This window comes from Wolbachia endosymbiont of Dactylopius coccus, from assembly GCF_977011065.1.
Window position 1 is genome coordinate 1,153,429 of the sequence record NZ_OZ347065.1, and the last position, 57,671, is coordinate 1,211,099.

Sequence of the window (57,671 nt, forward strand, 5' to 3'; positions counted from 1 at the left end):
AGAGAATATATAGAAAAACAGATAGAATTTGCAAAAGAGCAATCAGAGCAAATTAGGAAAGATATAGAAGGCATAATAAACTCTGACCCTGATTTGAAGGAAAAAATCAAAACGAATATTTTCAAAACAGTGCTAAACTTAGGCTGCTATGACAAGAACAGTTGATGTATTACTACCACTTCCAATTGATCAGTTATTTTCATATGCAATTGAGGAAAATACTGAAGTTTCCGTTGGAGATTACATAGTGGTGCCATTTGGCAAAAAACGCTTAATAGGGATAGTTTGGAAATATAGTGACAAGAGCGATCGGAAATTAAAATTTGTTGAGCAAAAAATCGATTTACCAAATATTAGACCAAGATTGATTGCATTTGCAGAGTGGGTTGCGCAGTATAACTTAATACCTATTGGTATGCTTGCAAAAGTGATAATGGGAGGAGTGTTAAAAGTAAATCACATAGATAAATTGGTTTGTGCTAAGCAGAAGCAGGAAATAAGTGAAATAAGTTGCCAATTAAACCCTGAACAGCAGATAGCTAGCGATAAAATAATAAGCAGCTTGAATGAGTATTCAGTGACTTTACTTGACGGTGAGACAGGATCTGGAAAAACGGAAGTTTATCTCTCTGTGATTGCACAATTGGTTAAGAATTACACTGCCGTTCCAAATGCTGCTCAGACTTTACCATCCCAGTGCCCAGAGACACAACTGTACGAACATTGTGATTTGGGTCTACCAAGAGGATGTTATCCGAGTAGCCTGACACTGGGATCCAGTTTTTCATATAACCCCATTACAAATGTTTATTTTAACTTAAAACCAATACCTAATTTACAATCAAAATTCCTGGATTCCAGTGTCAAGCACTGGAATGACACCTTTATACTCAAGGCAAAACCCACTGTAACATTTAGCATACCGTCTTTGCCACGTACTAGTATAACACCAGAATATGTTGAAATGACACCAGGAGAGGGTAATGCACAAATTTTAATCCTCCTACCTGAAATTGTTTTAACTTCACAATTGGTAAATCGTGTTCGCGGTCAGATATCAAAAAACTTAGTTGAATGGCACTCAGGGCTCACTCCAAAAACTCGCCGGAATAATTGGCTCAATATAGCAAGTGGAAATGCGCAGATAATTATTGGTGCACGATCAGCACTTTTTTTGCCTTATAAAAACCTAAAATTGATTATCATTGATGAAGAGCACGACTCATCTTTTAAACAAGAACAGGGAATTATATATAATGCTCGAGATATGGCAATAATCTTGGCCAAAATTGAAAACATTCCAGTAATTTTATCGTCAGCAACTCCACTGCTTGAAACGATTCATCATGTTAAAAGCGGGAATTACAATCATGTAAAGCTAACTAAGCGATTCGGTGGTGCAGAATTGCCACTCATTAAAGTAGTGGATATGAGGAACAACAAGCAATGGATCTCCTCTGAGCTTTTTGAAGGTATAAAAAGAACCATAGAGAAAAAACAGCAGGTTATGCTTTTTCTAAACCGCAGAGGGTATGCACAACTGGCAGTTTGTAAAAAGTGTGGATATAAAATTTCCTGCTTAAATTGTGCTGTTTGGCTTACATATCACAAGAAAAAAAATGCTCTTTTGTGCCATCATTGCTCTTATCAATTAAAACTTCCAGAGAAATGCTCTAATTGCCAAAGTGAACAGCCATTGTCCCTCTACGGCATAGGAATTGAAAGGTTACTTGAAGAAATGGTGAAATTAATACCAAACGCAAAAACTGCGATGATAAGTAGCGATCAGAAGTCAGTTAGTAACGTAATTGACTTGGTACTGAAAGAAGAGGTGAACATTATAATCGGCACACAAATAATTGCTAAGGGGCACAATTTTCCTAAATTAACTTTGGTTGGAGTAATGAATGCAGATTTGAGTCTCGAAAATTCTGATTTGAGAGCAGCGGAAAAGACGTATCAATTATTGCACCAAGTTGCAGGCAGGTCAGGAAGGTTCAATGAAAAAGGAATGGTAATAGTGCAAACCAATAATCCTGAAAGTTCAATAATAAAAGCATTGCTACATCAAAAAAGGGACTCATTTTATGAAATTGAACTTAAGTCAAGACGCGAAGCCAAAATGCCACCATTTAGCAGATTAATAGCGCTTATAATTTGTGGTAAGAATCAGATTGCGACACAAAAAGCAGCGAATGAAATAGTAAAATCTCTTCTCCGTCATCCAAGTAGCTCAACTACTTGCATCCAGGAAAAAAATGTAGGTGTAGACAAAAAGGAATTTGAAATTCTTGGTCCATCACCAGCAGCAATAAATTTCTTAAATAATAAGTATCGGTATAGGGTGTTGCTAAAAATACACAATAAGCACAGTTTATCTATACAAAAAAAGCTGAAATATTGGATTAAAAATTGTAACTTGAATTCGAGTATTGCAGTGATAATAGATGTTGATCCTGTGAGTTTCTTTTAACGAGTTTATTGTATCAGTTAAGCCTTCTTGCCAATTACCACAACATTCTCACTGGGAAAAAAATAATCAGGTACAACCATATTTTTTGGTGCAGGCCCCCCAATTACTCGGCCTGATGTGTCATAATATGAACCGTGGCAAGGACAGAACCAACCATTACCATCTCTTGTAGCGTGGTCAACCGGTACACACCCAAGATGTGTACATATTCCGATCATGATTAACCATTCATCTTTTCCTTCACGTACTCTTTGCTCATCTGATTCAGGGTCCCTCAAGTTCTTTACATTCACAGCTCTTGCAGTCTCAATTTCTTGCTTTGTGCGTCTACGAATGAATACTGGTTTACCTTGCCACTTTACTTTTACTCCGTGTCCTTCCTGAATTCCAGACAAATTCACCTCCACTGTGGAAGTTGCTAGAACTTCAGCAGAAGGATTCATAGACTTAACCAGTGGCCAAAGTCCACTTGCAGCTCCTATACCAGCCATAGCGCACGTAGTTAATGTTATAAAATCTCTCCTACCCTTATTTTTAGTAAGATCTTTAACAGGAGGTGTTTTTTTATCCTCTTTGTCTACCAGTGGTTTTTTATTTTTAGTTAATTTTTTGTCCATTGATCTTTACTTAGCCATAAGTATATATTTTAATTTAAATACTGCGTATTAATCAACAAAAACTTGCGCTTTTTGTTTAACCTGTACTACAGTTGAGAAGAGATAGAGTTTTCAACTTCAGAAATACTATCTTCAGTGGAATCAGGATCTTCAATTTTCGCTACTGACACCACCTTTTCTCTACTCTCTGTTTTAAACAGAGTGACTCCTTGAGTGCTGCGTCCTGCAATTCTAATCTCATTGACCGAAATGCGAATTAACTTTCCTTTATCTGTAATAAGCATTATATTATCACCCTGCTCAACTGGAAAACTAGCAACAACATTACCGTTTCTGTTGGTAGTAAGAATATTGGTGATACCAACACCACCCCTGTTAGTTATTCTATACTCATACGCAGAAGTTCTTTTACCAAAGCCATTTTCGGTAATAGTTAATATAAACTCCTCATTCACTGCAAGTTTTAAGAATAATTCGTTATCTATTCCTAAATCATTCAAAGTCTTTTCCAATTTAGAATCAATGGAGTTATTAATTGCAGTCCCCAGTCTTTTTGCAAGTGGAACTTTTAAGTAAAGTTCTTTTGTTTCTGTTGCTACACCTATCCCATTTAATATGGTCATAGATATCACGCTGTCATTCTTTGCAAGTTTGATACCTCTTACGCCATCTGAATTGCGACTTTTAAATTGACGCACATCACTTACAACAAATCTGATACTTTTGCCGAATCTTGTTGAAAGAAAAACATGATCAATTTCATTGCATACTTTAACTGATATTAACTTATCTCCTTCATCGAGCTTGATTGCTATTTTTCCATTGCTTGGAATATAGTGAAAATCCGCTAAAGAGTTGCGCCTTATGTTCCCATGAGCAGTAGCAAAAACTATGTTTTGATTTTCGTCATTTTCACTTGGTAATGGCATTATATTAGTTATAGTTTCACCATCGCTAAGCGGGAATATATTAACAAGTGCTCTTCCACGTGCAGTTGGCTCTGCAAGAGGTAACTTATAAACTTTTAATCTATAAACTCGGCCAATATTAGAAAAGAATAAGAGGCTAGTGTGGGTATTCCCAACAAATAATTTTGTGGTTACATCCTCTTCTTTTAATCCTTGTCCTAGCTTTCCTTTTCCACCACGACGCTGAGTTCTATAATGAGAAAGCTTCACACGCTTGATATAACCATTCATAGTTACGGTTATTAACATATCCTCTTGTGGAATTAGATCTTCAGCTTCAATGTCCGTATCTGATTCCTCTATTGAAGTTTTTCGCGGCACAGCAAATCTGTTCTTTATTTCTTGTAGATTGTTTTTTATTTCTTTCATCAACTTCTCTCCTGAGCCAAGAAAAGCGATATATTCTTTTATCAGGTTGATCATTGAACTTAGCTCAGCTTCTAATTTGTCTTTTTCAAGGCCTGTTAAACGTTGCAATTTCATGTCAAGAATAGCTTTCGTTTGCAGCTCAGTTAATCTATACACTCCGTCTTTCAAAAAGCTTGTGCTGTCTGAGATTAATCCAATAATTGTGTTTATCTCAGCTGAAGTTTTCCATTCTTTATTTAAAAGTTCTCTACTTGCTTCCGCAGGATCTTTTGCACCACGGATGATTTTTATCACTTCATCTATGCTCAAGACCGCAATGTAGAGCCCTATATATATATGAGCTTTTTCCCTCGTTTTTCTTAGACGAAATTCTGTTCTCCTGATTAATACTTCTTTTCTAAAATCAACAAAAGCAGCTATGATTTCTTTTAATGACATCAAAGCAGGTCTGTTGTTGTTGAGGACTAAAGTGTTAACACTAAAACTACTTTTTAGTGGAGTTAGTCCCAATATTTGATTAAGTATAAAACTTACTTCAGCATTTCTTCTGAGGTCAATTACTACTCTAATACCAGACTTATCGGACTCATCCCTAATTTCTGTTATGCCATCAATTCTTTTTTCTTTTACAAGCTCACCTATCTTCTCAATTAATTTTACTTTATTTACCTGGTAAGGTATTTCATCAATCACTATTGCTTGCCTATCTTGTGGCAGGTCTTCCATGTGAGTCTTGCCTTGCACAACAATTGATCCACGACCCGTTGCAAATGCTGATCTTATTCCAGACCTTCCAAGAATCGTTCCCCCAGTTGGGAAATCCGGCCCTGGCATCACTTCAAGTAACTCATCCAAAGTAACTTCAGGATTATCTATATATAACATACAAGCATCTATTATTTCTCCAAGGTTGTGAGAAGGAATATTGGTTGCCATACCAACTGCAACACCGCTTGCACCATTTACCAATAGATTCGGAAATTCTGCAGGCAGTACAACAGGCTCTGTTTCATTTCCATCATAGTTTGGCCTAAAATCAACTGTATCTTCGTCAATATCATTTAGTAAAAAGTGCGACACTTTTTGAAGTCTTGCTTCTGTGTATCGCATTGAAGCTGGTGGGTCTCCGTCTATCGAACCAAAGTTACCTTGCCCATCAATAAGTGGTAAAAGAAGAGAGAAATCTTGAGCCATTCTGACCAAGGAATCGTAAATAGCCATGTCACCATGTGGATGATATTTCCCCATGACATCCCCAACTATACGAGCTGCTTTTTTATATGGCTTACCAGCATCAAATCCGGCTCTTGACATTGCATACAATATGCGCCTATGAACAGGTTTAAATCCATCCCGCACATCAGGTATAGCCCGGCTTATGATCACGCTCATTGCGTAGGAGAGATAAGAATCTTCCAGCTCTTTTACTATTGAGATTGGTACTATATTATCCTGCATTTTCTATATTTTGATTGAAGTAATTAATAATATTAACATTCAGTTAAGCAAATGGGCAATGACAGACTTGAACTGCCGACCTCCTCGGTGTAAACGAGATGCTCTACCAGCTGAGCTAATTGCCCCTTTAGATGTAATTCTATAGCTCAATATTATTATTGTAAACAAAAATAGCAATAAATTGTATCCGTTCAGCAGAGTGGCAAAATAGGTAGACAAGGTGATCTAATACCAATTCTCATTGTTGGTCATTCAAATAGGATACATAGCAGAGTTGTTTAATTGTGGAGTAGGTAAGAGAAGTAATAAATTTACACAAAGCACTCTCAAGCAAAGCAATAGTATCGTATATTTTATTGCGCAAAATGTTCTGTTTTACATACAACCAAAGCCTCTCAACTGGATTGAGTTCAGGTGAGTATGGTGGTAGGTATATAATCTCAATATTTTTAGGTACCTTTAAACTTTTCGACTTATGCCAACTAGCACAATCCATAACAAGAAAGGCTTCTCGTGGTCCCAAATATTGAGACATTTGCTCAAGAAATATATTCATACAATCAGTGTTGACATTCGGTGCAAACAAGCTAGAATTCTCCCCATTTCTAGGATTAACTGCACTGTAGAGATAAAAATTTTCCCTACCTAATTTTACCTTAACTTTTGTTCTGACGCCTTTTTTAAACCATCCATGCCCGGTCTTTGAATGTGTGCCAAACCGCGATTCATCGAAGAAAAACAGCTCTTTTTCAGAATACTTGCCAATAACTTCGTTGAGATTTTTTTTTGAATTCCTCTTGTTTTCTTTTATCTTGTACATTGTGTACTGGTCTTGGTGTAATATAAGAGAATTTCATCTTTTGCATATAGCGGTGTACTGTAGATTTGCTAATATTTAAGCCGAACTTTTCCTGGATTCTTATTCTCATTTCTTTAATGGTAATATTAGGATTTTCTCCTACCCATGCTTCAACTTGCTGTAGTTGAGCCTGATTTAATTTAGTTTTTCTACGCCGTTGTGGAGGAGCAAACAATTTTTCTTCTCTGCCTAATTTCAAGAGTTTTATCCACGAAGTTAGTGCGCTTCTTGAAATGCAATATATTTTTGCTACAGCCGTTATACTATGCTTTTTTGCTGCAATTACAGCATTTAGTTTTTTTGCAACATATGCATTGTTCCTTACTTTCTTCAGCATTTTTTTTGCTGATTTTACTACTTCTTCATCCAATAATTTTGATCTTAGTGCCATTTATACCTCGACTATTTCACTTATTTCATTATGGCTTGTCTTCTATTATTGTCTATCTGTTTGCCGTGTAATGGGAATTGGTATTAGTTGCAATTAAAAGCAGCTTAATCCCGCTTGTCAAGCGTTTAAAACATAAAAAACGCCAATATTTTAAAGCAGATAATAACCCCAGGGCTTCTTTTGCCTTCTTTTTCCATTTGGTAAATTTCTTAAATATTTATAGCTAACATGAACTGGGCAGTGCGTCACGCGCTGACCATTTACTGTACAAATCACCTTCAAAAACAAACGTTCGTACACATATATTCTAGTTATATGATAAAATAAATGAAAAACATCAATTATCTAAATGAAATTCACATCTTAAAAGGATCATATACATCGATTTCCTTAGGATTACTCTTTTTCAATTTCTCATTTAATAATCTCAAAATGGGCTGTAAATCACCATTAATTGATAAGCACAGCACTTCTTTATTAAGATAATTGGCTAGGTGATTCTTCTTTTCCAGAATTTCTGCTTCTCTCAGCAAGTCGCATTTGTTTAATACTACAATCTCTTCTTTTTCAACAAGATCACCATTGTAAAGTTCCAATTCATTATGGATACAACTATAAGCCGAAACAACGTCATCATGAGTTACATCGATTAAATGAAGTAAAATTTGACACCTTTCTATGTGCTTTAAAAATTTATGTCCGAGCCCAACTCCAAGGTGAGCATCGGTGATTATTCCAGGAATGTCTGCTATTACAATTTCGCTATCATCCACTTTTGCTACACCTAAATGTGGTCTTATCGTGGTGAATGGATAATCACCTACTTTTGTATCTGCATTTGAACAGCGAGTTAAAAATTTCGATTTACCTGCATTTGGCATGCCGATAATTCCAACATCTGATAAAACTTTTAGTTTTAATAATACATGTTTTTCTTCGCCAGGCTGGCCGTAAGTAAAATGTCTTGGTGCCCTGTTAGTAGAAGATTTAAAATTGGTGTTTCCAAGCCCACCTTTCCCACCTTGCACTACTTGAAATTCCATATCGGGTTTATCAAGGTCTACTATCACCTCCTCACTCTCTTCACCTATTATTTGTGTCCCAACTGGAACTTTAAGTATGACATCTTTTCCCGCTGTGCCAGACCTATCTCTGCTTGCACCACTTTTCCCATCATTTGCTTTAATGTGTCTTCGACAACGAAAATTAAGCAAAGTGTTGAGATTTGTATCACTGACAAAAACTATGTTTCCACCTTTTCCTCCGTTACCGCCGTTTGGCCCACCAAATTCAACGAATTTCTCTCGACGAAAACTCGCGCAGCCATCACCGCCATCACCAGCCTTTAGATATAATCTAACTTCGTCTATGAAGTCCATGCCAACCCACGATAATATTTAGCACCTTTTCCTAATGTGCCTTCTATTCTTATTAGCTCGTTATACTTCGCGAGCCTATCAGAACGCGACAGCGATCCGGTTTTTATTTGCCCGCAATTTGATGCAACTGCTATATGAGATATTGTTGTGTCTTCTGTCTCACCTGAGCGGTGAGAAATAACAGCTTTGTAGTTGTTTGATTTTGCCATTTCAATAGCAGCAAAAGTTTCTGTTAACGTTCCTATTTGATTTGGCTTGATCAGTACAGCATTTGCCATTTTTTCTTCTATTCCTTTGCCTATTAGTTCACAATTTGTAACAAATAAATCATCCCCTACCAATTGAATTTTACTCCCCAATTTTGCAGTAAGTAATTTCCAACCTTCGTAATCATCTTCACTCATTGCATCTTCTATAGAAATTATTGGATATCCTTCCACAAGATTACAATAATATTCAGTCAATTCTTTTGAAGTAAGCTCTTTGTTTTCAAATTTGTAAATTCCATCTTCATAAAAAGTAGATGAAGCAACATCAAGGCCTAGTGCAAAATCACTTTGCGCTGAATAACCTGCTGATTCTATAGCGTATATGATCAAGTCAAGTGCTTCTTCAGTACTTTCAATATTTGGTGCAAAACCACCTTCATCTCCTACGTTTGTGCTATAACCTTTTTTCTTAAGAATGCTACGTAAGTTATGGAACACCTCCGCAGATACTCTGATTGCTTCACTGAAAGTCTCAGCACCGACCGGAAGAATCATGAATTCTTGGAAATCGAGCTTATTGTCTGCATGTACTCCACCATTAATTATGTTAATGAGTGGAACCGGCATCTGCTCTCCTCCCAAATATCTATATAGCGGCACTTTAAAACTGTTTGCTGCTGCTTTTGCAACTGCAAGAGACACACCCAAAGTTGCATTTGCTCCAAGTTTAGATTTATTTTTTGTTCCATCCAGTTCAATTAATGCTTGATCAATTGCATTTTGGTCCGCTGCATTCATTCCAATGATTTTATCTGTTATCACTCCATTTACAGCTTGAACAGCTCTCAATACTCCCTTACCACAATACCTTTTCTCATCTTGGTCTCTGAGTTCCAAGGCTTCTAATTTACCAGTTGAAGCTCCAGAAGGTACAGAGGCCCTACCTATTGCTCCATCACAGAGTTCAATTTCCACCTCCACAGTGGGGTAACCTCTGCTATCTAAAATTTCTCTTGCAAATACGTTGTTGATTATCTTATTCATTACATTAACCCTTTACTAGATTCACAATTGTGTGCACGGAACGTTCTGTCTCGGAAGATGTTATCCCAGCGCTGTAACATTTCAGTGTATGAACATTGCAATATACAGGTAATTTGAGTAGCGGATGGTGTCATTCCAGTGCTTGACACTGGAATCCAGCTTTTACTATACAGCCACCTGGTGTGCTCATTTACGATTAAGTTTTCTGGATCCCAGTGTCTGGGCACTGGGATGACATCATTCTTAGTGGAAGTTACCCCCATATCACAACGTTCGTACAGTTGTGTGCTCCGACACTGGGATCCAGTTTTACCACACAATTTTATCATATAAATCCTCCCAGTCTGGATCCTCTTTCTCGATTAAATTCATTTTCCATATATATAATTGACTAGATTCCAGTGTCAGCTACTTTCATGACACCAGTACTTGCGTTTATTCTATAGCTTAACTAGACGTTTGTATAGTTTCTGCTATGAGCTTCGCAGCTTCCTTTGCCAATTTAGCTATATTACTACCAGCACCAATAAATAATACTATATCACCTGGACTTGTCGAATCACTAATAAAATGTGAAATGAGTAGAGCATCATTCATAATTTTTGTGTTATAAAATCCATTACTGATTAAAGCTTTTTGTATATCATCAATTCCACAACCAGGAATGGGCTTATCTTCTGGAGGATGAACAGGAGTAAGGATGACATAATCAAACATCATGAAAATTCGTATGAATTCATCAAAAAAATTACGAATGCGAGCAAAACGAAGTGGTTCGATAATTCCTATTACTTTTCCTTTAGTAATCGAACGTGCAGCCGTTAAAGTTGCATATATTTCATTTGGATGATGGGCATAATCCTCAATTAACTTAACACCTTTAATATTGGCAATTAAAGAGAATCTTCTTGCTACTCCTTGAAATTCCAAAAGGCCTTTTTTAATCTCTGCATTGCTAATCCCGAGCTTTATCGCAACTGATATTGCAGCCAAGGCGTTACTGACTTTATGCATTCCTATTGTGTTTGATAGTACTACGTTTTTTATTCTGTGGTTATTGTCAATCAACACATCAAATTCCATGCTGTTATTATGTTGTTCGATGTTGCTGGCTCTTATGCTACCATTCTCAAACCCAAACGTTATAGAATTACTCGCATCATAATCGATGCCTACAGAATCAGGCAAAACTGCAAAATCTGCTTTGCTTATAAACTGAGAAAACGCATTTTTAATATCGTCGAATGTACCATAATGATCCATATGATCGTCGTTAATACTCGTTATAACAGAAATATTTGCAGGAATTTTTAGCATAGTTCCATCAGACTCATCAGCTTCGATTAAAAAAATGTCACTCTTTCCAAGTTTTGAATTACTCTGATACGAATTTAGTATTCCTCCTACAATTACAGTTGCATCAATATTAGAATGATCAAAAATGGAAGCAATCATAGCCGTTGTTGTTGTCTTTCCGCTTGAACCTGAAACCGCTATCACATATTTACCTTTCATAATTTCAGCAAGTATGTCTGATCTATGCAAAACGGTTTTATTGTTATTTTTTGCCGCAATTAACTCCACATTATCAGATTCTATTGCAGAAGAATGTACAACTATTTGAGCTTGGCTTATATTATTAGCATTGTGACCAATAAAAACCTCTATGCCCAGCCTTTGTAATCTATCTACATTGTTGTTTGATTGTGCATCACTGCCTTGAACTTTGCAATTGGAATTGTGAAGAATTTCAGCAATGGCACTCATTCCGATTCCACCTATACCAATTATATGTATTATTCCTTTTTGAGTCTTGTTCATATTTAGCAGTAAACGTTTACTTATTACTAAATTTATTATAGTATAATTTAAAATCCTCATGGTATCAAACCCTCTTACCGAATACAATGATAAAAAACCTAGTCTTTCTATGCCTAATATTTGTTTTGATGAGTAGTTGCAGTTTTAGCAACAGGTTTAATTGCACTGCAGGTCATTATAAAATTGGCAGCAGCTATACAATAAATGGTATAACTTATCACCCAAAAAACTGTAAACACTATGAAGAGATAGGGATAGCGTCGTGGTATGGAATAGAAGATCATGGCACGCTTACAGCAAATGGTGAAGTGTTTAACCGTCACTTGATCTCTGCAGCGCATAAGACTTTGCCCCTACCCTGCTTTGTTCTTGTCACTAATTTAGAAAATGGAAGAAAGCTTGTTACAAGGGTTAACGATAGAGGGCCTTTTATTGAAGGCAGAATAATAGACTTATCAGAAAAAGCAGCTCAAGTCTTAGGATTTCATAAAGTAGGGCTTGCAAAGGTAAAAGTTCAATACCTAAGAAAGATGTCAGAACAATTGATACAAAATACTCCTCATTACAGAAAGCAATATGAAAAAGAAATGCAGAAACGTCACTCAAAACAAGACAGTGCAGAAAGTAAGGGATATGTTGCATTTTTTAAAAGTGCTCAGGCTGCTAAATCAGCTGCATCAAAGCTTCGCAATCAAGGAATAAAAAATGTTAGATTGCTTTTTAAGAACGATCAGTATTGCGTGAAAGTGAGTTATAGGTAGTGGTGAGTGCAGAATTCGAAAGATTTGGTTAATGTAAGAAACGCTGGCTAATACCAATTCCCATTACACGGCAAACAGATAGACAATAATAGAAGACAAGCCATAATGAAATAAGTGAAATAGTCGAGGTATAAATGGCACTAAGATCAAAATTATTGGATGAAGAAGTAGTAAAATCAGCAAAAAAAATGCTGAAGAAAGTAAGGAACAATGCATATGTTGCAAAAAAACTAAATGCTGTAATTGCAGCAAAAAAGCATAGTATAACGGCTGTAGCAAAAATATATTGCATTTCAAGAAGCGCACTAACTTCGTGGATAAAACTCTTGAAATTAGGCAGAGAAGAAAAATTGTTTGCTCCTCCACAACGGCGTAGAAAAACTAAATTAAATCAGGCTCAACTACAGCAAGTTGAAGCATGGGTAGGAGAAAATCCTAATATTACCATTAAAGAAATGAGAATAAGAATCCAGGAAAAGTTCGGCTTAAATATTAGCAAATCTACAGTACACCGCTATATGCAAAAGATGAAATTCTCTTATATTACACCAAGACCAGTACACAATGTACAAGATAAAAGAAAACAAGAGGAATTCAAAAAAAAATCTCAACGAAGTTATTGGCAAGTATTCTGAAAAAGAGCTGTTTTTCTTCGATGAATCGCGGTTTGGCACACATTCAAAGACCGGGCATGGATGGTTTAAAAAAGGCGTCAGAACAAAAGTTAAGGTAAAATTAGGTAGGGAAAATTTTTATCTCTACAGTGCAGTTAATCCTAGAAATGGGGAGAATTCTAGCTTGTTTGCACCGAATGTCAACACTGATTGTATGAATATATTTCTTGAGCAAATGTCTCAATATTTGGGACCACGAGAAGCCTTTCTTGTTATGGATTGTGCTAGTTGGCATAAGTCGAAAAGTTTAAAGGTACCTAAAAATATTGAGATTATATACCTACCACCATACTCACCTGAACTCAATCCAGTTGAGAGGCTTTGGTTGTATGTAAAACAGAACATTTTGCGCAATAAAATATACGATACTATTGCTTTGCTTGAGAGTGCTTTGTGTAAATTTATTACTTCTCTTACCTACTCCACAATTAAACAACTCTGCTATGTATCCTATTTGAATGACCAACAATGAGAATTGGTATAACTATTGTAAGTTAAAAATGTGATATAAAAAAGATATCAACAATTTATAGCTATACCGCCGCTGCTCTCCCTCGTCATACCGCCGCGGTATCCACAACTGTACGAACGTTGTAGTTTGGGCCACCAGTGGGCAGTGCCCAGACACTGGTTCTATGCAACTTAATTAAAAACGTTTGTTTTAGCGTAAGACAACTACCTTTAACTCATCAGCTCAGTTATAAGCAAAACTTCTGGATCCCAGTGTCAAGCACTGGGATGACACCCTCCTAATGGGACAAAATCACAATGTTCTTATAGTTGTGCGCGGTATCTCAGCCGCTAACAAGTAGCAGGATGACGGTTTTTCAAATTGTCGTAAGTCAGTTTAGCTATAGCACTATAGAGACAAAGATCAAAATTTACTTATTTACGTCTCCAATTTTATTACGTATAATGGAGACAAAGATTTATATTTTGTATTTTATGTCTCCATTATTTATTGGTAGGCAAACTGAGTTGAAGCAACTGCTGGAGCTTACGGAAAAAAACACTGCATCTTTTATAGTAGTCAAAGGAAGGCGTCGTATAGGGAAAAGTCGTTTAATTCAAGAGTTTGGTAAGTATTTCGAGCAGTATTACTCATTTATAGGTTTGCCACCAGAAAAGCACACTACAATATCCCATCAACTTAATGAATTTTCTAGACAAGTTGCTAGACAATTTAATACATCTTTTGCTAGATATGACGACTGGAGTGACTTACTATGGGCAGTTGGTGAACGTTTACTATCTGGCAAAATATTATTGCTCTTTGATGAAATTTCTTGGATGGGCTCAAAAGATCCAACTTTTTTAGGCAAAATAAAGAATTTTTGGGATACACAGCTAAAAAATAATAACAAGCTAATTTTTGTTGTCTGTGGATCTGCATCATCTTGGATCGAAAAAAACATACTTAGTAGTACTGGTTTTGTAGGAAGAATATCGTTGACTTTAACACTCGGGGAGTTATCACTTTCTGATTGCAATGAATTTTGGCCAAAAAATATTTCAGCATACGAAAAGTTTAAGGTGCTTGCAGTAACTGGTGGAATTCCAAAGTATTTAGAAGAGGTAAACTTTAAACATGGTGCTGAAGAAAATATTAAAAAGCTTTGTTTTACAAAAGGTGGATTTTTAGTTGAGGAGTTTGACCAAATATTTTCAGATCTATTCATGCGAAAAACAGCTTTTTATAAGCAAATAGTGAGAGCTCTTTCTACTGGAGCTAAAGAACAGGAAGAAATTTGTACTGCTTTAAACATTGCAAGACACGGACGCATTTCTGAGTATCTACATGAGCTCGAGCTTGCTGGTTTTATTGCAAGGGATCACACTTGGAATATAAAAACTGGTACTGATTCACGACTCAGGAAGTACAGACTTCAAGATAATTATTTAAGGTTTTATCTAAAATATATTGAAAAAAATCTAGGAAAAATTAATCGTGACACCTATTCTATGGGGTTCCTGCCAGAGTGGCATACAATTATTGGACTTCAGTTTGAAAATTTGGTGCTTAACAATAGAAAGAGCATACATAATATCTTGGGAATTGATGGAATAGTAAGCGAAAATCCATTTTTTCAGAGGAAGACAGGTGCTGGTTGTCAAATTGATTACATGATTCAAACAAGGTTCAACACCCTCTACATTTGCGAAATCAAATTTTCAAAAAATAAAATCGGTCATTCAATAATACAAGAAGTACAAAAGAAAATAGATACACTAAAGCGTCCAAAAGGCTTTTCATGTCGTCCAGTCCTTATTCACGTTAATGGTGTGAGTGATGACGTTATAGATAGTGATTACTTTTCAAACATAATTGATTTTGGAGAATTATTGAATTGTAAGTAATTCTTGCTCTACTTTTTCAACTTTGTGTTGTTTAACATTGGAACAAGATTCCAGTGCCAGCTATTTTCATGACATCTTTCTTGAACTCTTATTATAACAATGTTCGTACAGATGTGTGCCACGCGCTGGAATGACAGCAGTCCTACGTCGTACCGCCGCGGTATCTCTAGATACCGCTAACAAGCAGCGGGATGACGGTTGTCAGGCTAGCCTGTCATCGAAGTAGCCTCCTTTTTTTGTCATCCCAGTGCCCTCTTCTTGTCATCCCAGTGCGTGACACTGGGATCTAATTTTTTATGCAAAATTATCATATTTATATACTTGCAAATAGATACAATTTGAAATAATTTATACTATGAAGTTACGAAATGAGATCCCAGTGTCACGCACTGGGATGACACCTCTCTTGGGCTCCTTTAGCTATAAATATTAAGAAATTTACTAAGCAGAAAAAAAGGCAAAAGAAACCCCGTGTTAGCTAGTTGTCACTCTCTAATCCTGCAAATTGGCGTACTATACTGTCTTAAACGACTTATAAGCGCGTTTCAGCTTGTGTAGGTAAAAACCTAGAAATATTGTGAAGACATAAGGTGCACATAGTGCAAAAAATTAAAAATAAGACGCCAACTACGTTGTTTTCTTGCTGTTTAATCTGCACAGATGAAGATAACTGAATACCTTTAGTTTCATGATAAGGGGGCTGGCGGAGTTTGTCAAGTAGGTTTTTTCGTTTCTACCAGCTACTTGGATGATGCCACATAAATTAATAAATAGGAAAACTACTACAAATCCTTTCAACTTTAGTTTTTGCTGCTTTTTCGACACTTGAGCTATTTCCGCTGATTAATCCCTGAATCACTTCATTTATTAGACCAGCTATCTCTTTAAAATTTTCTGCCTCAAGTCCGCGTGTTGTCTCAGCAGCGGTGCCAAAACGGAGCCCTGAAGTGATGGTCGGCTTTGCTGTATCAAATGGTACAGAGTTTTTATTACAGGTAATACCGGCTCTCTCAAGGCTATCTACAACGTCTTTTCCAGTTAATTTCTGCGATCTTAAGTCAACTAGCACTATATGAGAGTCAGTGCCACCGGTTATAATGTCAAGTCCATGCTTTTGCAATTCTTGAGCCAGCACTTTCGCATTTTCCACGACTTTCTTGCTATAAGTTTTAAACTCTGGCGCTAATGCTTCTTTAAATGCAACAGCTTTTGCAGCTATCACATGCATAAGTGGCCCGCCCTGCAATCCTGGAAAAACTGCAGATTGAATTTTTTTGTGTAATGCTTCATCATTGGTCATCACTATTCCACCACGAGGACCACGCAAAGTTTTGTGAGTTGTGGAAGTCATAACATGTGCATATTCAGCAGGAGACGGATATTCACCTGCTGCAATAAGTCCCGCATAGTGAGCAATGTCTGCAAGCAAATAAGCACCAACTTTATCTGCAATCTCGCGAAAGCGTTTGAAGTCCATTTTTCTTGGATAAGCAGAAGCACCAGCTATGATCAATTTCGGTTTATGCTCCAGCGCCAGCTTTTCTATCTCATCCATATTGAGCAGATAAGTGTCTTTATTTACTGTATATTGAATCGACTTAAACCATTTACCAGAAAGGCTTGGCGCCGCACCGTGAGTTAGATGCCCACCGCAATTAAGCGATAATCCAAGTATCGTATCGCCTGGAGTAAGCAGTGAAGCAAATACTGCTTGATTTGCCTGAGAACCAGAGTGAGGCTGAACATTTGCAAATTTTACACCAAACAACTTACAAAGTCTCTCTATAGCCAGACTTTCAATTTTGTCCACATGCTCACAACCACAGTAATATCTTTTACCTGGATAACCTTCTGCGTATTTATTAGTCAGAAAAGAGCCTTGTGCCTCCATTACCGCTTTGCTTGCAAAATTTTCTGATGCAATTAATTGCAATTGTGATTTTTGGCGTTGTAATTCTTTTTCTATAAACTGATAAACCTCGTTATCAAAAGACTTTAAACTATTTTTAGAGCCGCAGATTTTTTTTAAAACACTCATCATAGATCAAACCTCGCTTTAATTTTAAGATGCACAAGCAATTTTAAGACTGCTCATCCTGCTTTTTTAACCATAAGAGCCCAAAAACAGCTATCAGCAAACATACAGGAATAATAGATGTTGCTTTTATCAGCAATTCATCACTATACACAGGATTTCCTTGTATCACTGTCCTATCCCAACACAAATCTATTATTTTTGCGATCCCAGTGTGAAAAAAATAGCCAAAAACCATGACTATCATATTTGACACAGCTGTAGCCAGACCTACCAAGTTATTATTCACATAACTTATCGCTTTGTAAATGGTAACCACCTGATATCCAGATGCGAAACCAATAACAAGGAGTGCCGGCAACGCAATATACAGACCGCCAACCTGCGTGAAAAGCAAGAGGAAACTGGCAATCATTGCAAAAGAACATGTAATAATTGCCTCGTAATGTTTATTTGGATATTTCTCTAGAAAGTAAGCCAAAAAGAATGATCCAGCTCCCATGCCTACAAACATGAGAGAAGGAAGTAAAGATGCTAGATCTGTGGTTATTTGATATACTTCATACAAGAACGTTTTTGCCCAAGCATCAGCAAAACCCTGCAATGGACCAACCATTAAGCCACCAAAAAAGCCGATTAGAATGACATGTTTGTTGAAAAGTACAGTTTTTAAATCCTGAAACATATTATCATTTACACTTACTTCTTTCTGGTCATTACTGCTTGGCGTTATAAAGAATAACAGTAAGGCAAGTAAACAACCAAATGCTGAGAAAGTGTAAATAACATAGTCCCAACCAAATTTATCGAGTAAGAAGTCCAGGGGTAATCCACCACAAGTAGCTCCTAATAACCCTATTATTATAGATAAGCTGGCCATTCTTGCTGATTTTTCTTGCGAGAAATACATGCTTGCAACTTTAAAGATTCCAATTGCCGAAGCTGATGACCCAATTCCCACAATTATTCTTCCAATTATTGAATAACTCCACTCATCAAAGCATATAAGCGGTAGTGTTCCGGTAAATGTCAAAACGGTACAAGCAGGTAAAACAAACTTTGGTCCAAATCTATCAAGGAAAAGACCTATAGGTATATGAGCTATCGTATAGCCTACATAGTATAACCCGCCAAACTGGCCAACATCTGCAATACTTATGTTAAATTTTGTTATTAATTCAGGCGCAATTATGTTTGGAATCACGCGTAATATATATTGGTATGCATAGAACAGTGATGCCAACAACCAGATTAAAAAATTCCTCTGCAATACTTTACCCCAAAGCTAGTATTATAGATACTCTGTTTATAGGAAACAATATTTTTATGAATACTTATTTTAATTTACCGGAATTTTATACAGTTGAACTCATAGCCAACATAAGTAGTTTATGCATTAACTAAATTTTCCAGGTTCAAGTTTGGATAATGGAAAAAGTTCACTTTTTCTATTTTTAAAAGAGACCTTTTATTTTACTTATAATTTTTTCTACTATATCTACAACTGGCTCATGAATAAGGTATATGAAAAAAATTACACCACAAATGATAAGTATATTTATGATTTTGCCCTTATTCATCTTTACCTTAAGCTTTATTTTTTTTATTATAAGCTTTAGTTTTGTTACAAAGTTCATTTTACTTACGCTTTCATTTCGTGATAACAAATATACTTTAAATAATATAATTTTTAGTAAAACTTGGCTTTAGAGACGTCTAAGTTAACTCAATATTAACCTTTTCGCATGTAAAATATAATATAAAAGCAAGGTGAGTGAATGAACATAAACACAATAGACAACACACTACAAAACTACATAACAAAATACGTTGAACAAACATTCGCTACACATGTGTCAGGCAATAGATATGACAAATTGTATAGGGAACTTCTAAGTGGCATAGAAGAGATAATAAAACTCACTATAAACGAAGCAAAACATTATGACAAAAGTTTGGAAAATCTATATAACGATTCAAGATTTAATAAGAAATTTATTCAAGCTGTTGCTAAACATCAGGTGTCGGAATTTTTAAATACTCACCCGAAAAGAAATTGTTGTAGAATTTTACAATGAACATCACATTAACGAAAGTGATTTAAAGACTCTGGAGAAAGGGAAAGATTTAGTAAATAAAATAAATAACATTAACTTACTGCAACGAAATGAAAAAAATGAGGAATTCAATATTAGAAAGACACTTGCTCACTCAATAAAAACGCCTTCCATAGAAAAATACAAGTTAGAACATTCAAGATAACCTTAGTGAATATTTTTGACGCGGTGAAATGGGTAATTTATGGATAGTCTATTTCATTTTAACTCCTGGCACGCTTTAGTAATACTATCACATCCAATTTCTAATTGTTCCTGAGAGGTTGCATAAGAAATTCTGATAAAATTTTCTAGACCAAACGCAATTCCTGGAACCACAGCAACTAAATGATCCTCTAGCAGGTATTCAGTAAAATCAAGATCATTATTTATTACTTTACCACTTTTTGTACTCTTACTGAGCAATCCCTCACACGAGACAAATAAATAAAATGCGCCTTGCGGAATGGATGCTGATAATCCCGGGGCAGAATTTAGCTCTTTCACCATAAAATCTCTACGACTCTTAAAAATCCTTGTTCTTTCTTTCAAAAAACTATGGTCACCGTTTAATGCTGCTGCTGCTGCTGCTTGTGCTATCGAATTTGGATTAGAAGTGCTTTGAGACTGCAGCGTAGAGATAGCTTTTACCACATCACTTCTACCTGCAATATACCCTATTCTCCAGCCTGTCATTGCATAGGCTTTTGATACTCCATTGACCACAAAAACTCTATCATAAAGCTTCGGCTCAACCTGAGCGATAGTAAAAAATTTTTCGTCGTATATTATATGCTCATAAATATCATCTGTAACGACATTCACATGTGGATATTCAAGCAATATTTGTGCTATGTCTTTCAATTCATTATACGTGTACACAGCTCCTGCAGGGTTGTTCGGTGAGTTAAGAATTAACCATTTAGTTTTTTTAGTTATTTTGCTTTTCAATAATTCCGCTGTTAGTTTAAAATTTTGTTTGCATTCTACTACAACTGGCAAGCCGCCAAAAAGACTTACCATATCAACATATGAAACCCAATAAGGAGCTGGAATAATAACTTCATCTCCAGAGTTAATTGTTGCCATGAACAAATTGAATAACACCTGCTTAGCACCTGTACCAACACAGATCTGGTTAAGCGTGTACTCGAGGTTATTATCCTTTCTTAACTTATTAATTATTGCTTCTTTCAGCTCACGCGTTCCATCAACAGCAGTATATTTAGTTTTACCTTCACTTATTGCTTGAATAGCTGCTTTTTTTATATGATCTGGAGTATCAAAATCCGGTTCTCCTGCAGCTAAAACACAGATCTTTTTTCCTTCACTTTTCAACTTATTTGCCTTATCAGTTACAGTAATTGTAGGCGATGGTTTTATTAGGGACATTCTTTTTGCAAGGTCTGACATATCTTACTGAAGCTAAATTCAAATAATAAACTCTGCATAATAAAAAAGCTAGGAATTTTGTGTATTGTATTAGTAGCTTTTTACCAGGTTTACCAACGCAGCAATATTTTCAACTGGAGTATCAGGGAGTACTCCATGTCCGAGATTAAATATGAAGGGTGAATCTCTAAAGCAATCTATTATACGTTTTGCTTCTTTTATTGCTTCCGTTTTATTATAGGCTAAAAGATTAGGATCAAGATTTCCTTGTAGAGGGATTTTTAGATTCGCTTTCGCCCATTCTATTGGAATATTATAATCTATACTTACTGCAGATACACCTGTTTGTTCGCAGTAATTCTTATAAAGATTTCCAGCAGACCTTGGAAATCCTATTATTGGAAAATCAGAAAATCTATCCTTGATTGCCAAGGTAATTCTCTTTGTTGGTTCGATAACATATTCTTTAAACAATGGTTCCGATAATGCACCAGCATTACTGTCAAATAGCTGAATAACATCTGCTCCAAATTCTATCTGTTTAATTAGATAAATAATCGTTGCTTCCGTTATTCGTTCAATTATTTCCTTCAAATAAGAAGGGTAAAAATTTAATACTTTGGAAAAAGTTTTACTGCTTCCACCTTCTATGAGATATGAAGCTACTGTCCATGGGCCACCAGCAAATCCTATAAGAGGCTTTTTTTTTGATAGCTGACTTCTGACTTTCTTTATAGCGTTTAGAATTGGTAAAATTTTAGCTTCAATGTCTTGTGGACTTCTCAATTCTTTAGGATTCTTTATAGGTTTTATTCTCGGGCCCACATTGCGCAGGAAATTCACGTCACAACCCAAAACATCAGCTATTATTAAAATGTCTGAAAAAATTATCGCCGCATCCATGTCAAATCTTGTCACCGGCTGTAACGTCAATTCTGTCACTAAATCTGTGTTGTAGCATATCTCCATAAAATTATTCATATTTTCTACTGCTTTGCGGTACTCAGGAAGAGACCTGCCAGCCTGACGCATTAGCCAAATAGGGACTCTTTCACCTGGCTCATTTTGTTTGATAACTTCTACTATTGTTGTTTTGCTGCTTTCCAATCTATTTTATCTATTCTTCTGTATATTAAAGTATAGTAGTAATAATAGTTCTATCAACAACTTGTTACTAACTTAAAATTTAGTAAAAATTGGCGTTGTTTAATTTGTGGATAAATATGTTAACAACTTCTATATACTATTGATTTTCTGTTATGATTTATGTGTATAAGTAAGATATTCAGAGTGTTAGTAATTTTCTTTTATGGAAAACATTTTACCATTATGCATTGTTACATAACTATGTATATGTCGTTGAAAAAATTGTTGATCAATTGTTGGTATTTTATATCAACAAATAATTCACAAATTAATTTGACATTATTCACATGCTTATTAAACATTTAATAGCAGTTTTCTTGATAAATCTGATCTGAAAACGTTTTTGCCATTACAGGGAATGAATTGAGTAAAAAAAGGAACCTTAGTAGAAAAAATAGCATTAGGCTTTTTTTATGTAAAAGATGTTATTTTTAATGGGGATAAAAATTTTAATCTGAGAAATATTATACAAAGCGTAATGTTTGTTCCGCCTTCGATGAAGACAACTAATCTTTTTGTTAGGATGAAATCTTCTAAATCATACTTAGCTATTGTATTGGATGAATATGGTGGAACTGATGGTTTAATTTCAATAACCGATCTTATAGAGGAGCTAATACCAAACATTGATAGTGAGAACGAAATAAATTCAGAATATACCATTACTGAATTGTCTCAAAATAAGTTTGAAGTGTCAGTAAGGGTTATTATAAAGGATATAGAAGAGGATCTAAAAATAGAATTACGTGACCCTGAAGAAGACTATATTACACTTGGTGGTTTGATTCTTTCGATTGCTGGTAAAGTGCCTTCTGTAGATGAAGTCATTAAATATAAAAATGGTATGAAGTTTATCATCAAAGATGCAAATGAGCGCTACATTAATAAAATAGTACTAGACTTAAGTGATTACAAAAATTAGATTTGGTACCCTTTGTCGGTTGCCTTGAAACGAAGAAAAAGTTGTAATAACCAAATATGCAACTCAAGTTATAGTTAAACCTATCTCCAGCAAATTATTTTCGCAAGTACAATGCATTTCAGTGTTATAGTACTCTAATAATAAAGAAGCCATATAGATATTAATATCTTTTGTATTTAAATTAGTGTCATTTTTTTTGATTAATTTGTCTACTAATGATTTGCTTATTGGTTTGTGTTCATTTAGAATTTTTATAGTTAATAGCATTTTATCTTCTGTTTGACTCAGTAAAACAGACACTAGTTCAACTTCCGCCACTGCGCTGGCTATAGTTAGCACCATATTAGAAATTATCTTATTTATCTTTTCAATTAAATCTTCCTTATTTTTTGCAGAGTGTGCGTCTATTTTCCACGTAAGCTTTACTTTTTTTTTAATAAATAATTTTCGATATTAGATTTGGTCTGATCAAAGCTGTAATTATCTGCTGAAGAAGAATATGCCTGCTTCATAACTTTATGTTTATATATTAAATCATCGGAGCTTTCTTTAAGCAACGACAACGCTTCCTTCTGCGCATCAGCATCGTTCTTATCTATTACTTCAAGCTCTTCTAAGCCAAACATTATTCCATTCATAGAGTTAGCAAAGTCATGAAGCAGCCGTCCTGATAGCAGTTCCGTTATTAACAGTATGTTTTTGGTATTTTTATTCATTGGATAATTATAAATGATTTAAGTTACCCTATATTGGTAAGCATATAATAGTCAATTAAGAGAAAGTTTCGTTGCACTTTTTATATCAAGGCATTAATATAGTATTAACAATTTTAAAATTTATAGAAGGATTATGAATACTTATACCAGATCAGGAATAGATCTTGAACTATATAATAAGTTAATAAAAGAAGTCAAGCCTATTGCTCAAGAAACTACTAGAGAAGAAGTAATCAGCGAAATAGGTTCATTTTCTGCGTTGTTTGATTTTGCTGCACTAAGTAAGAAATATGACCATCCAGTGCTTGTTTCCTCAACTGATGGAGTAGGTACGAAACTGTTGATAGCTCAAGAAGTGAATAGGCATGATACTATAGGTATAGATTTAGTTGCAATGTGTGTAAATGACTTACTTGCACAAGGAGCAACGCCTTTATTTTTCCTTGATTACTTTGCAACAGGCGTTTTGAGCAAAGACGTTTTATTATCTGTGGTCCAAGGCATTGCAAAGGGGTGCAAGCGAGCTAAAATAGCATTGGTTGGTGGGGAAACTGCAGAAATGCCTGGAATGTATGATAATAATCACTATGACCTTGCAGGGTTTGTGGTTGGTGTAGTTGATCGAAAGCAAATTCTTCCAAGCTGTAGCATGATGAAAGTAGGTGATTATATAGTTGGCTTAGAGTCAAGTGGAATTCACTCAAATGGGTTTTCTTTGGTGCGCCATATTTTCAAAGGCTTAGGTATAAATTATAACGACTCATCTCCATGGAATAATCAGCTTTGGAAAGAAGTGTTGCTCGAACCAACAAAAATATATGTTGATTCTTTGTTGCCTATTATGCCAAAGGTAAAAGGCATCGCACATATAACAGGTGGTGGCTTGATAGATAATATTCCGCGGATTCTTCCAAAAAACTTATTTGTAAACATAGACATTAATTCCTGGAAATGGCCAGATATATTTTTATGGCTAACAAAGGAGGGTAAAATAGAGAAGAAAGAAATGCTAAAAACATTTAATTGTGGTATTGGCATGGTATTGATCGTAAGTCCTGAGAATATGCAAAACGTGAAAAATCATTTCCAAAAACGTGGAGAAAAAATTGAAATTATTGGAAAACTTGATGAGGCATGTAACCCTCCACTTGATAGAGTAGTATTTAGTTAGTCTAACTTTACTGACAGTCTTTTTGCAACTTCTAGGTATGCTTCCTTTAAATCTCCTAAATTCAAACGAAAGACGTCTTTATCTAACTTTTTATAAGTATTTTTATCCCATAACCTGCAGTTATCAGGGCTGATTTCATCGGCTAAAATGATTTTAGTACTGTCATTTATTAATCTGCCAAATTCTAACTTGAGATCAACTAAATATATACTTGCATTTGAAAATAGGTGGACTAAGATTTCGTTGATTTTTAAAGTTGTAGTTTTAACTTCATCCATTTCTTTGCTAGATAGCCAATCAAAATACAGTATGTGATTTTCATTCACCATTGGGTCGGCTAGGTCATCATTTTTGTAAAAAAACTCGATTATAGGAGATGTAAGTGCCTCACCTTCTTTGATATTAAAACGTTTGCAAAAGCTGCCAGCTGCAACATTCCTCACTACTACTTCAAGAGGTATGATTTTGAGTTTTTTGACTAGCTGCTCTCTTTCATTCAGAGTTTTTATAAAGTGTGTGCTAATTCCTGCTTTCTCAAGCTTTTCCATGATAAAAGCACTAACATGATTATTAATTATTCCTTTGCTCTCAATAATTTCATATTTTTCCTTATTGAATGCTGTAACATCATCTTTAAAGTGCTGTATAACAGTTGATGAGTCTTCAGTTTCAATAATGGCTTTGGCTTTACCTTCATATATCGTTTTATTCAGTGACATATTTAATTTAACTATATATTATATCAATTTACTGTTCTTAGAGTATAGCCCCAAATAACTTAAAATAAACCTTAATGGCATTCAATGTTACAATATTAACCATATTTCCAGAAATGTTCCCCGGGTTTTTGAACTATTCTCTTGCCGGAAAAGCGTTAGAGAAAAAAATATGGAACCTTGAAGTAATAAATATTCGTTCTTTTGCGAAAGATAAACATTCAACTGTGGATGATGTTCCATATGGAGGTGGAGCAGGAATGGTTATGCGTTCTGATGTAATTGGTGATGCAGTAGATAGTATGCTCTCTGTTCATAAAAACACTAAGTTTATTTACATGACTCCATCTGGAACTAAGTTTAATCAGAATATTGCCAGAGAATTATTAGAGTTTCCTCATATAACAATATTATGTGGTCGATTTGAAGGTATTGACCAAAGGATAATTGATGCGTATACTCCTTATGAGTTAAGTATTGGAGATTATATACTTTCAGGAGGTGAGCCAGCTGCAATGGTGGTTCTTGATGCATGCATTAGACTTCTTCCAGGTGTAGTAAATAATACCGATAGTATTACTGAAGAAAGTTTTAATTATGGTGGTGGTGTACTTGAATATCCTCAATATACTAGACCTGAGCAGTGGAAGGGATATAAAGTACCTGAGGTTTTGTTATCTGGCAATCACAAAAAAATAAGTGATTGGAGGCAGAAGCAGTCTCATGTTATAACAAAAAAGCGTAGGCCTGAATTATTGAATGGAGAGATAAATGACAAATTTACTTAAAAAATTTAACGAACAGCAAATGCAAGTGTTAGCTAAAGAAATACCAGAATTTCGTCCTGGCGATGATTTGAAGGTCACTTTTAAAGTAGTTGACGGTACAAGTGAACGTATACAGATATTTGAAGGTGTATGTATATCAAAAAGGAACCGCGGGTTACATTCTTCTTTTGCAGTCAGAAAAGTGAGCCATGGAGAAAGTATAGTGTCTCAGTTTTTTGTTTATTCTCCTGCACTGGTTTCAGTGCAAGTGACAAGAAAAGGAAAGGTTCGTAGAGCAAAACTGTATTATCTGTGCAAACTATTTGGAAAAGCTGCAAGGATCAAAGAGCGTACTACTTATGTTAAAAAGAAATCTAAGTAGATACAATAGGGAGTGATGTCAATTGTGTCATCTCAGAACTCTCTCTTGTCATCCCAGTGCGTGACACACAACTGTACGAACATTGTGTTTGCCTCCCGCTGTGGTGTCATCCCAGTGCTCCGACACTGGGATCCAGCATTCATTATTCTCCTTTTGGTTTGTGCTTTCATGGAAAATGTAAAAATTATTTGCAGGCAAAGCCTGCTGGATCCCAGTGTCAGCTACTTGCATGACAAAAAAGGGGAAAGTTTTTTCAAATCCTCGTGTAAAGAAAAGTAAATGAGTATAAAGAAAAAATTCCTTAAATTACTTCAGTCAAGGCGTGTACATGCTCGTATAAAAAGGAAAAATAAAAAGAACAGAGCGCTACGCTTTTGCTCTTTCACGGCACTAGTTATCTCACTTGGCTGTCCTGTGTGTATATTGTTGAGTGTATTAGTTAACTCTTACAGTGCCTTAACAGTAACGAAAGTTTTATTGCCAATTGAAATAAGTGCTGATCTTACTTTAACAAATAATCCTAGTGATTTGCGGTATAAGTCCATTGGCTTACTCAACGATTCTTTACGTAAGGTGTTTAAAGGAACTGATTTTAAAGACAGTGACGAAATTTTAAGTCGTAATTCTTACAAAGAACTAGAGAAATTTTTTCGTAAGAAAGTAAAAGATAGTGGTGAATATGAGATCTGGTTTACCGCGTCAAGTATAATTAATTCAATAAATAAAGATAAACATTTGAATGATCGTTATGCTAAATTACTTAGTTGGCTAAAAGAAAAGAGGAGAGTGAAAAAATTTTTTAATAAGTCTTTATTCCTTAAATCTGACTCTCGTGAACCTGAAAATGCAGGAATTTTAGGGGCATTTATCGGTTCATTAATGACAATTATAGTGTGCCTAGCATTAGCATTACCAATAGGAATTATGTCGGGCATCTGTCTTTACGAATTTATGCCTAAAAATAGGCTAATGACTAATATTGTAGAAATTAGCATGAATAATCTTGCTGCAGTGCCTTCAATAATATTTGGTGTAGTGGGCTTAACTCTCTATCTTGGCATATTTGGGCTACCACGCTCTTCACCACTTGTTGGTGGAATGACTCTTTCATTTATGATGTTACCTAATATTATAATTGCAACAAAAAATGCCTTTGCGAATGTTCCTATTACGATAAAAGATGCAGCGTTTGCGCTTGGTGCGCCTCACATCAAGGTGATATTAGATCACTCTTTACCGATTGCGTTACCAAGAATAATACATGGTACTGTGCTTGCAATTGCAAGGATTTTAGGTGAATCTTCCCCTTTACTTATGATAGGTATGGTGGCATTTATTGCTGATACACCTACGTCTTTTTTCGATCCGGCGACTGTTCTGCCTGTACAAATATACATATGGTCAAGTAGTCCTGAAATTGCATTTATTGAACTTGCTGCTATTGCAATTATAGCTTTATTATTGGTGTTGTTTGCGTTAAATTTAGTAGCGAATTTTGTAAAAAAGAAATTCGAATTTTTTAATTTTTAGCAATTCATGAAAATCACAGTCCTATCTGGTTATGGCTTAAATTGCGAAAAAGAAACCGCATTTGCATTTATGGAATGCAGCAGAAAACTTGGTATTAGTAATATTGAAGTAAAAATCGTTCACATTAATGATATTATAGATAATCCAAGTGAACTGAAATTAAGCAATATACTTGCAATTCCAGGAGGTTTTTCCTATGGTGATGACACTGGTGCTGGTAATGCGTTTGCTTTACGTATTAAAAACAACTTGTTGGATGAGTTTCAAGAGTTTTTATCTCAGGACAAGCTGATTATAGGAATATGTAATGGTTGTCAGATATTAGTAAAATTAATTCCGGAGTTCTCTAGTCTAGCTTTAATCCATAATGATATAGGCAATTATCAATGCCGTTGGATTAGAGTGGGAGTTAATCCGCAGAGTAATTCTGTTTGGCTACGGGGCCTGAGTGAACTATATCTCCCTATTGCTCATGGGGAAGGCAAATTTTTTATGGATCAAGATATTTTGAACCAATTGATTGAGAGCAATTCCACCGCATTACGTTACATTGATGAAAATGGCAACTATGCTAACCTACAATTTCCTTACAATCCGAACGGGTCTACATACGACCTAGCAGCTTTATCAGATAAAAGTGGAAGAGTGCTAGCTTTAATGCCCCATCCAGAGAGGGGAATATTTTTTACTCAGCAAGATAATTGGCCTCTTGAAAAAGAAAAGAGCAAGCGGTTAGGTATTACTGTGCCAAAATATGGTGATGGAATGCTTATATTTGAAAATGCACTAAAGTATTTTTGTTAAAATTTATTGGTAGGGTTTATGGTTAAAATTGTGAAAAGTCTCAACCAAATTCATCAAGACAAACCGGGCAACGACATTAAAATAAGAGCATTCACTGAATATGATACCTCAATTCTTTTTACAAGCTTCGTAGAAGCAAATTAGCCAAAACCGCTATCTACGTTTGAAATTTATTTGCAAGAGCAAAAACTTGGTAAGCGCATTGTATGGATTGCTTCTTACAATAATGAATTTGCTGGATATGTGACATTAAAATGGCGTTCTGAGTACGAGCCCTTCCAGGATAGAGGTATCCCAGAAATCATGGATCTTATACCAATTCTCATTGTTGGTCATTCAAATAGGATACATAGCAGAGTTGTTTAATTGTGGAGTAGGTAAGAGAAGTAATAAATTTACACAAAGCACTCTCAAGCAAAGCAATAGTATCGTATATTTTATTGCGCAAAATGTTCTGTTTTACATACAACCAAAGCCTCTCAACTGGATTGAGTTCAGGTGAGTATGGTGGTAGGTATATAATCTTAATATTTTTAGGTACCTTTAAACTTTTCGACTTATGCCAACTAGCACAATCCATAACAAGAAAGGCTTCTCGTGGTCCCAAATATTGAGACATTTGCTCAAGAAATATATTCATACAATCAGTGTTGACATTCGGTGCAAACAAGCTAGAATTCTCCCCATTTCTAGGATTAACTGCACTGTAGAGATAAAAATTTTCCCTACCTAATTTTACCTTAACTTTTGTTCTGACGCCTTTTTTAAACCATCCATGCCCGGTCTTTGAATGTGTGCCAAACCGCGATTCATCGAAGAAAAACAGCTCTTTTTCAGAATACTTGCCAATAACTTCGTTGAGATTTTTTTTTGAATTCCTCTTGTTTTCTTTTATCTTGTACATTGTGTACTGGTCTTGGTGTAATATAAGAGAATTTCATCTTTTGCATATAGCGGTGTACTGTAGATTTGCTAATATTTAAGCCGAACTTTTCCTGGATTCTTATTCTCATTTCTTTAATGGTAATATTAGGATTTTCTCCTACCCATGCTTCAACTTGCTGTAGTTGAGCCTGATTTAATTTAGTTTTTCTACGCCGTTGTGGAGGAGCAAACAATTTTTCTTCTCTGCCTAATTTCAAGAGTTTTATCCACGAAGTTAGTGCGCTTCTTGAAATGCAATATATTTTTGCTACAGCCGTTATACTATGCTTTTTTGCTGCAATTACAGCATTTAGTTTTTTTGCAACATATGCATTGTTCCTTACTTTCTTCAGCATTTTTTTTGCTGATTTTACTACTTCTTCATCCAATAATTTTGATCTTAGTGCCATTTATACCTCGACTATTTCACTTATTTCATTATGGCTTGTCTTCTATTATTGTCTATCTGTTTGCCGTGTAATGGGAATTGGTATTAATGTATTGCCACTTATGAGAAATAGAGGCATAGGATCAACTTTGCTTGAAACTGCAGAAAAAGAAGCAGCTGGAAAAAGTGATATTGTTGGATTGGGTGTTGGTCTTTATGCTGATTATGGAGCTGCTCAAAAACTTTATATAAAACGAGGTTATATACCAGATAGCTTAGGTGTTACTTACAAGTATGAGCATGTTAAACCTGGCGCTAGAGTTGATCTTGATGACGATTTGGTGCTTTGGTTTATGAAGAATTTAAAGTAGGGTGCCTTCCAGCGCGTTTTTAAGCCATAAAAAATTACTTTGCAAGCTTTGCCAGTCTCCTTATCATGTAACATTGTACCATATTACAATGTTCGTACAGTTATGTGTCTGGGTACTTGGATGACACCCATAACCTTGTCATGCAAGTAGCTGACACTGGAATCCAGACTTTATTATACAACTGCCTAATGTGCTCATTTGAGGTTAACTTTCCTGGATCCCAGTGTCAAGCACTGGGATGACACCTTCACAGAGGAACCAGTTTGCCATGTGGTTGTTGAGACTGCGTTTACACACTCTACCATGTCATTTTTGATGAGGCTGCATGGAAAACTGGATCCCAATGTCGGCTACTTCGATGACATCATTCTTGGTGGAAGTTACCATCAAATCGCAACGTTCGTACAGTTGTATGTCAGCTACTTGTATGACACCCTTTCCGGTGGCTAAATGTTAAAGCCATGTTGTGCAGATTAGCTACGCAGTTACACCATTTTCATGGAGGTTAACAGCTTCAGACTTTGCATCACTAAACTTACTTGACACTTTATCAACAGCCCAAGTAAGTGGTGTAATAACGAGTGCTGCAGCCCAGATGACAGTTGAAATAATGCAAGATAAAGCTAAACTTAAGAATTTAGCGAGAGGTTCACCATGTGTTTCTGCGTTGCCCTGCAAATTATTGGCATACTCTACAAGAGATTTTGGACCGTCTGTTCCTTTTAGATGTGAAAACAATTTGTATGGCAAATACGTAACATACGCAAACCCTGTATAGAGCACAAGTAATAAGTTTGCAATACCAGCACGATCTAGATTATACTCTTTACCGTAAACTCTTTTATTTCTTCTCCCCAGACACATTGTTGGAGTGTCGAAATCATAATTTACTCCTACAATCATATCCTTGATTGGCCCTAAAGCACTATCAATATAGTATACAGATTTATAGAAGCTGTTTTGCGGAACTCTACTGTTATCACTTTTTTCTATAGCAGGAATAGTACTATACTTAGCATATTTTATGAAATTTCCATATGTTTCTTTAAGACTTTCATATATGCCTGACATCTTTACCTCTCGGAAAATTTATATAATAATTATTATTGTGATATAAAACTTAGAATAATGCAATAGATATCTAAGTATTTTAGCTATTAATTATATGTTGCACAAAAGCATATATTGCCCTACCATCCAAGTAGGTCAAAAATAAGGAGATTGTCATGAGTTTTACTTTACCTGAATTACCATATGATAAAACAGCTTTAGAGCCTTACATATCTGCAAAAACCTTAGATTTTCATTATGATAAGCACCATAAAGGATATTTAAATAAACTCAACGAGCTGGTTGAAAATACAGATTATCAACATGTGAAAATTGAGGAAATAATAACAAAAGTGCATGGTAATAGCGATAAAGTTCCTATATTTAATAACGCAGCGCAAGTTTGGAACCACACTTTTTATTGGAATTCAATGAAGAAGAATGGTGGTGGTAAACCTAAAGATGATGGTTTTCTGGCAAAAAAAATTCAAGATGATATCGGTGGTTTTGATAAGTTTTGTGGGGAATTTGCCAATCATGGAGTAAGCCAATTTGGTAGTGGATGGGTATGGTTAGTGCTCGAAAAAGGAAAGCTCAAAATCACCAAAACTCCAAATGCAGATTTGCCATTAATTTATGGCCAAGTGCCACTACTCACTATGGATGTCTGGGAGCACGCCTATTATTTAGATTGTCAAAACCGTAGAATTGACTACATAAAAGTTTTCCTTGATCATTTGATTAATTGGGATTTTGCAGAAGAAAATTTAAAAAAGAATACATAAGATGAATACACCTCAGGTAACAAAATTAGATAATGGTCTGCGCATAATAACTGAGCAGGTGCGTGATATTGATTCCGTAGCTTTAAGCATACGAGTTGGTGTTGGCAGTAGAGCAGAAAGTGCAAAGCAAAATGGAATATCCCATTTTTTAGAACACATGGCTTTCAAAGGGACGAAGACAAGAACTGCCTTTGAAATTGCAAAAGCTTTTGATGACATAGGTGGAGTTTTCAACGCTAGCACCGGTAGGGAAAGCACCACCTATTATGCAAAAGTCCTCAAGAAAGACATAAAAACTGGTATTGATATATTAATAGATATATTGATGAATTCTACGTTTCCAGAAGATGAATTGGAACGTGAGAAGGGTGTTGTAATACAAGAGATTTTTCAAACTAATGATTCACCAAGTGACATTATTTTCGACAAATATTTTGAGGCAGCTTATAAAGACCAACCATTTGGTAGGTCAATCTTAGGCACGCAAAATACTGTAAAATCTTTTACTCGAGGAGATCTAGATAATTACATAAATGAGCATTACTTTGGTGAGAATATGCTATTTGCCGTTGCAGGAAATGTTGAACATGAAGAAGTTGTTGCATTAACCAAAGATTTTCTCTCAAAGATTCATTCTAAAAAGCTGAAAAAAAGCCAAAATGCGAGCTGTACTGGTGGTGAGTATTTAGAACATCGTAAATTAGATCAGGTACACTTGCTAATTGGTCTACCTAGTGTTTCTCGCCATGATGATAAATATCACACGTTTCAAGTGCTTGATTCTATATTAGGGAGCGGAATGTCATCACGTTTATTCCAGGAAGTAAGGGAAAAGCAGGGATTAGCTTACTCTGTTTATTCATTTAATTCCAGCTATACTAATACAGGAATATTTTCCATTTTTGCTGGTACAGACAGTAGTAACTTAGATAAGCTTTTAAAATCTATAACGACAGAGTTGAAGAAGTTGTCTACAGATGATCTGAAGGAAGAAGAAGTAAATAGAGTGAAAGAGCGAGTAAAATCCCAAATTTTAATGTCACGCGAAAGTGTTAGCTCACGTGCTGAAACATTGGGACACTACTACGGTAACTATAATAGGTACATCAGTAAAAATGAATTAATAGAAAAAATTAGTGCAGTTACCACTGCTAACGTAAAAAAAGCAGCAAAAGAATTGTTATCTCAGCATGAAAAAACCACTCTAGCTGCAATTGGAGAAATTGAATCATTGCCAAGTTACGATAAAGTGGTTTCTATGCTTAAAGCTTAGCGCATTCTATTATATTGATTTGGCTGCTTTACAATATAATTTAGCACAGTGATTAAAGAAGTGTAAGTTGAAACAATGTGCCATGAACCGGATATGCAAGAAATTATACGAATCTTCGACCTCCTCTTTCAATAATATTATTATTTCTATTTTGCGTAGCTTTTTCCGTATAATTTTTAGGAGGTACTGGTGGTGCAAGTGGTTTTTTGCTTACAGGGTTTGAGTCTATACCTTTCTTTTGCCGATGATAGTTCCGTGCTTCTTGAACGGTCTGAAATATAGGCTCTCCATCATTATAGTTTTCTCTCACAGAGTTTGAGTTTATGTCTTTCTTTTGCGGAGGATAATTCAATGCCTCTTCACGAGTCTGGAATATAGGCTCTCCATCATTATAGTTTGAGTTTATATTTTCCTTTTGCGAACCAGCGTTCAATAATTTCGATATCTCTCGCTCTAGGCTCTGTGGACAAAAAATATGAAGAGGGAGAAAAAAAGTGGCAGTTTAACCAAATGAACATAAAAATGGAGAAACTACCGAATGGAATATTATATAAAAGAAAGAAATTGGAAACAAATTTTAGAATTCATAAAAGGCATAAAAGGAATGCATAGTAAAGACGAAAAACGTTTAAGAATATTCATAGAAGCAGTGTGGTATATGGCGCGAAGTGGTTGCCAATGGCGACTTTTGCCGAAAATCTATGGCAATTACAGAAGTATACACAAACGATTTAAGAGATGGTGCGAAAGGGGTATTTGGAAAAATTTATTGGAGTACACAAAACAAGAGCCAGATTTAGAAGCCGTCATAATCGACGGTACGATCATTAGAGCCCATCCATGTTCGGCTGGATATACAAAAGATTCGAAGGATCAAGAGGCTTTAGGGCGAAGTAAAGGTGGCTTTACGACTAAAATTCATGCACTTGTTGATGCATTGGGAAATCCTTTAAAATTTATACTTATACCAATTCTCATTGTTGGTCATTCAAATAGGATACATAGCAGAGTTGTTTAATTGTGGAGTAGGTAAGAGAAGTAATAAATTTACACAAAGCACTCTCAAGCAAAGCAATAGTATCGTATATTTTATTGCGCAAAATGTTCTGTTTTACATACAACCAAAGCCTCTCAACTGGATTGAGTTCAGGTGAGTATGGTGGTAGGTATATAATCTCAATATTTTTAGGTACCTTTAAACTTTTCGACTTATGCCAACTAGCACAATCCATAACAAGAAAGGCTTCTCGTGGTCCCAAATATTGAGACATTTGCTCAAGAAATATATTCATACAATCAGTGTTGACATTCGGTGCAAACAAGCTAGAATTCTTCCCATTTCTAGGATTAACTGCACTGTAGAGATAAAAATTTTCCCTACCTAATTTTACCTTAACTTTTGTTCTGACGCCTTTTTTAAACCATCCATGCCCGGTCTTTGAATGTGTGCCAAACCGCGATTCATCGAAGAAAAACAGCTCTTTTTCAGAATACTTGCCAATAACTTCGTTGAGATTTTTTTTTGAATTCCTCTTATTTTCTTTTATCTTGTACATTGTGTACTGGTCTTGGTGTAATATAAGAGAATTTCATCTTTTGCATATAGCGGTGTACTGTAGATTTGCTAATATTTAAGCCGAACTTTTCCTGGATTCTTATTCTCATTTCTTTAATGGTAATATTAGGATTTTCTCCTACCCATGCTTCAACTTGCTGTAGTTGAGCCTGATTTAATTTAGTTTTTCTACGCCGTTGTGGAGGAGCAAACAATTTTTCTTCTCTGCCTAATTTCAAGAGTTTTATCCACGAAGTTAGTGCGCTTCTTGAAATGCAATATATTTTTGCTACAGCCGTTATACTATGCTTTTTTGCTGCAATTACAGCATTTAGTTTTTTTGCAACATATGCATTGTTCCTTACTTTCTTCAGCATTTTTTTTGCTGATTTTACTACTTCTTCATCCAATAATTTTGATCTTAGTGCCATTTATACCTCGACTATTTCACTTATTTCATTATGGCTTGTCTTCTATTATTGTCTATCTGTTTGCCGTGTAATGGGAATTGGTATTAGAATTTAATTTCTCCTGTTATGCTTGTAATGAAGGAGGTAGTGATGATGACGAGAATATTGCACATTCTATGTTGGTATATAAAGCAGAGAATGGTAAATACATATTTTTTGACCCTAATAGAGGAGCCGTTGGCTTTTGTCCTAATACAGGAGTTGCGAATTTTACATCAGAGGAAATTTGTAGGGCAGTAGAACTGGCTATAAATTTTTATTCATATAATATGTATATTGAAAATTCTCCAGACTATTGTGAGATTTACGTTACGCTTAGAAATGCAACATTAATGTTAAAGAAAGCTGAGGAACTTTATGAAACAACAGAAAGAACAAACTCAAAAATAATTGATATATCAGTTGATAACAACACTGGTAAATTGTTGCTTACACCTATAAATCTATAAATATGTACAATTGCTATAAAGATTTATGCATATGCCTTTATCTTTAAGATTGTTTACCAAGTATGAACATCAGCTCATCCCATTCTCTTTTACCAATATTACTTTCTTCTCTAGTAACGTTTTTCCCTTTAATTAATTTGCGAATTATTTCTAGACCAGTTCTTGAAATACAGGCTGATTCTAAGCAATATTCAATAAAGGCATTGTAGGCCAATGGGACCCATTTTTTTATTATATCCAGCATAACTTCTGCATAAACTCTGATTTCATATTGGGCATGCTTATCAGCTCTAAGCTTCAAAAAATGAAGGAGGTTATGCAGATCTATTTTCCAATAAAATTGCGTGTAGTAATTAAGCGTTAGATTAGTTCGGGCAATTTCTCTTGCAAGCCCCTGCTCAATAAATTTTTCATAATGAGAATATACTAAATTAGAGTCATTTGTTAGAGAATCCATTATTTCCTTTGAGGTGTTCGGATCAAAAGCTTCACCGCTACCTTGTTTATTATTATCAGATTGTTTTGCAATCTGTTCTGGTTTTGGTATATAAAATTCATTGTCAAGTATTGAATATCTTGCCGAATATTCATTTACATTTGCAGTTCTATGCCTTATCCATTGCCTTGCAACAAAAATTGGAAGTTTCACGTGAAACTTAATTTCACACATTTCAAATGGAGTTGTATGATGATGTCTCATTAAATACTTTATAAGTGCTTCATCCTGACTTATCTGTTTTGTTCCTTTGCCATAAGAAACACGAGCAGCTTGAACTATTGCGCTATCAGAACCCATATAATCTATTACTCGAATAAATCCATGGTCTAATACCTTATGCTCCTCGTACAGAATTTCATCTATTTCTTTCACTGTGACTCGTTTAGTTATTTCATTCATAGCATGTCCTCAAGATGAAATAGAGATATCAGCTCCACATGAATTAAGTTTTTCGTGCATTGCCTCATATCCTCTCCATAAATGATGCGAATTATTTATTGTAGTTTCTCCACTAGCTACCAAAGAAGCAAGTACCAAAGCTGCTGTTGACCTTAAGTCAGTGGCACACAGATTAGCTCCAGATAAGCTTTTTATTCCACTTATAGTAGCTTTGCTTTTCTCGATGCTGATATTAGCGCCTAACTTTCTCAATTCATCTGCATGTGCAAATCTGTTTTCAAAAATGTTCTCTTCAATTACTGATATCCCATCAGCGATGCACATTGCAGACATCAGTTGTGGTTGCATATCACTGGGAAAGTTGGGGTATGGATCTGTTGCAATGTTAGCAGACCTAATAGAGCAATTTTTTCTGGAAATCATAACCCCCTCATTATATAGTTCAACATTAGCCCCTATAGCCTTCAATTCATTCACAATACATCTTATATCAGATAGACTTATTCCTTCTAACTCCAACTTACCACCGGTTATTATAGCAGCTAGTGCATAGGTGCCTGCTTCTATGCGATCTGGTATTATTTTATGAACACATCCATTTAATTCTTCAACTCCTGTTATTGTGATCCTTGTATCACTAATCTCAATATTAGCACCCATTTTCTTTAGGAACTCTATTAAATCAAGAACTTCCGGCTCCGTTGCAGCATTGTTTATTATTGTCACTCCTTCTGCAAGTGTTGCTGCCATTATTACATTTTCTGTTGCACCAACGCTTATTTTCTCAAGTATAACTTCTTTTCCTTGTAGCTTTCCTTTCACTGTTGCAATTATATTACAGCCTTCAACTTCAATTTTAGCTCCCATTTCTTCTAATGCTTTGATATGCATATCAACAGGACGCTTTCCAATATTGCATCCACCAGGAAAGACTGTTATGATTTTACCAAATCTACTGAGAATTGGACCTAGCATTAAAAGAGATGCTCGCAGCTTACTTGCAGTTTCGTGTGACATTACGTGATTGTTGATATTACTGCAGTCAATTTCCAAAGTATGATTTGCTTTATAATCTTTATTGCGTGTAAAATTCACTTTCGCTCCAAGACTCTCAAGCAGCTTAGACATTAGATGCACGTCAATTAAATCAGGTACATTATGCAAAATTACCGATAAGCTACTCAATAGACTTGCTGCCATTATTGGTAAAACAGCATTTTTTGAGCCATTAATCTTGATTTTTCCGACCAGAGGTTTATGGTTACTACTTACTAATATTTTGTGCATTTAATTAAGCTAGATCTTACCAAATAAGTATAGTAAATCGACAGTAAAAGGCAAATTACAGATAATATAGCTATCACAGATCATAATGTTCGTACATTTTAGCTATTCAGCAGCAAAATTGATTACACTTGTCCAAAGATGAGCGATGCATTAGTGCCACCAAAACCAAACGAATTAGAAAGTGCATATCGAATTTTATGCTCCTGAGCTTTAAACGGTACAAAATTTAAATCACATCCTTCTGAAGGTTTATGTAAATTTAAGGTTGGCGGAATAATTCCATTATTTAACGCAAGAATACTGAATATTGCTTCAACGCTCCCTGCAGCACCAAGTAAATGTCCTATAGAAGATTTAGTTGAAGAAACAGGTATTTTATAAACGTAGTCACCAAATAACTGTTTCATTGCTATTACTTCAATTTTATCTCCAAGTGGCGTTGAAGTGCCATGTGCATTGATATATCCTACTTGATTTGGATTAATTTGCGCACTTTTTAAGGCAAGCTGCATTGCCTTAAATGCGCCTCTTCCTTCTGGATGTGGTGCTGTAATGTGGTGCGCATCTCCTGTGAGTCCGTACCCAACCAGTTCAGCATGTATTTTTGCCCCCCTTTTTTTTGCATGTTCGTATTCCTCCAGCACCAATATACCTGCTCCTTCACCCATAACAAAACCATCGCGTTCTGCATCCCATGGCCTTGAAGCTTCTTCCGGTTTATCATTGAATTTAGTTGATAATGCCTTCATAGAAGCAAAACCTGCAATTCCAACTCTACACAGTGCACTTTCTGCTCCACCTGCAATCATAATATCCGTCTCACCAAGTTTTATAGTTCTTGCTGAATTTATGATTGCATGCGCACCTGTTGCACATGCGGTTACTGCTGAATCGTTTGGACCTGTAAATTCATATTTAATAGAAATATGGCCAGATATCAAATTTATTAGACTTGCAGGGACAAAAAATGGACTGACACGTCTGGGCCCTTTTTCCTGCATGGTAATAACATTTTCCTGAATTGATGGTAGACCACCTATACCAGAGCCAATAGTCACACCAATACGCTCCCGATTGATATTTTGGCTTTCCAAAATTAATGAATCATCTACTGCCTGAATAGCTGCTGCAATACCATAATGGATAAAACGATCTGTCCTTTTTGAGTCTTTTTCAGAAATATAACCTACAGGATTAAAGTAATTCTCAATGTTATCGGATTGCACAGGCACCTGCCCTGCAACCTTACAAGCAAGATCAGAAGAGTCAAATCTATCTGCATTGATTGCTTTTATGCCAGACTCACTTTTTATTAGCCTTGACCAAGTATTATCAACATCTGCCGCTAGTGGAGTGATTAACCCGACACCAGTGACTACTACTCTTCTGCTCATTTAACACTAACTATTAGCCTTTTTTATTATTAATGTACTCAACTATTTGCTCCATAGTTTCCATTTTTTGTGCGTCTTCATCTGGAATTTCTATTCCAAACTCTTCTTCTGCTGCCATGATGATTTCAACTGCATCTAAGCTGTCTGTACCATGCTCCGAAAGCTTTGAAGAGCTGTTGAATTTCTCTACATCCTTACTAATGTGCTCTAGTATAATCTTTTTCACTTTTTCTTCTATGTCTTCTCTAGTGCTCTTTGCTAGTTCGCTATTCACATTTCTTACCAAAAAAATAACCTATTCTTTGATGTTATAAAAAATTTTTATGTTTGCAATATCTTTTATAACTGGTAAACTACAGTAAAGTTTTCTACTGCCCTAGCTGGCTAGCGTTACGTGCTAAACAATTAACAATTCAAAAAATGCTAGACGAAACAACAAAAAATTTGCTTATTGTAGAAGTAAATAAACTCTTACCCGAAAATAGCGAGAATAAGCTTATATCAGCTATGCGTTATATACTCCTTGCTCCTGCAAAACATATACGCTCCTTTTTAGTCGTAGCTTCATCGCGAGTGTTTAACGCGGAAGCTAAAAAAGTAATATCAGTTGCTGCAGCAATTGAATTTGTTCATGCTTACTCTCTAATTCACGATGATTTACCGTGCATGGACAACAGTGATACTCGCAGAAGCCAGCTAAGCTGCCATAAAAAATTTGATGAAGCAACAGCAGTGCTTGCCGGAGATGCACTACTCACTCTGGCTTTTGAGGTATTATCTTCGTTAAATGAGAAGCGCTGTGAGATCATAAAAGTTCTTTCTCAGGCAATAGGAATTAGGGGAATGGTGGGAGGACAGGCTTTAGATATTAACAGTGAGCATATAGATTTTAGCCCCCAACCCTCTGTCATCCCAGTGCTTGACACTGGGATCCAGAAGGCTTTGCCTACAAGCATTTCGTGCAAAAAGCCATGCGATGGTCGAGCTGAACATGAAATGGATTCCAGTGTCAGCTACTTGCATGACACCCTTTCTACCTTAAAACTACAACATTCGTACGGCTGTATGTATGACGCTGGAATGACGTCGGGCCAAGCTGATAAAATAAAAGAAATTCATTTGATGAAAACCGCAAAACTATTTGCAGCTTCATGTGAAATAGGTGCTATAATAGGGAATGCTACAGATAAGCAACGTAAAGCGTTATATAACTACGGGATAAACCTAGGGCTTATCTTTCAAGCTAAGGATGATATTGAAGATTACGAACAAGATAAAACAAATAATCTAATGTCTGTACTTGGTAAAAGTGAAGTAGAGGACTATATAGACGCCCTCTTTAAACAAGGCTTGGATAATTTGAGTGCGCTTTCAGGGGATACTAATTATTTATATGATTTATTGAATCAAGTAAGGAAAGATGGTTAGAAAAATTATATTACAAATGCTTATTTCCATAGTAATGATTCTCACTTTAACCTCTGCTTTTATGTTTACTATTGTCTATATAAACAAAGGTAAACCGGAAAAAAAGGACAAGCTTTATGAGATAAGTGCCACGCATGGTGGTTTGATACAGACAATAGCACATTATCTAGTGAAGCCAATACTTGAATCAGCACTCGACCGCTATATTGAAAAGCATGGGCTAACAGAATATTTAGAAGAAATGACGCAGCAAAAGGAAGAAGATTCGATAAATTTTTATGAAATTACTGAAGGCAGTGGCAGCAAGGCTTTCTGCGGCCTGGAAGTCCTACTGCAAATATATAAAATTTCTAATAATAACTTAACAACACTCCCTAGCAAAGTTTCTGATGTTACTTTGAAAATAGGTCAAGATGACCTAAAAGAAGTGGGTTTAGGGGTGATAGGTATGAAAGAAGGCGGAGAGCGTGTAGTTACTATTGCCAATGATAACAAAGTGAATTTTAATTCTTATTACGTCAAACTGATCGAAGTAAAGGATAAATATCCCGACTCAGTGAATAATCTGATGGTTTTTAATGACTTAATTAACAAGACTGGAAAACAAGTAAGGTGCGGTGATGAGATATCAGTTAAATATAGCGTAAAGGAGCATAATGGGGAATATATAGTCAAAGATCAAACAGTGCACTTTAGGGTTGGCGATAAAAAAATACCACTTGCTATAGAGCTTGGAGTTGTGGGAATGAGAGCTGGTAATAAAAGAACTATTCTTTCTCCGCCTGACCTTTTGACTATTACTGACGATATGTTAATAAAAGACATAGATTATGATGAAGAAAATATCTCAATAATTGACTTAAGCTTAGATATTAAGCAAGAGGTCGCAGCACACCATTCTACTGTTGAAAAACAGCCTAAAGAATATAGCTGAAAATTTTAGGCTTACTGGCTGACCTTCTGAACACTCTCTATACTACTTAAAGTAGGCTTTTTGTTTTTCCTAAAGTATAAACTTAGATAAATCAAGCTGCTTCGAAATTGACTCAAGTTTATCTTTTACATACTTGCTGTCTATAATGAATTTTTCGCTATTTTTCTCAGAAGCAATGAAACTTATTTCATCTAAAAGCTTCTCCATGATAGTGTGAAGCCTTCTTGCGCCTATATTTTCCACTTGCCTATTAACTGTAAACGCTATTTCAGCTATGGTTTTTATACCATCATCAGTGAACTCAAGCGTCACATTTTCTGTTTTCATTAAAGCTATGTACTGCTTTAACAAACTAGATTCTGGTTCCTTTAATATTCTTATTAAATCCTCTTGAGTAAGTGCCTTAAGTTCTACCCTGATCGGTAATCTGCCCTGCAATTCCGGTAAGAGGTCAGATGGTTTAGACTGATGAAAAGCACCAGATGCAATAAATAATATATAGTCTGTTTTTACATGGCCATACTTAGTTGTAACAGTTGTTCCTTCAAGTAATGGTAACAGATCGCGTTGCACTCCTTCTCTGTTTACTCCACCTTTTACTTCTGTATGTGCTGCAATTTTGTCTATTTCATCCAAAAATACTATACCGTCATTACTAACAAGATCAATGGCTTCTTTGATTATCTTATCTTCATCCATTAGTCTTTCACTTTCTTCATTAATTAATATTTCACGCGCTTCTTTTACCTTCACCGTAATAGTTTTTGTTTTTTTGCTCCCGTTAAACATCTTGCCCATTATTTTTGTTACATTCATCACACCAACTTGCCCACCTGGCATGCCTGGTATATCGAAAGTAGGTAACATACTCTTGCTCTCTCTGACGTTAATAGAAACTTCTCCGTTCTCAAACTCTTTATTCCTCAACCTTTCTCTAAAAATTTTTTTACTCTCTTCGGTTGCATCTTCGCCTACCATAGAGTTTACTATTGTTTTCTCAGCTAAAATTAAAGCCTTGTTAGCTAAGGCTTTACGGGCTTTCTCTTTAACTAAAACTATTGCTGCATCAACTAAATCACGTATTATCGAATCAACGTCACGTCCAACGTATCCTATTTCAGTAAACTTCGTTGCCTCAATTTTTATGAACGGTGCACCAGCAAGTTTTGCTAAGCGGCGAGCTATTTCAGTTTTACCAACCCCTGTATGACCAATCATCAATATATTCTTAGGTATGATTTCATCACGCAATGGAAATGGAACCTGATTGCGACGCCAACGATTTCTGAGCGCAATAGCAACAGCACGCTTTGCATCATCCTGTCCGATTATGAATCTGTCCAATTCTTTAACTATCTTTTGTGGTGGCAGGTCATCTAACAAAACTTGAGTACTGTCATTAACTTGAACATCGCTGTCATTTGAATCAAAACCACTCTTAGTATCTTTATAGAGGTCATCTTTTTCATCGTAGGTGTCATTACTACAAGACCGCCCTTCTGAAAGGGTTATAGGCTGATTGGAAAAATTAGTGCACAAAGTTTTTTGCTTGGAAGACATATCACTCCTCTATCTTTTCAATAACTACATTATGATTTGTATAAACACATATATCGCCAGCTATCTTCATAGCCTTCTTTGCAATCTCTTCTATTGATATTCCTTTAGTGTCAATTAAAGCTCTTGCTGCAGATAGAGCAAAATTTCCCCCAGAGCCAATAGCTGCGATTCCATCTTCAGGTTCAAGAACATCACCTGTTCCCGTAATTACTAATGAAATAGATTTATCTGCAACAATCATCATAGCCTCTAATTTTCTTAGATATTTATCCATTCTCCAGTCTTTTGCAAGTTCAACACATGCTCTCATTAATTGCCCTGGGTGCTTGTCAAGTTTAGATTCTAGTCTTTCAAAGAGAGTAAATGCATCGGCTGTTGCTCCAGCAAAACCGGCAATTACAGAATCACCGGAAAGACGCCTAACTTTTTTTGCTCCGGATTTTATAACAGTGTGGCCCAGTGAAACCTGTCCATCACCTATTACTACTACGCTTTTATCTTTTCTAATTGACAGTATAGTAGTTCCATACATTTTATTGTTATCGTGTTGAATCATTTTTCTATCACTTTAAATAAGAATCTCATTATACTTTAATCTTTAGTCAAATTTGCTAAATATGTTTAATTATAGCTTATAATATAATACCTTCCTTATAACATTTAAAGTGTAGATGCAAAACATAATTCGCCCAGATTTGGAAAAAAGTATAAAAAATTGGTTTGAGGCAAAATTTAACGGCCTTACATTGCCATTTTATAGCTCTATAGATCTTAGAAACTCCAGCTACAAAATTGCCCCAGTGGACGCTAATTTATTTCCTGCAGGGTTCAACAATCTAAGTGAGACATCAAGAGCAACAGCAGCAAAACTAATAAAAAGTTATTTTGAAACAAAACAATATAAAAAGACTCTTATAATACCGGAGAATTACACACGAAATAAAATGTATATAGAAAACGTATTTGTTATAGAGAAAGTACTGCAACTCGCAGGTTTTGAAACTAGAATTGGCCTCTTTCATAATGAAACGTACAATTTAATAGAACAGTATGAAACTGTTGTGAAAGAAAACTCTTTGCTGAAGACAACTTCAGGATTTGTGCCTGATGTTATTATACTGAACCGTGATATGACGAGCCACATTCCAGACACGCTAGAAAACGTAAAACAAGAGATAGTGCCAAGTCCATTATATGGCTGGCACAGTAGGCAGAAATTTCAATATTTTGAAATCTATCAAAAATTAGTGTCCGAATTTTGTGGCGAATTTAAAATGGACCCATGGCTTATTTCTGTGCTTACAGAAAGCTGTAATGGAGTTGACTTTAATGATGATTCATCACTAGGAGCAGTAGCGACTAAAGTTGACCAAATATTATCTCTAGTGCAAAAAAAATATGAGGAATATGAAATAAAAACACAACCTTACGTTTTTATCAAAGCAAGCAATGGCACATATGGGATGGGCATTATAACAGCAACAAGTGGAAAGGAAGTATTAAATCTCAATAAAAAAAAGCGTCATAAAATGAAAAAGATAAAAGAAGGAATAGCAATCAATAGTGTTATTATACAAGAAGGTGTACCAACCATTGACATATTTAAAAGCAGTTCTGCAGAACCGCTAATATACTATATAGGAGATACTCCAACATGTTACTTATACCGATGTAATAGCAGGAAAGATGTATATTCTAGCTTGAATGCCACTGACTGTGAGTTTCATGATGTTAGCCAGGTTGTGGAAGGTAAAATTCTGTCACTTTGGAGTATTGTTGGCAAATTAGCAGTACTAGCGTTGGCAGTAGAAATAAAATCTTTTCACCTCTAACCCTTACATTCCCACAGCGTTGCCATCGGGCAGATCATTACCATCATTACCGGGCTGAATATGGTTATGGCCAGCATTATCAAGTTCAGTAGAAGGATCAGTGCCATTACTAGGTTGATTGACAAGCTTATCGATGTTTGATACTAAATATGCTAGACTCAGTATTATACTAACTGTTACGCTTAAATTGAAATTATAGATTATGCCATTACCAAAGTTGATTGGTATGGTTGCAGTTTCCATTCTTTTTAATATGAAGCTTGACAAGCCCAATGACAAAGTTATTGTGCTGAAAATAACGTCCTTCCCATATTCAGCAGACTTTTCAGGATCCTTATTATCCAGATACTTCTTCCATGTATAATAACAGCTTATGAATTCTGAAAATAGAAATAGGACTGTTGATGTTAAACCAATATAACTTATTATATCTTTATTGTTTCCAGCTAAGAAATGAATGATTTTTGTCTGCATCAATATTCCTATGATACAGTGTGTCAAGAAGGCTAAGCTACCTATAACCTGTACCAGGTTTTTAGGTTCATCTTTATCATTTTGAGATTTATATCCAGCTAACTTGAGCCCAGAATGAAGAACGAGTAATGTTGATGTTGGTAATTTCATAAACTTGGCAATATCTGATACAGCAGAAATACTGGATCTGTTATTGTCAATAAACTCGCAACAAAATTGTAGTGAAATCTTACACAATATGCCTGTTAAACCTACTGCAATACAATACATCTTTCTAAGATCATGATTGTGAACATCATGTATACTTTGTGCGAACGTGCTCGATTTCTTTTTTGGCTTGCTTGACATAAAATAGTTAATAAAACAATAACCCCCTTTTATTCTATCACATAAAATCCTTAAAGAAAAGTCCTATAAATCAGGACTTTAAGGGGGATTTATGCACAAATCGGCCAAGCATTTTATAAACAAGGGATCGGTACTGAGAGTTGGCACGCGAAAGTAATATCCATCCTTGATAATTGCTTTATATTCTATATCAAGTTCAACTAGAGTTTCTGAATGCTCAGAAACAAAAGATATAGGTGATAGAACTACAGGTACACCATCAGCTTTTGCGCGTAATAGCTCACTTTCAGTGCTTGGCTCTAGCCATTTTACAGGACCAATCTTACTCTGATAACATATTGACCAATCTAAGTTATTAATAGCTAACTTTTCTACTATTAACTCTACACTTCTTTCTACCTGTGAAGCGTAAGGGTCGCCCTTTTTAATGATACTAAGAGGTAAGCTATGGGCTGAAAATAGGACTCTTGGTTTACCGATTTTGCTAGCCAATTTATAGTACTTAGCTATCAGATTAGCGTGAGCTTCAATAAAATCTTGGTTATCATAATAACGGTGAATCATTTTTGTATTGCATTTTAGGCCATACCGTTTAGCATTTTTTTGCCAATTCTCGATGGATGACAGAGTTGTGGTAGTTGAATATTGTGGATACAGTGGCAACAGAATTACTTCATCAGGATCAAATTGTTTTACACTTTTAACAACTTCGTCGGCAAAAGGGTGCCAGTAGCGCATGCAGATGAATACCTTGTATACATGGTTTCTATCTTCATTTAATTTTAGTTCTAAAGCATTAACCTGTGCTTTCGTATTATCCAAAATCGGCGATTTACCTCCAATTTGCTCATATATTTCTCGTGCAGTATTTTCTCGTTTCGCAGATATAAACTTTGCTAAAAGAAACCGAAAAGGGTTTGGTAGACTTATTATTCTTCTATCATAAAAAAGGTTGAATAAAAAAGGACGAACCGCATTCAGCGAGTCAGGTCCGCCAAGATTAAATAAGATAACTGCCTTTTTCATTTGGTCTTTTGCAAATAATTGTTAAAACTGCAAGATTACTTTTTGCCGTCGTTCCAGCGCGTGATGCACAACAACATTGTGATTTGAGGGCTATTTCTACTAAGATGGTGTCATCCCAGTGCTCCGACACTGGGATCCAGGATTTTACTAAATTGGTAAGTATAAAAGTGTTATGTGAAAACAACGTCTTCGATGAAATTGTGTGAAAGTGCCGTATTCCAGACTGGAATGACAAAATGGAATACACTTAAATAACAGAAAAGAGGCACATTCAGGCTCCGCAACAAGTTGCTTTTGGGGTGCCTATAAACTCAGCTATAGGCTCATCAAATTTAGTTATAGGCACTAAATTTCTTACACTGGCATACAATAAATGGCCTGATCTCTGCAGGTTACTCTTGGTGGATGTGAAGCTCCAATCGAAAAATGTATCGACAAAAAGACTTGGTACCGTTTCAAGAAGTTCAACAGCAGCTAAAGATAACATTATACAGCTTTGCAGGACCTTCAGAAGAGCCTTGAGGGGAAAAAGTAAAACTTTAACGAAAAGAGAGGTGCTACTTGTTTCATCCAGTAGTCGCCCTGAGTTAGGCGAATTATACTCGGTGTGTTTTCTATTTTGATCAAAGATAGGAAATTTTATAGTATCTTTCTTAAATTCCGCGTCTATTTCTTCTCTACTGTGGTCAGTAATTTTTTCTAGTAACCACTCACGCCCATGCCAAGTTCTTACAACAAAACATGTAGCAACCATCAACGCAGCGCATATAAGTGCGCATTGCATGAGGCTCATACTGCCTAGCATAGCTGGCAGCGCAAAACAAACAAATGGCACTATGATAGCCATTTCAAGCAATGGAATAGTATTCCTTTTCATTGCAAAGGCAGCAGTATCTCTTAAAAATTTGTGTTGCTGGTTAAAGTTTTTTTCTTTTTGCTCTATTTCTTGTGTAGCAAAATTGCCATCTGTATCCTCAGCAAGTGCAAGCTTGGAAGCCTGTATGTTGTTACATCTTTCAATATTTTCCTTTTGTTGTACATGAGCAGATGAAGTGCATTTATATATGCTATATTCCAAATAACTTAAAAAGGCCAAATTAAAAGTTAAAAACCCTTTTGTTCCACAAAAAATTGACGATTTCAAGTTATTGATCAATTTTTTAGCAGTAAATTCAGCTTGTTTGGTAGTGTTATTTTTACAACATTCACCCATACAATACCTCCTTGATGGTTTATTCTTAACTATAAATAAAAAACTACTTTTATCAAATCAAAATTTGCAATAAAATGAATCCATAAATATACAATCTTATATAAGGAAATAATATGGCAATTGAGAAGACACTTTCGATATTAAAACCTGATGCAGTAAAAAATAATATTACAGGCAATATAAATTCCTACATCGAACAATCTGGGCTGAAAATCACAGCACAAAAAATGATGTTACTAACAAAAAAACAAGCAGAGCTGTTTTACGAAGTTCATAAAGATAGGTCTTTTTTTGGGGAATTGGTAGAGTTTATGACTTCTGGTCCTGTGGTAGTTCAAGTTTTAGTTGGTGAAAATGCAGTAAGTAAATACAGACAAATCATGGGAGCTACCGATCCAAAGCAGGCAGAGAAAGGTACAATCAGGGGTGATTTTGCTGATGATATTAGTGAAAATAGAGTTCACGGCTCGGATAGTCTAGAAAATGCTCGTAAGGAGATAGCTTTCTTTTTTGCTGAACGTGAGTTGGTGTAGTCAACTCAGATTTTCCTATATATAACTAAATTTTCTGGATCCTATGTCAAGCATACATCTGTACGAACGTTGTAATTAACAGGTGGCAAGTGACGTCATGCAAGTAGCTGACAACATAGAGACGAAAAAACCTACTTGACAAACTCCGCCAGCCCCCTTATCATGAAACTGAAGGTATTCAGTTATCTTCATCTGTGCAGATTAAACAGCAAGAAAACAACGTAGTTGGCGTCTTATTTTTAATTTTTTGCACTATGTGCACCTTATGTCTTCACAACATTTCTGGGTTTTTACCTATATAAGCTGAAACGCGCTTATAAGTCGTTTAAGACAGTATAGTACGCCAATTTGCAGGATTAGAGAGTGACAACTAGCTAACACGGGATTTCTTTGCCTTTTTTTCTGCTTAGTAAATTTCTTAAACATTTATGACTAAAGGTTAGTTGCATTAAAAAGCAGCTGAATCGCGGTTATTAAACGTTTAAAACATAAAAAAACGCCAATACTGAAAATAGACAATGACCAGGGCTTCTTTTGCCTTTTTTTTATTTGGTAAATTTCTTAAATATTTATGGCTAAAGTAACTTAGGTTCACCGACAACCGTCATCCCGCTACGTGTTAGCGGGATCTATGTTAAGAGATACCGCGGCGGTATGACGTAGGGCTACAGGTGTCATCCCAGTGCCTAGTAGTAGGTTTCTTTGCTTCCTGGTTAGCAGAATTTGTTTTGAATTCAGCTATCATGAGCATTTATATTAGAAATGGAAAAGAGTTTAATAATCAGACTAATATTTCATTATTGTTTAACTTTGACCAAGAATGCAAAGATTTTTAAGAAAGCGATAGGACTAAATTAAAGTGGCTAAAAAATTCATTTATTTTGAGCAACATAATCTGTACATATTTAATGTTTTCCGGTGTGGGATTAGATTTAGTTGCCAACGGCTTTGGTATAACTAATACCAATTCCCATTACACGGCAAACAGATGGACAACAATGGAAGAAAAGCCATAATGAAGTAAGTAAAATAGTTGAGGTATAAATGGCATTAAGATCAAAATTATTGGATGAAAAAGTAGTAGAATCAGCAAAAGAAATGCTGAAGAAAGTAATACCAATTCTCATTGTTGGTCATTCAAATAGGATACATAGCAGAGTTGTTTAATTGTGGAGTAGGTAAGAGAAGTAATAAATTTACACAAAGCACTCTCAAGCAAAGCAATAGTATCGTATATTTTATTGCGCAAAATGTTCTGTTTTACATACAACCAAAGCCTCTCAACTGGATTGAGTTCAGGTGAGTATGGTGGTAGGTATATAATCTCAATATTTTTAGGTACCTTTAAACTTTTCGACTTATGCCAACTAGCACAATCCATAACAAGAAAGGCTTCTCGTGGTCCCAAATATTGAGACATTTGCTCAAGAAATATATTCATACAATCAGTGTTGACATTCGGTGCAAACAAGCTAGAATTCTCCCCATTTCTAGGCTCTGTGGACAAAATTTTAGAGAAGCCATATGAGAGCTCCAACAAAATTTAGAAATCCCATGTAAACCTCTGCGGTCTTGTCAAATCTGGAAAAAATGCGCCTAAAATTTTTAATTTTACCGAAAAAGCACTCAATCAAATGACGTTCTTTATAAATATGCTCATCATAGTATCTTTGCACTTTTCGATTCCTTTTTGATGGAATTACGATTTCACATTTCCTGTTTTCAAGGCTGACCACAAAAGCATTGCTGTCATAACCCTTATCAGCTACTACAATGGAGTTATAGACATTTTTTGTTAATACTTCAGCTTGTGTAATTTCATTCCTCTGGCCAGGAGTAAGTATAAATTTTAAAGGATTTCCCAATGCATCAACAAGTGCATGAATTTTAGTCGTAAAGCCACCTTTACTTCGCCCTAAAGCCTCTTGATCCTTCGAATCTTTTGTATATCCAGCCGAACATGGATGGGCTCTAATGATCGTACCGTCGATTATGACGGCTTCTAAATCTGGCTCTTGTTTTGTGTACTCCAATAAATTTTTCCAAATACCCCTTTCGCACCATCTCTTAAATCGTTTGTGTATACTTCTGTAATTGCCATAGATTTTCGGCAAAAGTCGCTATTGGCAACCACTTTGCGCCATATACCACACTGCTTCTATGAATATTCTTAAACGTTTTTCGTCTTTACTATGCATTCCTTTTATGCCTTTTATGAATTCTAAAATTTGTTTCCAATTTCTTTCTTTTATATAATATTCCATTCGGTAGTTTCTCCATTTTTATGTTCATTTGGTTAAACTACCACTTTTTTTCTCCCTCTTCATATTTTTTGTCCACAGAGCCTAGAAATGGGGAGAATTCTAGCTTGTTTGCACCGAATGTCAACACTGATTGTATGAATATATTTCTTGAGCAAATGTCTCAATATTTGGGACCACGAGAAGCCTTTCTTGTTATGGATTGTGCTAGTTGGCATAAGTCGAAAAGTTTAAAGGTACCTAAAAATATTGAGATTATATACCTACCACCATACTCACCTGAACTCAATCCAGTTGAGAGGCTTTGGTTGTATGTAAAACAGAACATTTTGCGCAATAAAATATACGATACTATTGCTTTGCTTGAGAGTGCTTTGTGTAAATTTATTACTTCTCTTACCTACTCCACAATTAAACAACTCTGCTATGTATCCTATTTGAATGACCAACAATGAGAATTGGTATTACTTTCTTCAGCATTTCTTTTGCTGATTCTACTACTTTTTCATCCAATAATTTTGATCTTAATGCCATTTATACCTCAACTATTTTACTTACTTCATTATGGCTTTTCTTCCATTGTTGTCCATCTGTTTGCCGTGTAATGGGAATTGGTATAAGCTTTGAATATAGCCTACTATTTTGCATATTGTATTTGATGTTACATCATCACGAAGCCTGGCAGCAGCGGCATCAAACGTAAAGGAGAGAATTAACGCCACTAGTAGAAGAAAGTTTTTCATTACGCCTCCTCTCATCTCTGTTTTGTGCTAGATTATCTATCACTTTGATTAAATTTAAGTAAATGGTGAGGATTTTTTTGCTTAAAAGTATCCTTTATTTCATTTAGAATACTTTTCTTGTTCGTTTATATTACATGCTACAGAAATTTTACAGCATCGTTTATTGCCTTTATCGTGCTTTGATTGACACAATTTATAATGATGGAGTGGAGCACGCGGGGTATTTATCATTTTTAATTCTGTTATCAATATTCCCTTTTCTCATCGTTTTAATGGCTGTTGCGTCAACATTCGCAAGTTTCTTAGACCAGTATAACATTGGCTGGGTATTTATCATTGATAACATGCCACAGGATATTTTATCATCTTTGATGCCGCGTATCAGAGAGATAATATCAGGCCCGCCGCAAAGCTTACTAACTTTAGCAATTGTAGGCGCTGTTTGGACCGCCTCGTCAACAATTGAAGGGCTAAGAACAGTATTGAACAAAGCTTATAAAATTCCGGTTTCGCCGCCTTATATATGGAGAAGGGTACTCAGTATATTACAATTTTTAGTGATCACACTTATTATAACTCTAACTATAGTGTTCTCTACATTAGTGCCGATGCTAATTGATTTTTCCTATCAGGGGATTAGTTATACTAAATATCTCCTCATTGAATTTGTACTTTTCACAGTAGTCTCTTGGCTATATTTTATGTTGCCAAACATAAAACAAAACTTATCAGACGTCTTTCCTGGATCTTGTGTGGCTGTTATTCTTTGGACAATTTCTGCTTCAGCTTTCAAGCAATACTTAAAAGCTTCCTTTGATCAACTGAATTTGATATATGGAAGTTTAGGTGGTATGGTAGTGTCATTACTATTTTTTTATATGCTAAGTTTGATTTTTATATATGGAGCAAAATTTAATTTTCAGCTAAAATATTTCAATGAATCTCGCTAAGGAGAAAGAAATGAGTAAGTTAGAAGGTAAAGTAGCTTTAATCACCGGAGCTTCAGGTGAAATAGGCTCTGCTGTTGCAAAAAGGTTTGTAAGAGAAGGTGCATATGTGATTCTGATTTCAAGGTCTATCGATCACCTCAAGCCACTATATGATGAGATTGAAAAGTTTCAAGAGTTTAAAGAAGGTTCTGTAAAGCTGATACAGCTTGATCTTTTGGACTTTGAGAGTGTTAAAATATTAGGAAATATGATAGAAAGTCTGAAATTATCAGAATCTGGAGCACTTGATATATTAGTTGCGTGTGCTGGAATTTTAGGCAAATTGAACCCCATTCACGACTGTGAGATTGAAGAGCTCAAAAATGTAATGAATACAAATTTTACTGCCAATTGGTATTTACTAAAAAACTTAGATCCAATACTAAAAAAATCTGATGCTGGAAGAGCGATATTCATGACCTCAGAAGTGACACTTTCTCCTCCTTCTTATCCATATTGGATGCCGTATGCTGCAAGTAAAGCTGCACTTGAGATAATGGTGCAAATATATGCATCTGAAACAAAGCATACAAAATTATGTGTAAATGCTTTATATACGGAAGGATCTGTTGATAGTGGAATATATAAGCAGGCGTTTCCTGGAAAAGATACATCTGAATTGCTGTCACCTGATAAACTAACAGACAAATTTGTGGAGTTAGCTTCTGAAGATTGCAGCGCATCAGGACAAATCTTACCGCTCAGCAAATCTCCCGAATAAATTACCATAGTATCTGCAAAGATACCGTTAAGCCCACAACTGTATGAACATTGTGATTTGAGTCCACTAGGAAGGATGTCATCCCAGTGCCTCTATGGTGTCATTCCAGTCTGGAATCTAGTCTTTATTATGCAGCCACTTATTTAAAGTTAAGTTTTCTGGATCCCAGTGTCTGGGCACTGGGATGACACCTCTGGGCACTGCCGTCATAAAGGAACCAGTGTCAGCTACTTGAATGACATCATTTGCTGTGCAATTTACCTTCAAAAATGAATGTTTGTGTGTCAAGCACTGGAATCTGCCACGCAAATTGCAATGTTCGTACAGTTATGCGTCAAGCCTAAAAGTAATTAGCTAATAGGTTTAATAAAAATTCACATATACAGGAAAGATTGGTAACATTACTTGAATAGAGACCTTTATTGTAATTATGCCGAAACGCACAGATATAGAATCTATGTTAGTAATAGGAGCAGGCCCAATAGTTATAGGTCAGGCATGCGAGTTTGATTATTCCGGAACGCAAAGCTGTAAAGTATTAAAAAGTGAAGGTTATAAAGTCATTTTGGTTAACTCCAATCCTGCAACTATAATGACAGATCCTGAATTCTCTGATGCAACTTATATTGAGCCGGTACTGCCTGAAATCATAGAGAAAATTATAATTAAGGAGAGGCCAGACGCAATATTGCCAACAATGGGCGGGCAAACAGCACTCAATTGTGCAATAAAACTTGCAGATGATGGAGTGTTAGACAAATACAACGTAGAATTAATAGGGGTAAATAGAGAAGCAATAAAAAAAGCAGAGGATAGAGAGTTATTCCGTCAGTCCATGGATAGAATAGGACTGAAATACCCCAAAAGTATCATTATAAAAAATCAAGAACAAATAAAAAAGGCTTTGGACTACGTTGGATTACCAGCAATCATCCGTTCATCATTCACTCTTGGTGGCGCAGGTAGTGGCATAGCATATAATAAAGAGGAGTTTTTCAATATCGCAGAAAGTGCTCTCAAAATTTCGCCAATAAATGAAGTTCAGATAGATGAATCAATTATCGGCTGGAAAGAATATGAAATGGAAGTTATCCGTGATTGTAAAGATAACTGCATAATAGTCTGTTCGATAGAAAATATTGATCCAATGGGAGTGCACACTGGGGATAGTATCACGGTTGCTCCTGCTTTGACTCTGCGTGACGTAGAATACCAACAGATGAGAAATGCATCTATAGCAGTGCTGAGAGAAATTGATGTTAGCGCCGGTGGTGCAAATGTTCAGTTTGCAGTGAATCCTAAAGAAGATGGAAGCCTCGTTGTGATTGAAATGAATCCAAGGGTTTCTCGCTCTTCTGCACTTGCTTCAAAAGCAACAGGTTATCCTATTGCAAAAGTTGTAACTAAACTTGCTATTGGCTATTCGCTCGATGAAATACGTAACGACTGCGCTCCAATAATACCAGCAGCATTCGAACCAGTGATTGATTATATCGTCACTAAAATTCCTCGATTTGAATTTGAGAAGTTTAAGGGGACGAATTGTGAACTATCAACTTCCATGAAATCAGTGGGGGAAGTGATGTCTATAGGCCGCACTTTTAATGAGTCACTACAGAAAGCTTTCCGTTCACTTGAAACTGGTCTTACAGGACTTGATGAAGTGTTTTCTGAGAACATTGATATTGATCACGTAAAATCTCAATTAGCAAAATTGCTGCCAAACAGATTACTGATTGCTGCTGACGCAATGCGCCACGGAATTAGCATAGAAGAAATAAATTCGATTACAGGATATGACTTATGGTTTTTGCAGAATATACAGCAAATTATATTAGCTGAACAAAAAATCAAGGAAAATGGCCTTCCTGGAACTGCATATGAAATGTTAGAGCTGAAAAAAATGGGGTTTTCAGATGCAAGATTGGCAAAATTAAGCAATAAGAAAGTAGAGCAGATTGAAGCAATAAGAAAAAGATTTGGCATTAATCCAGTTTATAAACGCGTAGACACCTGTGCAGCTGAATTTGAATCGAGCACTGCTTATATGTATGGCTGCTATGAGGGTGATGTTGAAAATAAAACGGAATGTGAGGCGAATATTTCTGACTGGGAAAAGGTTGTCATTTTAGGAAGTGGTCCAAATCGCATTGGCCAAGGTATTGAGTTTGATTATGCATGCGTACATGCAGCTTCTGCCACCAAAGAAATGGGGTATGAAACAATAATGATTAACTGTAATCCAGAAACCGTTTCAACTGATTATGATACCGCTGATCGTTTATATTTTGCCCCACTGATTGCAGAGGATGTGCTTGAAATACTAAGCAAAGAGCAAGAAAATGGCACACTGGTTGGTGTAATAGTTCAAATAGGTGGTCAAACACCTTTAAAGTTAGCCAAAGTGCTTAACGAGAGAGGTTTCAAAATTCTGGGAACTTCGTTTGATTCTATTGATCTTGCAGAAGATCGCATGAGATTTAAAAACCTTGCTTTGCAACTTAATTTAAAACAACCTGAAAGTTCTATCTGCCATTCAGTAAAAGAAGCGTTAACCAACGCAGAAAAGGTGGGGTTTCCACTAGTAGTCAGGCCATCATATGTCCTCGGCGGTCAGTCTATGTCGATTAGACACGATACTCAGAGCTTTAAAGAGTATGTCTTGAATCAAACCAAAATTTTTGAACACGGGTCACTGCTTCTTGATAAATTTTTAGTCAATGCAGTTGAGGTTGACGTTGATGCTGTATGTGATGGGAAAAAAGTTTTCATTGCAGCGGTCATGGAGCACATTGAAGAAGCTGGTATCCACTCTGGCGATTCAACATGCTCAATACCGACAAATACATTGAGTGACGAAGTAATAAAAGAGATCAAGCTCCAAACTGAAAGAATAGCTCTTGCACTAGAAGTGAAAGGTCTGATAAACATTCAGTTTGCTGTTCAAGAGAGTGATGTATACATACTTGAAGTGAATTTAAGGGCTAGCCGTACAGTTCCTTTTATTTCCAAGGTAATCAATATTCCTATTGCAAAGCTTGCCACTCAGGTTATTTTGGGTAAAAAATTGAATCAGGAAAACAAGCCTTTCAATCATTTTGCAGTTAAAGCTGCTGTTTTTCCATTCACGCGTTTTTCGGGAATTGACACTCTACTTGGTCCTGAAATGAAATCAACAGGAGAAGTAATGGGAATTGACTCATCGTTTGAAGCTGCACTTGCAAAAACGCACATGGCTGCGGGATACAAGTTACCAATACAAGGAACAGCTCTGGTTTCAGTAAAAGATGATGATAAAGAGTATATATTGCCTGTTGTACGAATGTTGAAAGAACTGAGTTTTGAAATATATGCAACCAAAGGCACAGCTTTGTATCTGAATAACAACGGCATTGCTGCACAAGCTGTAAATAAAGTGAGAGAAGGCAGACCCCACATAGTTGATATGCTCAAAGATGGAAAAATAAATCTAGTGATCAATACCTCAAAAGGTGTGAAATCAGTCTCAGATAGCAAAGATATCAGGAGAACTGCTATTTTGCAAAATATAGCTTATAGCACCACAGCTTCTGGGAGTAAAGCGTTAGTGCTTGCAATTCAATATGTAAAGAATAGCAAATTGGAAGTGAAATCATTACAGCAGGTACAAAACGTTTAAATATCAAAACTAAAATAATTCATTCCTCTATCTCGAAATCGTGGTAGAG

54 protein-coding genes, 1 tRNA gene and 8 pseudogenes (1 of these 63 running past the window's edge) are annotated in these 57,671 nt (G+C 35.7%); 28 read left to right on the forward strand and 35 right to left on the reverse strand.

Annotated elements, in window-relative coordinates:
• Nucleotides 1–111, forward strand: a pseudogene (locus tag ACWHVF_RS06185) (IS110 family transposase); its annotated part reaches 312 nt to the left of the window's first position; the annotation flags it as partial.
• Between the two features lie 37 nt (nucleotides 112–148).
• Complete coding sequence (gene priA / locus ACWHVF_RS06190; protein ID WP_064125146.1) at nucleotides 149–2,473, forward strand: replication restart helicase PriA; 2,325 nt, start codon at nucleotides 149–151, stop codon at nucleotides 2,471–2,473.
• Between the two features lie 17 nt (nucleotides 2,474–2,490).
• Here priA and petA read toward each other — a convergent pair whose 3' ends face one another.
• From petA to murC, 8 genes and pseudogenes are all read right to left on the reverse strand, one after another.
• Nucleotides 2,491–3,090 carry a ubiquinol-cytochrome c reductase iron-sulfur subunit gene (gene petA, locus ACWHVF_RS06195; RefSeq protein ID WP_064125145.1) on the reverse strand — a complete coding sequence of 200 codons (600 nt, stop codon included), beginning with the start codon at nucleotides 3,088–3,090 and terminating at the stop codon, nucleotides 2,491–2,493.
• Between the two features lie 86 nt (nucleotides 3,091–3,176).
• Complete coding sequence (gene gyrA / locus ACWHVF_RS06200) at nucleotides 3,177–5,885, reverse strand: DNA gyrase subunit A (protein ID WP_447933257.1); 2,709 nt, start codon at nucleotides 5,883–5,885, stop codon at nucleotides 3,177–3,179.
• A gap of 52 nt (nucleotides 5,886–5,937) precedes the next feature.
• Nucleotides 5,938–6,010 (reverse strand) — tRNA-Val (locus tag ACWHVF_RS06205).
• Between the two features lie 113 nt (nucleotides 6,011–6,123).
• A protein-coding gene (locus tag ACWHVF_RS06210) for an IS630 family transposase (protein WP_447933057.1) occupies nucleotides 6,124–7,135 on the reverse strand; the annotation gives its coding sequence in 2 pieces (ribosomal slippage) (nucleotides 6,124–6,672 and nucleotides 6,674–7,135; 1,011 coding nt in all).
• 356 nt (nucleotides 7,136–7,491) lie between these two features.
• Nucleotides 7,492–8,514, reverse strand: coding sequence for an Obg family GTPase CgtA (cgtA, locus tag ACWHVF_RS06215; RefSeq protein WP_064124709.1), 1,023 nt, complete (start codon nucleotides 8,512–8,514; stop codon nucleotides 7,492–7,494).
• Nucleotides 8,502–9,767: a phosphopyruvate hydratase gene (eno, locus tag ACWHVF_RS06220; protein ID WP_447933258.1), complete on the reverse strand. Its 1,266-nt coding sequence runs from the start codon at nucleotides 9,765–9,767 to the stop codon at nucleotides 8,502–8,504. Before eno ends, cgtA begins: the two co-directional genes overlap by 13 nt.
• Nucleotides 9,768–9,847: 80 nt before the next feature.
• A pseudogene (locus ACWHVF_RS06225) lies at nucleotides 9,848–9,997 on the reverse strand (WPE palindromic element domain-containing protein); the annotation flags it as partial.
• A gap of 217 nt (nucleotides 9,998–10,214) precedes the next feature.
• Nucleotides 10,215–11,648, reverse strand: coding sequence for a UDP-N-acetylmuramate--L-alanine ligase (gene murC, locus ACWHVF_RS06230; RefSeq protein ID WP_064125551.1), 1,434 nt, complete (start codon nucleotides 11,646–11,648; stop codon nucleotides 10,215–10,217).
• A gap of 26 nt (nucleotides 11,649–11,674) precedes the next feature.
• Here murC and ACWHVF_RS06235 point away from each other — a divergent pair, with 26 nt between their 5' ends.
• The 4 genes from ACWHVF_RS06235 (at nucleotide 11,675) to ACWHVF_RS06250 (ending at nucleotide 15,381) form a co-directional block, all read left to right on the forward strand.
• Nucleotides 11,675–12,349 (forward strand): septal ring lytic transglycosylase RlpA family protein, encoded by a 675-nt coding sequence (locus ACWHVF_RS06235; protein ID WP_064125552.1) that lies wholly within the window; start codon nucleotides 11,675–11,677, stop codon nucleotides 12,347–12,349.
• A 134-nt stretch (nucleotides 12,350–12,483) separates the two neighbouring features.
• A protein-coding gene (locus tag ACWHVF_RS06240) for an IS630 family transposase (protein WP_447933057.1) occupies nucleotides 12,484–13,495 on the forward strand; the annotation gives its coding sequence in 2 pieces (ribosomal slippage) (nucleotides 12,484–12,945 and nucleotides 12,947–13,495; 1,011 coding nt in all).
• 137 nt (nucleotides 13,496–13,632) lie between these two features.
• Nucleotides 13,633–13,776 carry a hypothetical protein gene (locus tag ACWHVF_RS06245; protein ID WP_156488198.1) on the forward strand — a complete coding sequence of 48 codons (144 nt, stop codon included), beginning with the start codon at nucleotides 13,633–13,635 and terminating at the stop codon, nucleotides 13,774–13,776.
• Between the two features lie 192 nt (nucleotides 13,777–13,968).
• Nucleotides 13,969–15,381 carry an AAA family ATPase gene (locus ACWHVF_RS06250; protein ID WP_064125144.1) on the forward strand — a complete coding sequence of 471 codons (1,413 nt, stop codon included), beginning with the start codon at nucleotides 13,969–13,971 and terminating at the stop codon, nucleotides 15,379–15,381.
• Between the two features lie 763 nt (nucleotides 15,382–16,144).
• Here ACWHVF_RS06250 and glyA read toward each other — a convergent pair.
• A complete protein-coding gene (gene glyA, locus ACWHVF_RS06255) occupies nucleotides 16,145–17,422 on the reverse strand; it encodes a serine hydroxymethyltransferase (RefSeq protein WP_064125143.1) in 1,278 nt (425 codons plus the stop codon).
• A gap of 40 nt (nucleotides 17,423–17,462) precedes the next feature.
• Complete coding sequence (locus ACWHVF_RS06260) at nucleotides 17,463–18,686, reverse strand: MFS transporter (RefSeq protein WP_447933259.1); 1,224 nt, start codon at nucleotides 18,684–18,686, stop codon at nucleotides 17,463–17,465.
• 508 nt (nucleotides 18,687–19,194) lie between these two features.
• Between ACWHVF_RS06260 and ACWHVF_RS06265 the strand changes: the two are divergent.
• A pseudogene (locus tag ACWHVF_RS06265) lies at nucleotides 19,195–19,678 on the forward strand (hypothetical protein).
• Between the two features lie 53 nt (nucleotides 19,679–19,731).
• Here ACWHVF_RS06265 and ACWHVF_RS06270 read toward each other — a convergent pair.
• Both ACWHVF_RS06270 and hemE read right to left on the reverse strand, forming a co-directional pair.
• Nucleotides 19,732–20,925, reverse strand: a complete 1,194-nt coding sequence (locus tag ACWHVF_RS06270; RefSeq protein ID WP_064125140.1) for a pyridoxal phosphate-dependent aminotransferase — start codon at nucleotides 20,923–20,925, stop codon at nucleotides 19,732–19,734.
• 69 nt (nucleotides 20,926–20,994) lie between these two features.
• Nucleotides 20,995–22,011 (reverse strand): uroporphyrinogen decarboxylase, encoded by a 1,017-nt coding sequence (gene hemE / locus ACWHVF_RS06275; protein ID WP_064125139.1) that lies wholly within the window; start codon nucleotides 22,009–22,011, stop codon nucleotides 20,995–20,997.
• 439 nt (nucleotides 22,012–22,450) lie between these two features.
• On the opposite strand from hemE, the pseudogene ACWHVF_RS06280 reads away from it, so the two are divergent.
• Nucleotides 22,451–22,972: pseudogene (locus ACWHVF_RS06280) on the forward strand (transporter associated domain-containing protein); the annotation flags it as partial.
• A 63-nt stretch (nucleotides 22,973–23,035) separates the two neighbouring features.
• On the opposite strand, the gene ACWHVF_RS06285 reads toward ACWHVF_RS06280, so the two are convergent.
• Both ACWHVF_RS06285 and ACWHVF_RS06290 read right to left on the reverse strand, forming a co-directional pair.
• Complete coding sequence (locus tag ACWHVF_RS06285; protein ID WP_064125138.1) at nucleotides 23,036–23,314, reverse strand: hypothetical protein; 279 nt, start codon at nucleotides 23,312–23,314, stop codon at nucleotides 23,036–23,038.
• An 80-nt stretch (nucleotides 23,315–23,394) separates the two neighbouring features.
• The gene (locus tag ACWHVF_RS06290) at nucleotides 23,395–23,688 is read right to left on the reverse strand and encodes a hypothetical protein (protein ID WP_064125137.1); all 294 of its coding nucleotides are present in this window, start codon (nucleotides 23,686–23,688) and stop codon (nucleotides 23,395–23,397) included.
• Nucleotides 23,689–23,821: 133 nt separating this feature from the next.
• Here ACWHVF_RS06290 and purM point away from each other — a divergent pair, with 133 nt between their 5' ends.
• A complete protein-coding gene (purM, locus tag ACWHVF_RS06295) occupies nucleotides 23,822–24,859 on the forward strand; it encodes a phosphoribosylformylglycinamidine cyclo-ligase (RefSeq protein WP_064125136.1) in 1,038 nt (345 codons plus the stop codon).
• Here the strand turns inward: purM and purC are convergent.
• A complete protein-coding gene (gene purC, locus ACWHVF_RS06300; protein WP_064125135.1) occupies nucleotides 24,856–25,578 on the reverse strand; it encodes a phosphoribosylaminoimidazolesuccinocarboxamide synthase in 723 nt (240 codons plus the stop codon). The two genes, purM and purC, sit on opposite strands and share 4 nt — an antisense overlap.
• 74 nt (nucleotides 25,579–25,652) lie before the next feature.
• Here purC and trmD point away from each other — a divergent pair, with 74 nt between their 5' ends.
• Nucleotides 25,653–26,363 (forward strand): tRNA (guanosine(37)-N1)-methyltransferase TrmD, encoded by a 711-nt coding sequence (gene trmD, locus ACWHVF_RS06305; RefSeq protein ID WP_064125134.1) that lies wholly within the window; start codon nucleotides 25,653–25,655, stop codon nucleotides 26,361–26,363.
• Complete coding sequence (rplS, locus tag ACWHVF_RS06310) at nucleotides 26,347–26,724, forward strand: 50S ribosomal protein L19 (RefSeq protein WP_006279489.1); 378 nt, start codon at nucleotides 26,347–26,349, stop codon at nucleotides 26,722–26,724. Before trmD ends, rplS begins: the two co-directional genes overlap by 17 nt.
• 48 nt (nucleotides 26,725–26,772) lie before the next feature.
• On the opposite strand, the gene ACWHVF_RS06315 is transcribed toward rplS, so the two are convergent.
• Nucleotides 26,773–26,955 carry a hypothetical protein gene (locus ACWHVF_RS06315; protein ID WP_010962989.1) on the reverse strand — a complete coding sequence of 61 codons (183 nt, stop codon included), beginning with the start codon at nucleotides 26,953–26,955 and terminating at the stop codon, nucleotides 26,773–26,775.
• A gap of 48 nt (nucleotides 26,956–27,003) precedes the next feature.
• Here ACWHVF_RS06315 and ACWHVF_RS06320 point away from each other — a divergent pair, with 48 nt between their 5' ends.
• Nucleotides 27,004–28,254 (forward strand): PstA family ABC transporter permease, encoded by a 1,251-nt coding sequence (locus ACWHVF_RS06320; RefSeq protein ID WP_064125133.1) that lies wholly within the window; start codon nucleotides 27,004–27,006, stop codon nucleotides 28,252–28,254.
• Nucleotides 28,255–28,260: 6 nt separating this feature from the next.
• Complete coding sequence (locus ACWHVF_RS06325; protein ID WP_064125132.1) at nucleotides 28,261–29,058, forward strand: phosphoribosylformylglycinamidine synthase subunit PurQ; 798 nt, start codon at nucleotides 28,261–28,263, stop codon at nucleotides 29,056–29,058.
• A gap of 322 nt (nucleotides 29,059–29,380) precedes the next feature.
• Here the strand turns inward: ACWHVF_RS06325 and ACWHVF_RS06330 are convergent.
• Nucleotides 29,381–30,392, reverse strand: a protein-coding gene (locus ACWHVF_RS06330; RefSeq protein WP_447933196.1) for an IS630 family transposase whose coding sequence is annotated in 2 segments (ribosomal slippage) — nucleotides 29,381–29,929 and nucleotides 29,931–30,392 — 1,011 coding nt in all. Because the reading frame shifts where the segments join, the coding sequence is not laid out codon by codon here.
• Nucleotides 30,393–30,462: 70 nt separating this feature from the next.
• On the opposite strand from ACWHVF_RS06330, the gene ACWHVF_RS06335 reads away from it, so the two are divergent.
• Nucleotides 30,463–30,741, forward strand: a complete 279-nt coding sequence (locus ACWHVF_RS06335; RefSeq protein ID WP_064125012.1) for a GNAT family N-acetyltransferase — start codon at nucleotides 30,463–30,465, stop codon at nucleotides 30,739–30,741.
• A 477-nt stretch (nucleotides 30,742–31,218) separates the two neighbouring features.
• Here ACWHVF_RS06335 and ACWHVF_RS06340 read toward each other — a convergent pair whose 3' ends face one another.
• Entirely contained in the window at nucleotides 31,219–31,812 is a 594-nt protein-coding gene (locus tag ACWHVF_RS06340; protein WP_064125011.1) for a hypothetical protein, read from the reverse strand.
• Nucleotides 31,813–31,967: 155 nt separating this feature from the next.
• Between ACWHVF_RS06340 and ACWHVF_RS06345 the strand changes: the two genes are divergently transcribed.
• Entirely contained in the window at nucleotides 31,968–32,576 is a 609-nt protein-coding gene (locus ACWHVF_RS06345; protein ID WP_064125010.1) for a superoxide dismutase, read from the forward strand.
• 1 nt (nucleotide 32,577) lies between these two features.
• Nucleotides 32,578–33,849: a M16 family metallopeptidase gene (locus ACWHVF_RS06350; RefSeq protein WP_064125009.1), complete on the forward strand. Its 1,272-nt coding sequence runs from the start codon at nucleotides 32,578–32,580 to the stop codon at nucleotides 33,847–33,849.
• A 103-nt stretch (nucleotides 33,850–33,952) separates the two neighbouring features.
• On the opposite strand, the gene ACWHVF_RS06355 is transcribed toward ACWHVF_RS06350, so the two are convergent.
• Together ACWHVF_RS06355 and ACWHVF_RS06360 are read right to left on the reverse strand one after the other, a co-directional pair.
• A complete protein-coding gene (locus ACWHVF_RS06355) occupies nucleotides 33,953–34,282 on the reverse strand; it encodes a hypothetical protein (RefSeq protein WP_064125008.1) in 330 nt (109 codons plus the stop codon).
• Nucleotides 34,239–34,367 (reverse strand): hypothetical protein, encoded by a 129-nt coding sequence (locus ACWHVF_RS06360; RefSeq protein ID WP_447933260.1) that lies wholly within the window; start codon nucleotides 34,365–34,367, stop codon nucleotides 34,239–34,241. Before ACWHVF_RS06360 ends, ACWHVF_RS06355 begins: the two co-directional genes overlap by 44 nt.
• A 20-nt stretch (nucleotides 34,368–34,387) precedes the next feature.
• Here ACWHVF_RS06360 and ACWHVF_RS06365 point away from each other — a divergent pair, with 20 nt between their 5' ends.
• On the forward strand, nucleotides 34,388–34,867 hold the full coding sequence (locus ACWHVF_RS06365) for an IS5 family transposase (RefSeq protein ID WP_447933261.1): 480 nt from the start codon (nucleotides 34,388–34,390) through the stop codon (nucleotides 34,865–34,867).
• On the opposite strand, the gene ACWHVF_RS06370 is transcribed toward ACWHVF_RS06365, so the two are convergent.
• A protein-coding gene (locus ACWHVF_RS06370; protein WP_447933262.1) for an IS630 family transposase occupies nucleotides 34,824–35,835 on the reverse strand; the annotation gives its coding sequence in 2 pieces (ribosomal slippage) (nucleotides 34,824–35,384 and nucleotides 35,386–35,835; 1,011 coding nt in all). The genes ACWHVF_RS06365 and ACWHVF_RS06370 overlap by 44 nt on opposite strands.
• Nucleotides 35,836–35,912: 77 nt before the next feature.
• On the opposite strand from ACWHVF_RS06370, the gene ACWHVF_RS06375 reads away from it, so the two are divergent.
• A complete protein-coding gene (locus ACWHVF_RS06375; protein WP_064125318.1) occupies nucleotides 35,913–36,323 on the forward strand; it encodes a hypothetical protein in 411 nt (136 codons plus the stop codon).
• Between the two features lie 43 nt (nucleotides 36,324–36,366).
• Here ACWHVF_RS06375 and thyX read toward each other — a convergent pair whose 3' ends face one another.
• The 4 genes from thyX to acpP form a co-directional block, all read right to left on the reverse strand.
• Nucleotides 36,367–37,221: an FAD-dependent thymidylate synthase gene (gene thyX / locus ACWHVF_RS06380; protein WP_064125317.1), complete on the reverse strand. Its 855-nt coding sequence runs from the start codon at nucleotides 37,219–37,221 to the stop codon at nucleotides 36,367–36,369.
• A 9-nt stretch (nucleotides 37,222–37,230) separates the two neighbouring features.
• Nucleotides 37,231–38,508 (reverse strand): UDP-N-acetylglucosamine 1-carboxyvinyltransferase, encoded by a 1,278-nt coding sequence (murA, locus tag ACWHVF_RS06385; RefSeq protein WP_064125316.1) that lies wholly within the window; start codon nucleotides 38,506–38,508, stop codon nucleotides 37,231–37,233.
• A gap of 122 nt (nucleotides 38,509–38,630) precedes the next feature.
• The gene (gene fabF / locus ACWHVF_RS06390; protein WP_064125315.1) at nucleotides 38,631–39,902 is read right to left on the reverse strand and encodes a beta-ketoacyl-ACP synthase II; all 1,272 of its coding nucleotides are present in this window, start codon (nucleotides 39,900–39,902) and stop codon (nucleotides 38,631–38,633) included.
• Nucleotides 39,903–39,915: 13 nt separating this feature from the next.
• Nucleotides 39,916–40,176, reverse strand: coding sequence for an acyl carrier protein (acpP, locus tag ACWHVF_RS06395; RefSeq protein WP_006279836.1), 261 nt, complete (start codon nucleotides 40,174–40,176; stop codon nucleotides 39,916–39,918).
• A 146-nt stretch (nucleotides 40,177–40,322) separates the two neighbouring features.
• Between acpP and ACWHVF_RS06400 the strand changes: the two genes are divergently transcribed.
• Together ACWHVF_RS06400 and ACWHVF_RS06405 are read left to right on the forward strand one after the other, a co-directional pair.
• Nucleotides 40,323–41,330, forward strand: coding sequence for a polyprenyl synthetase family protein (locus ACWHVF_RS06400; RefSeq protein ID WP_064125314.1), 1,008 nt, complete (start codon nucleotides 40,323–40,325; stop codon nucleotides 41,328–41,330).
• Nucleotides 41,323–42,264 carry an FKBP-type peptidyl-prolyl cis-trans isomerase gene (locus ACWHVF_RS06405; protein WP_064125313.1) on the forward strand — a complete coding sequence of 314 codons (942 nt, stop codon included), beginning with the start codon at nucleotides 41,323–41,325 and terminating at the stop codon, nucleotides 42,262–42,264. The genes ACWHVF_RS06400 and ACWHVF_RS06405 overlap by 8 nt, the downstream gene beginning before the upstream one ends.
• A 69-nt stretch (nucleotides 42,265–42,333) precedes the next feature.
• Here the strand turns inward: ACWHVF_RS06405 and hslU are convergent, their stop codons facing one another.
• Entirely contained in the window at nucleotides 42,334–43,824 is a 1,491-nt protein-coding gene (hslU, locus tag ACWHVF_RS06410; protein ID WP_064125312.1) for an ATP-dependent protease ATPase subunit HslU, read from the reverse strand.
• A 1-nt stretch (nucleotide 43,825) separates the two neighbouring features.
• Nucleotides 43,826–44,380: an ATP-dependent protease subunit HslV gene (gene hslV, locus ACWHVF_RS06415; protein WP_064125311.1), complete on the reverse strand. Its 555-nt coding sequence runs from the start codon at nucleotides 44,378–44,380 to the stop codon at nucleotides 43,826–43,828.
• 115 nt (nucleotides 44,381–44,495) lie between these two features.
• Between hslV and gshA the strand changes: the two genes are divergently transcribed.
• Nucleotides 44,496–45,656, forward strand: coding sequence for a glutamate--cysteine ligase (gene gshA / locus ACWHVF_RS06420; RefSeq protein WP_447933263.1), 1,161 nt, complete (start codon nucleotides 44,496–44,498; stop codon nucleotides 45,654–45,656).
• Nucleotides 45,657–45,659: 3 nt separating this feature from the next.
• Here gshA and ACWHVF_RS06425 read toward each other — a convergent pair whose 3' ends face one another.
• Together ACWHVF_RS06425 and hemH are read right to left on the reverse strand one after the other, a co-directional pair.
• Nucleotides 45,660–46,478: a hypothetical protein gene (locus tag ACWHVF_RS06425; protein WP_064125528.1), complete on the reverse strand. Its 819-nt coding sequence runs from the start codon at nucleotides 46,476–46,478 to the stop codon at nucleotides 45,660–45,662.
• A gap of 78 nt (nucleotides 46,479–46,556) precedes the next feature.
• Nucleotides 46,557–47,504, reverse strand: a complete 948-nt coding sequence (hemH, locus tag ACWHVF_RS06430; RefSeq protein WP_064125527.1) for a ferrochelatase — start codon at nucleotides 47,502–47,504, stop codon at nucleotides 46,557–46,559.
• Between the two features lie 8 nt (nucleotides 47,505–47,512).
• Between hemH and ACWHVF_RS06435 the strand changes: the two genes are divergently transcribed.
• Nucleotides 47,513–47,710, forward strand: coding sequence for a hypothetical protein (locus tag ACWHVF_RS06435; RefSeq protein ID WP_179945602.1), 198 nt, complete (start codon nucleotides 47,513–47,515; stop codon nucleotides 47,708–47,710).
• A 65-nt stretch (nucleotides 47,711–47,775) separates the two neighbouring features.
• On the opposite strand, the gene ACWHVF_RS06440 is transcribed toward ACWHVF_RS06435, so the two are convergent.
• The gene (locus tag ACWHVF_RS06440) at nucleotides 47,776–48,717 is read right to left on the reverse strand and encodes a hypothetical protein (protein WP_064125526.1); all 942 of its coding nucleotides are present in this window, start codon (nucleotides 48,715–48,717) and stop codon (nucleotides 47,776–47,778) included.
• 113 nt (nucleotides 48,718–48,830) lie between these two features.
• Between ACWHVF_RS06440 and ndk the strand changes: the two genes are divergently transcribed.
• Nucleotides 48,831–49,250, forward strand: a complete 420-nt coding sequence (gene ndk, locus ACWHVF_RS06445) for a nucleoside-diphosphate kinase (protein ID WP_064125525.1) — start codon at nucleotides 48,831–48,833, stop codon at nucleotides 49,248–49,250.
• A 1,044-nt stretch (nucleotides 49,251–50,294) separates the two neighbouring features.
• Nucleotides 50,295–50,417, forward strand: a complete 123-nt coding sequence (locus ACWHVF_RS06450; protein ID WP_447933308.1) for a hypothetical protein — start codon at nucleotides 50,295–50,297, stop codon at nucleotides 50,415–50,417.
• Here the strand turns inward: ACWHVF_RS06450 and ACWHVF_RS06455 are convergent.
• A pseudogene (locus ACWHVF_RS06455) lies at nucleotides 50,374–50,754 on the reverse strand (IS630 family transposase); the annotation flags it as partial. The gene ACWHVF_RS06450 and the pseudogene ACWHVF_RS06455 sit on opposite strands and share 44 nt — an antisense overlap.
• A gap of 7 nt (nucleotides 50,755–50,761) precedes the next feature.
• A pseudogene (locus tag ACWHVF_RS06460) lies at nucleotides 50,762–51,514 on the reverse strand (IS5 family transposase).
• Between the two features lie 80 nt (nucleotides 51,515–51,594).
• Here ACWHVF_RS06460 and ACWHVF_RS06465 point away from each other — a divergent pair.
• Nucleotides 51,595–51,966: pseudogene (locus ACWHVF_RS06465) on the forward strand (IS630 family transposase); the annotation flags it as partial.
• On the opposite strand, the gene ACWHVF_RS06470 reads toward ACWHVF_RS06465, so the two are convergent.
• Together ACWHVF_RS06470 and ACWHVF_RS06475 are read right to left on the reverse strand one after the other, a co-directional pair.
• Nucleotides 51,923–52,045 carry a hypothetical protein gene (locus ACWHVF_RS06470; protein WP_447933308.1) on the reverse strand — a complete coding sequence of 41 codons (123 nt, stop codon included), beginning with the start codon at nucleotides 52,043–52,045 and terminating at the stop codon, nucleotides 51,923–51,925. The pseudogene ACWHVF_RS06465 and the gene ACWHVF_RS06470 overlap by 44 nt on opposite strands.
• An 83-nt stretch (nucleotides 52,046–52,128) precedes the next feature.
• A pseudogene (locus ACWHVF_RS06475) lies at nucleotides 52,129–52,254 on the reverse strand (TrbC/VirB2 family protein); the annotation flags it as partial.
• Between the two features lie 134 nt (nucleotides 52,255–52,388).
• Here ACWHVF_RS06475 and ACWHVF_RS06480 point away from each other — a divergent pair.
• Together ACWHVF_RS06480 and ACWHVF_RS06485 are read left to right on the forward strand one after the other, a co-directional pair.
• A complete protein-coding gene (locus tag ACWHVF_RS06480; RefSeq protein ID WP_064124736.1) occupies nucleotides 52,389–53,204 on the forward strand; it encodes a YihY/virulence factor BrkB family protein in 816 nt (271 codons plus the stop codon).
• Nucleotides 53,191–53,964 carry an SDR family oxidoreductase gene (locus tag ACWHVF_RS06485; RefSeq protein ID WP_064124737.1) on the forward strand — a complete coding sequence of 258 codons (774 nt, stop codon included), beginning with the start codon at nucleotides 53,191–53,193 and terminating at the stop codon, nucleotides 53,962–53,964. Before ACWHVF_RS06480 ends, ACWHVF_RS06485 begins: the two co-directional genes overlap by 14 nt.
• Nucleotides 53,965–54,081: 117 nt before the next feature.
• On the opposite strand, the gene ACWHVF_RS06490 is transcribed toward ACWHVF_RS06485, so the two are convergent.
• On the reverse strand, nucleotides 54,082–54,252 hold the full coding sequence (locus tag ACWHVF_RS06490; protein WP_447933264.1) for a WPE palindromic element domain-containing protein: 171 nt from the start codon (nucleotides 54,250–54,252) through the stop codon (nucleotides 54,082–54,084).
• 142 nt (nucleotides 54,253–54,394) lie between these two features.
• Between ACWHVF_RS06490 and carB the strand changes: the two genes are divergently transcribed.
• Entirely contained in the window at nucleotides 54,395–57,622 is a 3,228-nt protein-coding gene (gene carB / locus ACWHVF_RS06495; protein ID WP_447933265.1) for a carbamoyl-phosphate synthase large subunit, read from the forward strand.
• Nucleotides 57,623–57,671: the final 49 nt, after the last annotated feature.

Bases quoted from the DNA above. Each gene is read 5' to 3' on its own strand.
- purM (WP_064125136.1), top strand. From the start codon at position 23,822: ATGAATACTTATACCAGATCAGGAATAGATCTTGAACTATATAATAAG.
- ACWHVF_RS06425 (WP_064125528.1), bottom strand. From the start codon at position 46,478: ATGTCAAGCAAGCCAAAAAAGAAATCGAGCACGTTCGCACAAAGTATA.
- petA (WP_064125145.1), bottom strand. From the start codon at position 3,090: ATGGACAAAAAATTAACTAAAAATAAAAAACCACTGGTAGACAAAGAG.
- ACWHVF_RS06270 (WP_064125140.1), bottom strand. From the start codon at position 20,925: ATGTCAGACCTTGCAAAAAGAATGTCCCTAATAAAACCATCGCCTACA.
- ACWHVF_RS06315 (WP_010962989.1), bottom strand. From the start codon at position 26,955: ATGCAAGTAGCTGACACTGGGATCCAGCAGGCTTTGCCTGCAAATAAT.
- hslV (WP_064125311.1), bottom strand. From the start codon at position 44,380: ATGATTCAACACGATAACAATAAAATGTATGGAACTACTATACTGTCA.
- ACWHVF_RS06285 (WP_064125138.1), bottom strand. From the start codon at position 23,314: ATGGTGCTAACTATAGCCAGCGCAGTGGCGGAAGTTGAACTAGTGTCT.
- ACWHVF_RS06345 (WP_064125010.1), top strand. From the start codon at position 31,968: ATGAGTTTTACTTTACCTGAATTACCATATGATAAAACAGCTTTAGAG.
- ACWHVF_RS06450 (WP_447933308.1), top strand. From the start codon at position 50,295: ATGGCATTAAGATCAAAATTATTGGATGAAAAAGTAGTAGAATCAGCA.
- hemH (WP_064125527.1), bottom strand. From the start codon at position 47,504: ATGAAAAAGGCAGTTATCTTATTTAATCTTGGCGGACCTGACTCGCTG.
- gyrA (WP_447933257.1), bottom strand. From the start codon at position 5,885: ATGCAGGATAATATAGTACCAATCTCAATAGTAAAAGAGCTGGAAGAT.
- hslU (WP_064125312.1), bottom strand. From the start codon at position 43,824: ATGTCTTCCAAGCAAAAAACTTTGTGCACTAATTTTTCCAATCAGCCT.
- rplS (WP_006279489.1), top strand. From the start codon at position 26,347: ATGACAAATTTACTTAAAAAATTTAACGAACAGCAAATGCAAGTGTTA.
- gshA (WP_447933263.1), top strand. From the start codon at position 44,496: ATGCAAAACATAATTCGCCCAGATTTGGAAAAAAGTATAAAAAATTGG.
- ACWHVF_RS06290 (WP_064125137.1), bottom strand. From the start codon at position 23,688: ATGAATAAAAATACCAAAAACATACTGTTAATAACGGAACTGCTATCA.
- ndk (WP_064125525.1), top strand. From the start codon at position 48,831: ATGGCAATTGAGAAGACACTTTCGATATTAAAACCTGATGCAGTAAAA.
- ACWHVF_RS06400 (WP_064125314.1), top strand. From the start codon at position 40,323: ATGCTAGACGAAACAACAAAAAATTTGCTTATTGTAGAAGTAAATAAA.
- glyA (WP_064125143.1), bottom strand. From the start codon at position 17,422: ATGATGAGTGTTTTAAAAAAAATCTGCGGCTCTAAAAATAGTTTAAAG.
- murA (WP_064125316.1), bottom strand. From the start codon at position 38,508: ATGCACAAAATATTAGTAAGTAGTAACCATAAACCTCTGGTCGGAAAA.
- ACWHVF_RS06480 (WP_064124736.1), top strand. From the start codon at position 52,389: ATGCTACAGAAATTTTACAGCATCGTTTATTGCCTTTATCGTGCTTTG.
- priA (WP_064125146.1), top strand. From the start codon at position 149: ATGACAAGAACAGTTGATGTATTACTACCACTTCCAATTGATCAGTTA.
- trmD (WP_064125134.1), top strand. From the start codon at position 25,653: ATGGCATTCAATGTTACAATATTAACCATATTTCCAGAAATGTTCCCC.
- ACWHVF_RS06335 (WP_064125012.1), top strand. From the start codon at position 30,463: ATGGGAATTGGTATTAATGTATTGCCACTTATGAGAAATAGAGGCATA.
- ACWHVF_RS06250 (WP_064125144.1), top strand. From the start codon at position 13,969: ATGTCTCCATTATTTATTGGTAGGCAAACTGAGTTGAAGCAACTGCTG.
- thyX (WP_064125317.1), bottom strand. From the start codon at position 37,221: ATGAATGAAATAACTAAACGAGTCACAGTGAAAGAAATAGATGAAATT.
- ACWHVF_RS06470 (WP_447933308.1), bottom strand. From the start codon at position 52,045: ATGGCATTAAGATCAAAATTATTGGATGAAAAAGTAGTAGAATCAGCA.
- ACWHVF_RS06365 (WP_447933261.1), top strand. From the start codon at position 34,388: ATGGAATATTATATAAAAGAAAGAAATTGGAAACAAATTTTAGAATTC.
- ACWHVF_RS06485 (WP_064124737.1), top strand. From the start codon at position 53,191: ATGAATCTCGCTAAGGAGAAAGAAATGAGTAAGTTAGAAGGTAAAGTA.
- eno (WP_447933258.1), bottom strand. From the start codon at position 9,767: ATGAATAAGATAATCAACAACGTATTTGCAAGAGAAATTTTAGATAGC.
- purC (WP_064125135.1), bottom strand. From the start codon at position 25,578: ATGTCACTGAATAAAACGATATATGAAGGTAAAGCCAAAGCCATTATT.
- murC (WP_064125551.1), bottom strand. From the start codon at position 11,648: ATGAGGATTTTAAATTATACTATAATAAATTTAGTAATAAGTAAACGT.
- ACWHVF_RS06350 (WP_064125009.1), top strand. From the start codon at position 32,578: ATGAATACACCTCAGGTAACAAAATTAGATAATGGTCTGCGCATAATA.
- cgtA (WP_064124709.1), bottom strand. From the start codon at position 8,514: ATGGACTTCATAGACGAAGTTAGATTATATCTAAAGGCTGGTGATGGC.
- ACWHVF_RS06440 (WP_064125526.1), bottom strand. From the start codon at position 48,717: ATGGGTGAATGTTGTAAAAATAACACTACCAAACAAGCTGAATTTACT.
- carB (WP_447933265.1), top strand. From the start codon at position 54,395: ATGCCGAAACGCACAGATATAGAATCTATGTTAGTAATAGGAGCAGGC.
- ACWHVF_RS06360 (WP_447933260.1), bottom strand. From the start codon at position 34,367: ATGTTCATTTGGTTAAACTGCCACTTTTTTTCTCCCTCTTCATATTTT.
- ACWHVF_RS06405 (WP_064125313.1), top strand. From the start codon at position 41,323: ATGGTTAGAAAAATTATATTACAAATGCTTATTTCCATAGTAATGATT.
- ACWHVF_RS06340 (WP_064125011.1), bottom strand. From the start codon at position 31,812: ATGTCAGGCATATATGAAAGTCTTAAAGAAACATATGGAAATTTCATA.
- ACWHVF_RS06235 (WP_064125552.1), top strand. From the start codon at position 11,675: ATGATAAAAAACCTAGTCTTTCTATGCCTAATATTTGTTTTGATGAGT.
- ACWHVF_RS06325 (WP_064125132.1), top strand. From the start codon at position 28,261: ATGAAAATCACAGTCCTATCTGGTTATGGCTTAAATTGCGAAAAAGAA.
- fabF (WP_064125315.1), bottom strand. From the start codon at position 39,902: ATGAGCAGAAGAGTAGTAGTCACTGGTGTCGGGTTAATCACTCCACTA.
- ACWHVF_RS06320 (WP_064125133.1), top strand. From the start codon at position 27,004: ATGAGTATAAAGAAAAAATTCCTTAAATTACTTCAGTCAAGGCGTGTA.